This is a genomic window from Pseudarthrobacter siccitolerans, assembly GCF_030823375.1.
Classification (GTDB): domain Bacteria; phylum Actinomycetota; class Actinomycetes; order Actinomycetales; family Micrococcaceae; genus Arthrobacter; species Arthrobacter siccitolerans_A.
On record NZ_JAUSXB010000001.1, the window covers coordinates 2,672,215 to 2,729,395 of the forward strand.

Below are 57,181 nucleotides of genomic sequence, written 5' to 3' on the forward strand. Positions count from 1 at the left end.
GAGGACGCGTTTGCTAAGCCAGACTTCTTCGGGCATCAGGACATCGACACTTTCTGGCTTCAGGTACTACGAATAGCGGGGAAGGGCAGAGCCATTCGGCCGGACCCCAGATTCTATCCAGTCGGTCGGACTCACTGGCAGCGGGGCCGCCTCATACCGCCTACGCCTACTCCCATGTCGCAATAGCCAAGGTGTCTCAGCACGCACGACAGCAGGGCTAGGACGCCGATGTGAACACGCCCCTTGAAAAGGACACGACAGCACCTGGCCTTTGTCTGGTCACTCTGTCTACCTGGCAGGGAACAACCGCTAACGCCATGTGGTGCCGCGCTCATCCCCACCGCCAAGGCTCCTGTGAATGACCCTGGTTCAAGCCATGTCCCAATCCGTCTCAACCTGGGTCGCACCGTTTCACGTGAAACCGGAACGCGAATGGAAGTGGCTCATATTATGTTGGGCCACTAGGCCGTTCGGAACGAATCGTGCGGCGGCGTCCGGGCTCCACCAGAAGGCTGCGCACCGTCGGCCAGAAAGGATGAATACATGAACATACCCGAGTTAGGGCGCGTGACCCTACCCGGCTTCTGACGAAAAATCGCCTATTCGGCAATTCTTGAAGCGCGCTTGGCAAACATAGCGACGCCGTCGGAACGCAGTCTCAAGCCACGACTGATGCTCACAGCACAAGACCGAGGGTTCCCCTTAGCGCCCCATGCTCACCCCGAGGCACGCGTCTGTGCCCCGGTCGGTGTAGGCGTTGGAGAGGACGAATTCGGGTTCGCCCAGCAGCAGTTTCGCCCTCAGGCAGGCAATTCCGAGGTTTACTACATCACAAAGGAGTACCCGACCGGAGCTGGGTGTGAGTCTCGAACGAATCGCGCCAGAGGTCCACCAACAAGGACGACAAAAGAATGAGGGGGACGACGGCAGCAAGCCACCCCCGCGGTCCATGTTCCACGTGAAACACAATGAGCACCGACGAAACCCAGTCCGGCGCAAGCAGCGAGCTAGTCCACCGACCTAGACCAGAATGGGTATGGCAAGGACAGGCCCACCATAGGCATCAGGATTAGCGACCTCACGGGATCATCTCCCCGCAACGCGGCGGCTAAAACGGTTGCTGGGCCCACTAGAAACAGCCCAGCGGATGCCTAAGAAACTAGCGATGCATACGAAAACGGAGGACCCGTGGGACAGCAGCGCAGCTGAAGTCTAACACTCAGTGTGTAGCAACGAACTGTGGGGCAACCGCGCTGGTTAGTTCTCTGCGCCCGGTGCGAGAACGTCCATGATTCGGTTGAGATCCTCGACGCTGGCAAATTCGATGCTGACCCGCCCCTTACGGACACCAAGCGAGATCTTGACGTTGGTATCCAGGCGGTCGGAGAGCGAAGAGGCCAAATAGTCGAGACGCTCGTGGCGCGCACCGGGACGGGGGATGTTGTTCTTGGCGGGCTTCGCGGGATCCTGGTACAGCGCGACTGCTTCTTCAGTGGCACGCACGGACATTCCTTCAGCCACGATGCGCTGGGCAAGACGTTCCATTGCAGCGGCGTCCGGCAGGCCCAGGAGGGCACGGGCGTGGCCTGCGGAGAGCACGCCAGCAGCCACCCTGCGCTGAACCAGGGGAGGCAGCTTCAGCAGCCGCAGGGTATTCGACACCTGCGGACGCGACCGGCCGATGCGGTCAGCCAGTTGCTCGTGCGTAGTACCGAAATCCTCAAGAAGCTGCTGATAGGCGGCGGCTTCTTCCAGCGGGTTCAGCTGGCTTCGGTGCAGGTTTTCGAGCAGTGCGTCACGCAGGAGATCATCATCGGTGGTGTCCCTGACGATTGCGGGAATAGTTTCCAGCCCCGCGGCCTGTACTGCACGCCAGCGGCGTTCGCCCATAACGAGCTCATACGGTTCCCCACCGGCTTCGGTTGAGTTCCGGACAACAATTGGCTGCAGGACACCTATTTCGCGAACAGAGTGAACAAGCTCCGCCATGTCGTCTTCATCGAAGACAGAACGGGGCTGTTTGCGGTTCGGGTGGATGTCCGTCACGGAGATCTCGGCGAAGCGGACGCCTGGAACCTCTACGAGATCGACGCCGTTGTCCGTTATCGATGCATCGCTGGGTTCAGCGGGGAGGGCTGCCGGAACCGGAGTGGGCTCGGTACTGGGTGCCTCAGGTGCCTCGGGAGAGTTCTTGGCCGAGGTCGTCGGCTTGCCGGCACCATTGGCGCTGGCGTTGGTCTTTGTAGCCGACCCGTTGGAATTGGACGTTGCTGATACCGACGTGCTCTTTGCCGTCGACGACCTTGTGGCGGAGGGGTTGACGGAGCCGTTGCCTGCCGTGGTGGAAGCTGATTTCCTGGTGGCTGTGTCCGCCCGCTCAGCTGTCGAGGACTTCGCAGTTGTGCCGGCCGCCGGCTCTTCCGTTGCGGCTGAATCAAGAACAGCGTCCGAGGGATCAGGCTTCCTGCGTCCCTCGGGGAAGAAGAGATCGACCGGGCGCGCCACGGCTGTACCGTTGCCCGCCCCATTAGCACCGGCGGAACTCGGAATCAGTGCGCCAAGACCGCGGCCTAAGCCCCGTCGCTTCTCGCTCATGGGTAAATCCCTCCAGTGGAAGAGCCAGGACCAGCCGGGCTCCAGTTGTTGCAGTTCTTGAAGATTTTAGCGTTCTGCTATTTCGGCGGCGGCTTCCAGGTAGGACAGGGCGCCGCTGGATGAGGGGTCGTAAGTCATTACTGTCTGCTGGTAGCTCGGAGCTTCCGAGATGCGCACCGAACGCGGCACCACGGCAGAGAGGACTTGTTCCGGGAAATGCTGACGGACCTCGGCGGCAACCTGTGCGGCAAGATTGGTGCGGCCGTCGTACATGGTGAGCAGGATGGTGGAGACCACGAGGTCGGCATTGAGGTGCTTCTGGATCATCTCGATGTTCTTGAGCAGCTGGCTCAAACCTTCCAGGGCGTAGTACTCGCATTGGATGGGGATGAGGACTTCGTTGGCTGCACAGAACGCGTTGACCGTCAGAAGGCCAAGGCTTGGCGGGCAGTCGATGAAGATGTAGTCCAGGCGCCGTTCGCCGTTTTTCTCACGGACCTTCGCGTAAACATCGATAGCGCGGCGGAGCCGCTGCTCGCGCGCCACCAGGGACACCAATTCAATTTCGGCACCTGCCAGGTGGATGGTGGCCGGCGCGCAAATCAGGTTTCCGATGTCCGGGCACTGCGCCACAACGTCAGCCAGGGGGACGTCGTTAATCAGGACGTCATAGATGCTGTCGACATCAGCATGGTGTTCGATTCCCAGAGCTGTTGACGCGTTGCCCTGGGGGTCAATGTCGATAACCAGGACATTGAGCCCGGCTGCAGCCAGAGCTGCGGCGATGTTAACGGTGGTGGTGGTCTTGCCGACGCCACCCTTTTGGTTGGAAACGGTGAAGATGCGAGTCTTCTCCGGACGGGGCAGCTGGCGGCCCACCAACCGTTCGCGCCGGCGGGTCTCATGCGCCAGCTCCCGTGCAATGGGACTGGAGTCATCAATAGCGTCCATGATGTTCCCCCTACCCGTCGAGGTTGTTTCACGTGAAACGAATAAGGGAGAGGAGCTCGCTACCGCACCAGGTTGATTTCCAAGTACACCGGAGGCGCCCGAGACAGTCCCAGCGAAAGAACGTGCTGACCCCAAAGACACAAACGGGGGTATCCGTTGTGTGGAGGCTTCGCTACTGGTCACTGGGGCACACTCACTCTCGTTCAGCTATTTTTGCTGCCGTTGACTAGCCTAACTGCTTACCCCGGCAGACTGCGGCTGCCGAGCCTACACTAGGGCTTCTTTTGGGACTTGTTTACAACGATGCGTACTACGGTGGTGGGCTCTTCGAGCAGGTTGTCGCCAACCGTTACGACGGATGTCTCAACACCGCCCAGCTTCCGGATAACTTTGGCGGCCTTGTCGATTTCCTCGGCCGCGCTGCGCCCCTTGATGGCAACTACCTCACCCTTGCCTGCAAGCAGGGGGATGGTGAGGCCAGCAAGGTTGCTCAGCGCCGAGACAGCACGTGCGGTCACAACATCGGCGTCAATGTGCCCCACTGCCAGCTCAGCGCGGGTGCGCATGACTGTGACGTTGTCCAGGCCGAGATCGTCCACTACCTCCTGCAGCCAGATCACCCGGCGTTCGAGCGGCTCGATCAGGGTCAGTTCCAGGTCTGGGCGGGCGATGGCGAGGCACAGACCCGGCAGTCCAGCGCCGCTTCCGACGTCGGCAACATGGCTTCCCTGCGCGATCTCGCTTTCGATGACGGCACAGTTGAGGACATGCCGGCTCCAAAGCCGGGGAATCTCACGTGGGCCAATCAGGCCACGTTCAGTTCCCGAGGTGGCAAGGTGCTCTACGTAACGCTTGGCCAAGTCCAGGCGGTCACCGAAAATCTTCTCAGCTGCCAAAAGCTCAGCCGGCGTGATGTCAACCATGATCAGCGAATCAGCAATTCTCTAGTTCGCGGAAACAACAATGTGGCGTCCGGCGCCTTCGCCCTCGGACTCGCTCACCAGGCCGAGGTCCGCAACGGCGTCGTGGACGATCTTGCGTTCGTAGGCGCTCATCGGTTCCAAGGCCACTGCCTCGCCGGTCTTCTTCACAGCGGCTGCAGCATCTTCGGCGATCTTCTGCAGGTGGCCGGTACGCTCCTGCCGGTAGCCGTTGATGTCCAGTACCAGGCGTGAACGGTTCTCCGTAGCGGACAGCACCGCGAGGCGGGTCAGCTCCTGCAGGGCTTCAAGGACTTCGCCGTCCTCGCCCACCAGGCTGTCCAGGCTGTCCGACTCCTCCTCGGTGACGATGGAGATGTAGGTGCGCCCGTTCCGGACCTCAATGTCGATGTCGCCATCGATGTCCGCAATGTCCAGCAGCTCCTCGAGGTAATCGGCTGCGACGTCTCCTTCTTCCTCCAGACGGCTCGCTGATGAAGCCTTGGGGGAGGAAACGTCGTTGTCCACGGACTCGTCCTGCTCGTCGATAATCTCTTCAGAAAGGGCCTGTTCGGTACTCTCGGCTGACATTACTTCTTCTTCCTGTTCTTGCGTTGTGGCTGAATGCGCTGACCTTTTGCCTCTATCACGGCAGCAGCGGCGGCGGCGTCCGCAGCCTCGTCCTTCTTACCGGTCAGGATCGAAAGGGCCGGAAGGCCCTTGGCGGCACGGCGCTCGGCGAGGGCCTTCGCTGCGGGGGATCCCGGCGTCGGCATGCGGCGGATGACAAAGAACTGCTGGCCCATGGTCCAGAGGTTGGTGGTGGTCCAGTAGATGAGGACACCAATGGGGAAGTTAATGCCGCCCACGCCGAAAACGAGGGGCAGGATGTAGAGCATCATCTTCTGCTGGCGCATGAAGGGGCTGGCCATGGCTTCTTCAGACATGTTCTTGGCCATGATCTGTTTCTGCGTGATGAACTGCGACGCCGTCATGGCCAGGATCATCAGGATGCTCAGAACAACGACGGCCACGTTGGTGGCGCCGCCGTGAAGCAGTGCGGCAGACAGCGGAGCCCCGAAAATGCTGGACTCGTCGAACTGCACCACCTGCTCCTGGCTCATGGCACCGATGCCTTTGCCTTGGGTCTTGGCGGAACTGATGCCGGACAGCACCTGGAACAGGGCGAAGAAGAAGGGCATCTGGATCAGCATGGGCAAGCAGGCCGAGAACGGGTTGGTCCCGTGCTTCTTGTACATGGCCATCTGCTCCTGGGCCATGGCCTGGCGGGACAGCTGGTCGGTTTTGCCCTTGTACTTGTCCTGGAGCTTCTTCAGGTCGGGCTGGAGCAGCTGCATGCCGCGCTGCGCCTTGATCTGCTTGACGAATACGGGAATCAGGGCAGCGCGGATCACCAGCACCAGGCCGATGATGGACAACGTCCACGTCCAGCCCGATGCCTCCGGCAGGCCGATCGCGCTCAGGCCCTCATGGAAGCCCACCATAATGACGGACACAAGCCACTTGAACGGAAACATGATTGTTTCAAAGAAGTCCATACTTATCCCTATTCGTCAGGCCGCCGTGCGGCCTTCTCCATCAGTCCGAGCAGCCAGGTATTTGTCCGGGTTGTTCAGCACAACAATTGTGGGGGTATGGCTGGCAGGCCATTCCCGGTGCCCGGCGGGGACGTGGTCCACACCGCCGGCATTCCATGGGTGGCAGCGGCCAAGGCGGCGCACCGCGAGCCAGCTTCCCTTGGCGGCACCATGGACGGTAATCGCTTCAAGGGCATAGGCCGAGCATGAAGGAAAGAATCTGCAGACCTGGCCGTACAAGGGAGAAACCACCTTGCGGTAGGCCTTAAGCAGAAGAATGAGGATGTTTCGCGGCAGGTTCCAGAGGAACAGCGCCACTGCGGCCACAACAGGATGAAGATGGGCGACGACGGCGGTGGTGTTACGCACGCGGTGTCCCCTTCTGTGTTGTACCGGCCGAACCGTTGGCGGCTGCCCGGGGGCGGCCGGCCAGCCGGGTCATTGTCGACTCCAGTGCAGCGTTGTAATCCGCCAGCAACTGGTCCCAGCTCGCGGACGCGGACGCAGGCAGCGCCCTGACCACTATGGCGAACCCGGTACCGTACTCGCGCAGCGAGGCAGCACCGGCTTCCCTCAGTCTCCTCTTAACGAGGTTCCTGACCACAGCGTTCCCGACACCCTTGGAAACAATGAACCCGATCCGGCTGGGTTCGTCAGCAGCAATAGCTGCCGCATATAACACTACGTTCCGGCGTCCATTGCGGACACCGGAACGTACAGTTGTTGAAAAATCGGTTGCAGTCCTCAAACGGTTGCGGGTGGCCAGCACCTTAAACTCGCAAAGAAACGTCTACCGACAAGTCAGTTATTTACGCCGACAGCTCGGTACGGCCCTTGCCACGACGGGCTGCCAGGATGGCGCGGCCGGCACGGGTACGCATACGAAGGCGGAAGCCGTGCTTCTTGGCTCGACGGCGGTTATTCGGCTGAAAAGTCCGCTTGCTCACGTTAGTTACTCCAGTGGATCAAAGGTGCGCCCACCCGATCAATATGGGGAAGAACTGGCCGACGCTAAGTTTTGTATATGCACGCTTCCCCCGGCTGCTCACACGCACTGCGTCTGAGAGATTCAGATGGGGCCAAAAAGCGCACACAAAGGACTTCACAACGTTAGGGCAATTCAGGGCCCCTAGTCAAACCGGAGCAGGCCACCGGCACTATCCCCAGCTGTGGCAAACCTGCCCTTCGAGCCTGTGGATGAAGTGGCTCACAGGCTGCTTTTTAGAACCACAACAGTGTAATTATCCACAAGCTACTGGCCAGCTATCTTCTAGGCTTTTCATCCCCTAGAGTTGCCCAGTAGCCGATTATCCACGTGCTGTGTATAACCCTGTGGATGAAGCTGAACCTGATCCTGGTTCCGCGCTTGCGGCTGCAGGCAATGCAGGCAAAGCAAGTTTTGAGGGAACCCATTGATGACAGTAGACGAAGCCAACCACGCCAATACTGTCGGAAGTTCCTGGCGGCGCGTTGTCAGCCTGCTGGAGCAGGACCACCGCGTTTCACCGCGGCAGCGTGGCTTTGTCATCCTCGCCCAGGCCCAGGGCCTGATCGGTTCCACCCTGCTGGTGGCAGTACCCAACGAACTCACCCGCGAAGTGCTGCAGACCCAGGTCAAGGACGCACTGGATGATGCACTGCACAGCGTCTTCTCCGAAGACATCCGCTGTGCCATTGACGTGGACACGGACCTGGTGCCCATCCACGAAGAGCCCGAGCCCGTCGTCGAGCCTTCCTTCTCGCCGGACCAGCTGATCGAGCAGAAGCCGCAGCCCATGCTGCCCAGCACCTCCCACGAGTTCGGCCGGCTCAACCCTAAATACGTCTTCGATACCTTCGTGATTGGTTCGTCCAACCGCTTTGCCCACGCTGCGGCCGTCGCCGTGGCGGAAGCGCCGGCCAAGGCCTACAACCCGCTGTTCATCTATGGCGACTCGGGCTTGGGAAAGACCCACCTCCTGCATGCGATCGGGCACTATGCCCGGCGGCTCTACAGCGGCATCCGGGTCCGGTACGTCAATTCGGAAGAATTCACCAACGACTTCATCAACTCCATCCGTGACGATGAAGGCGCCAGCTTCAAGACCACCTACCGCAACGTGGACGTCCTGCTGATCGATGACATCCAGTTCCTGGCCGGCAAGGACCGGACGCTGGAAGAGTTCTTCCACACGTTCAATTCGCTGCACAACAACAACAAGCAGGTGGTCATCACCTCGGACCAGCCGCCCAAGCTGCTCGCCGGGTTTGAGGACCGCATGAAGTCCCGCTTCGAATGGGGCCTCCTGACGGACATCCAGCCTCCGGAACTGGAAACCCGTATCGCCATTCTCCGCAAGAAGGCCCTGAGCGAAGGTCTTTCCGCTCCGGATGACGCCCTCGAGTACATCGCGTCCAAGATTTCCAGCAACATCCGTGAACTTGAAGGCGCCCTCATCAGGGTCACAGCGTTTGCCAGCCTCAACCGCCAGCCCGTGGATGTGGCCCTGGCGGAGATGGTGCTGAAGGATCTCATCACCGACGACGGTGCCCAGGAGATCACGTCCAGCCAGATCCTGCAGCAGACGGCCGAGTACTTCAAGCTCAGCATGGAAGAGCTCTGCAGCAAGTCCCGCACCAGGACCCTGGTTACCGCGCGCCAGATCGCCATGTACCTGTGCCGCGAACTCACGGACATGTCGCTTCCCAAGATTGGCCAGGAACTCGGCGGCCGCGACCACACCACGGTGATCCACGCTGACCGCAAAATCCGTGAACTGATGGCAGAGCGGCGTGTGATCTACAACCAGGTGACCGAGCTGACCAACCGGATCAAGCAACAGCAGCGCGATTCCTGACGAAGCATCTATACCTTATTAACAGGTGCATGTGGATAAGCCTGTGGATACTTAAGGGGACAACCGCGGTTAATGGGCTTAAAACCCTTAAGCCGCCTGTGGATCGGGAAAAGCGCCAAAATTTTTATCCCCATCCACACCCTGTTTAAAACCTGCTCCGCCCACAGTCCATGAACAGGGCTTAACCGCCGGATCCCGCGGCCGGAGGCAGTTATCCACAGTTTCCACAGCAGTTATTAACACTACTAATCCCAAAAAATTGAAGTCCCTCAAACAACAAGATCGATTCGCCCGTTCCGCACCGAGGGGCCACCGGCCCCAAGGGGCCAGCGCCGCAAAGTGGGGATGGGTTAATCGCGGATCTTCCGGCTAAGCTGTCAGCAGCGGTCCCATCCTTGGGTTTCTGCGTGGTTCAGGCAGCAGCACGGACCATGCAGGTTCAGGACGCGGGGCATCCCTTTATGGGGCTTCCTGCGGGAAGTTTCGAAGAAACCAATGCAGCAGCAATGAAAGGCGGCACCCTTCCGTGAAGTTCAGAGTCGATCGGGACGTCCTGGCAGAAGCCGTTACCTGGACAGCCCGCTCGTTGTCTCCGCGGCCGCCCGTTCCCGTCCTTTCCGGACTCCTTTTGAAGGCTGAAGCAGGCACAGTCAGCCTCTCGAGCTTCGACTACGAAACCTCCGCACGCCTGGAGATCGCCGCGGACATCCGGGACGAGGGGACCATCCTGGTCTCCGGCCGCCTTCTCGCGGATATCTGCCGCAGCCTGCCTTCGGCACCGGTCGACGTCGAAACGGACGGCAACAAAGTCACGCTCACCTGCCGCCGAAGCAGCTTCCACCTGGCTACGATGCCCGAGGCGGAATACCCGCCGCTTCCGGCCCTGCCCACCGTCAGCGGAACAGTCCCGGGTGACTCTTTTGCCCAGGCCGTCTCCCAGGTAATCATTGCCGCCAGCAAGGACGACACCCTGCCCATCCTCACCGGCGTGCGGATGGAGATTGAGGACGACCTGATCACGCTGCTGGCCACTGACCGTTACCGCCTGGCCATGCGCGAGGTGCCGTGGAAGCCCGTCACTCCGGGCATCTCCACCAGCGCGCTCGTCAAGGCAAAAACCCTGAACGAAGTGGCCAAGACCCTGGGCAACAGCGGAGACATCCAGTTGGCCCTCTCGGACGATGACAGCCGGCTTATCGGTTTCGAAAGCGGCGGCCGCACCACCACATCCCTGCTGGTGGACGGCGACTACCCGAAGATCCGGTCGCTTTTCCCTGACTCCACGCCCATCCACGCAACGGTCCAGACCCAGGAACTCGTGGAGGCCGTCCGCCGCGTCTCGCTGGTGGCAGAGCGCAACACCCCGGTCCGCCTGGCATTCACCCAGGGCCTGCTCAACCTGGACGCAGGCACCGGCGAGGACGCCCAGGCCTCCGAGGAACTCGAAGCCCAGCTTTCGGGTGACGACATCACGGTGGCCTTCAACCCGCACTACCTGGTGGAAGGACTGAGCGTCATCGAAACCAAGTTTGTCCGGTTCTCGTTCACCACGGCACCGAAGCCGGCCATGATCACGGCGCAGGCAGACGCGGACGGCGAAGACCAGGATGACTACCGTTACCTCGTCATGCCGGTCCGCCTCCCCAACTAGTCCCCAGCGCCCCCCTCGCCTTGCAAGCCCGGCCAGGGAACCCTGGCGGCGTGGGCCCAGACAGTTGTTGTCGTTCCGGGCCCCAAAACGACAACCGACACCCAATGCAGAAAGAGAAACCGCATCATGCATATTGGACTGATCGGCCTTGGCAAAATGGGATTCAACATGCGCGAACGCCTGCGCAAGGGCGGCATTGAGGTCACCGGTTATGACCGGAACCCGGAGGTCACGGACACCGGCTCCATTGATGAGCTCATCGCAGCCCTCCCCACGCCACGGCTCCTTTGGGTGATGGTGCCGGCCGGCGACATCACGGACGCCGTCGTCAAGGAACTCAGCGAAAAGCTGGACGAGGGTGACCTGGTGATCGACGGCGGCAACTCCCGCTTCACCGAGGACCAGAAACACGGCGAACTCCTCGCCGCCAAGGGCATCCACTTCGCGGACTGCGGTGTGTCCGGCGGTGTGTGGGGGCTGCAGAACGGTTACGGCCTGATGGCCGGCGGAGATGCCGCGGACATTGAACGTGCGCTTCCCGTCTTTGACGCCCTTCGCCCTGAAGGCGAACGGGCTGACAGCTTTGTGCACGTGGGCGGGATCGGCGCAGGCCACTACGCCAAGATGGTCCACAACGGCATCGAGTACGGCCTGATGCAGGCGTACGCCGAGGGCTACCAGCTACTCGCGTCCAAGGACATCATCAACGATCTGCCCGGAACCTTCCGGGCCTGGCAAAAGGGCACCGTGGTCCGGTCCTGGCTGCTGGACCTCCTCGTCAAAGCGCTGGACGAGGATCCGGGACTGCAGAACATTGACGACTACGTCGAGGACTCGGGCGAGGGCAGGTGGACTGTGGAAGAAGCCATTGCCAACGCCATTCCCGCACCGGCCATCACGGCCGCCCTGTTTGCCCGCTTCGAGTCCCGCGAGGACAGCTCGCCGGCCATGAAGATGGTGTCTGCCCTGCGCCACCAGTTCGGCGGGCACGCAACCCGTCCCGCCAAGTAGCAGCCAGCGGGGACCTGCCCGGTTCCCAGAATTGCCTAAAACCGCGTGTACATAGAACACCTCTCGCTGACTGATTTCCGCAGCTATGCCCAGGTTGACCTTGCCCTGGGCCCGGGCGTCACCGTCCTGGTGGGGTACAACGGCATTGGCAAGACCAACCTGATGGAAGCCATCGGGTACCTCGCCACCCTCAGCTCGCACCGCGTCAGCTCCGACGGGCCGCTGCTGCGGTTCGGCACCGACCGCGCCCTGGTCCGGGCCCGGCTGGTCCGGGGCGGGCAGGTCACGGTCCTCGAACTGGAAATCAACGCGGGCCGGGCTAACCGCGGCAGGATCAACCGCAGCAATCCCGTCCGCGCACGCGATCTTCTGGGCATCTGCCAGACGGTGCTCTTCGCACCGGAGGACCTGGCCCTGGTTAAAGGCGATCCGTCCAACCGCCGCCGGTTCCTGGATGAGCTCCTCGCCAGCCTGATCCCGCACCACGCCGCCACCCGCAGCGATTACGACCGGGTGTTGAAACAGCGCAATGCGTTGCTGAAGTCTGCCCGCTCGGGCAAATTCACGTCAGCGCATGAAGCGACGCTCGATGTGTGGGACCAGCATATGGCCAGGGCCGGTGCCGAACTGCTGCACGCCCGGCTTGAGCTCGTGGAACGCCTCCGGCCGCACCTGGCAACTGCATACGCCGGGCTGACAGATACCTCCAAGCCCGCCGACGCGGTCTACCGTTCCACCCTCCAGAACCAGATGGACGACGACGGCGCCCCGGAGTTGCGTGCTGCCGGCAACGGAGACGGAGGTACTACCGCCGAAGCCGAGGACCTGCGCCGGCTCACTGTGGAGGAGCTCACTGGGCGGTATGTTCGCGCCTTCGCCGACGCCCGGCGGAAGGAACGGGAACGCGGCATCTCGCTGGTGGGTCCCCACCGCGACGAACTGGAACTGATCCTCGGCCAGGCACCCGCCAAGGGGTATGCATCCCACGGTGAAACGTGGTCCATGTGCCTGGCACTGCGGCTCGCTTCGTATTACGTCATGCTGGACGATGCCCGGACCGGCGGCTCCGCACCGATCCTGATCCTTGATGACGTTTTTGCCGAGCTGGACGTGCAGCGCAGGCGTAAACTGGCCGCAATAGTCTCGGGTGCGGAACAGGTCCTGGTGACCGCCGCCGTCGACGCCGATATCCCGGAAGAGCTGTCCGGACGGCGGGTGAAGGTCATCGCGGGAGGAATCGATGAGTAGGGACGAAAAAGACGCCGGACGGCAGCCCGGCCGCGAGCCCGACAACATCGATGCGCCGCAGGCAGCCCTGAACAGAATGCGCGAGGCCGCCGCCGCCCGTGGCGAAATCCGCAGGGCCGCAATTCGGCCCGGGTCCCAAAAAGCCAAACGCAGTATCCGGGACACCCGCGGTTTCAGCCAGTTCCACTCCACCGGCCGGGATCCCCTCGGACTGGGCAAGGTAGTGGGCCGCCTGGTGGCCGAACGCGGCTGGACCTCCCCGGTTGCCGTCGGCTCAGTGATGGCAGAATGGGCCACCCTGGTGGGGCCTGAAATTTCAGCACACTGCACACCCGAAAGCTTCACGGACACCACGCTGCACGTCAGGTGTGATTCAACGGCCTGGGCCACGCAGCTCCGGCTCCTCAGCCTGAGCCTGCTCGAGAAATTCCGGGTGGAGCTGGGTGACGGTGTGGTCACCAGCATCCAGGTCCTCGGCCCCACCGCACCGAGCTGGCGCAAGGGCGGCCGGACAGTCAACGGACGCGGACCGCGGGACACTTACGGGTAGCCCGGAGCCGGACTCTTGAAAATCCCCTGATGGGCGTGTAGCGCCCTGGAAGGGCCGGAGGGTGTATAGGCACCCGCAGGCCGGAGTTTCGGAGCGCCAAAGGCGCAGTCTGTGGCTCGCAGCGGGCACATTGCCCGCCATCCACGGCCCTGGAATGCGGGAATCAGGGCTGTTTCACGGTAGAATCGATGTAGATAACTGGGCGTCGGTGAAACGTTGACTGAGTCCGTTCTCCGCACGCTTCCAGCACGCGGATCGCGGATCCCACCATCAGCTAGTAGCCGGCGCCATAAGTTTGCGCCTGTTGGCGGACTGCTTTTCCATGCCTGGAAGAGCTTTCCAGCCGGCCATCATCGAGAACAGAGGAGTCGACAGCGCCTGTGGCTAACGACAATACAGATATTCTGGCAGTTGAACCCGCAGTCGAGGATGCCCGCACGCCTGACACCCCGGCAGAAGCAGCCACACCGCGCGAGTACGGTGCCAGCGACATTACCGTCCTTGAGGGCCTGGAAGCTGTCCGGAAGCGTCCCGGTATGTACATCGGCTCCACTGGACCCCGCGGACTCCACCACCTGGTCTACGAAGTGGTGGACAACTCCGTCGATGAGGCCCTGGCCGGCTACTGTACACATATCGAGGTTGTGCTGCAGGCCGACGGCGGCGTGAAGGTTGTTGACGACGGCCGCGGCATCCCCGTGGACATGCACCCCACTGAGCACAAACCCACGGTTGAAGTGGTGATGACCATCCTGCACGCCGGCGGCAAGTTCGGCGGCGGTGGCTACGCCGTGTCCGGCGGCCTGCACGGAGTGGGTATCTCCGTTGTCAACGCCCTCTCCAGCAGGGTGGACACCGAGGTCCGCCGGCAGGGCCACGTCTGGCGGATGTCCTTCGCCGACGGCGGCAAGCCCCAGGGCAGCCTGGTGCAGGGCGAAGAAACGGATCTCACCGGGACCACCCAGACGTTCTACCCCGACGCCTCAATTTTCGAGAGCACCGAGTTCGATTTCGAGACCCTCCGTGCCCGCTTTCAGCAGATGGCCTTCCTCAACAAGGGCCTGCGCATCACGCTGACCGACGAGCGCACGTCCGCCAGCGATAACGAAGCCGATGCGGATCTGGACCTGGACGGCGTTGTCACCGAAGGCGAAGTCAGCGCCGAGCACCGCACCGTGGTCTACCAGTACAACGAGGGCCTGCTGGACTACGTCAAGCACCTGAATTCAGGAAAGAAGGTGGAAGTAGTCCACGAGGACGTCATCGCCTTCGAAACCGAGGACACGGAACGCAAGATTGCCCTGGAAATGGCGATGCAGTGGACCAATGCCTATTCCGAGAGCGTCCACACCTACGCCAACACCATCAACACCCATGAGGGCGGTACCCACGAAGAGGGTTTCCGCGCTGCCATGACGTCACTGATCAACCGCTATGCGCGTGAAAAGGGCATCATCAAGGAAAAGGACGACAACCTCACAGGCGATGACATCCGTGAGGGCCTCACCGCCGTCATTTCCGTCAAGCTCGCAGAGCCCCAGTTCGAGGGCCAGACCAAGACCAAGCTGGGCAACTCCGAGGTCAAGGGTTTCGTCCAGCGTGTGGTGACCGACGGGCTTGGCGACTGGCTCGAACGCAATCCCGGCCCCGCCCGCGACGTCATCCGCAAGGCCATCTCGGCAGCGCAGGCCCGCATGGCTGCGCGCAAAGCCCGTGACAACGCGCGCCGTAAGAGCCCGCTGGAGTCCTTCGGCATGCCAGGCAAGCTGTCCGACTGCTCCTCCAAGAACCCGGAGAAGTGCGAGGTCTACATCGTGGAGGGTGACTCGGCCGGCGGTTCCGCCAAGCGCGGCCGCAACCCCGAGACCCAGGCCATCCTTCCCCTCCGGGGCAAGATCCTGAACGTGGAGCGTGCCCGCCTGGACAAGGCCCTGGGCAACACCGAAGTCCAGTCCATGATCACGGCCTTTGGCACCGGCATCGGGGAGGACTTCGACCTCTCCAAGCTTCGGTACCACAAGATCGTTTTGATGGCCGACGCCGACGTGGACGGCCAGCACATCACCACGCTGCTGATGACGCTGCTGTTCCGCTACATGCGGCCATTGATCGAAAACGGTTACGTCTACCTGGCCCAGCCGCCGCTGTACCGGATCAAGTGGTCGAACGCTGCGCACGATTACGTGTACAGCGACAAAGAACGTGACGCCAAGCTCCTCGCGGGACAGGCAGCCGGGCGCCGCATCCCGAAGGACAACGGCATCCAGCGCTACAAGGGCCTCGGCGAGATGGACTACACGGAACTGTGGGACACCACCATGGATCCGGACAACCGCACCCTGTTGCAGGTCACCATGGACGACGCATTGGCTGCCGACCAGATCTTCTCCGTCCTGATGGGCGAGGACGTGGAATCACGCCGCAACTTCATTCAGCAGAACGCCAAGGACGTCAGGTTCCTGGATATCTAAAGGTAATTCCCTTCGTATTCCAGAGCTGACATATACCTGAAACGGAAATAGAAAATGAGCGACGAAACACCCGAGAACCCGGCCCCCGAAGCCGGGAACCCGGACACCGTTCTTGAAGGCGACGTGCTGGTGGACCGCGTGGAGCAGGTGGACCTGCAGACGGAAATGCAGCGGTCCTACTTGGACTACGCGATGGCCGTCATCGTGGGCCGTGCCCTCCCTGACGTCCGCGACGGCCTTAAACCCGTACACCGCCGGGTGCTGTACGCCATGTTCGACGGCGGCTACCGCCCCGAGCGATCCTTCAACAAGTGCGCCCGCGTGGTGGGCGAGGTCATGGGCCAGTACCACCCCCACGGCGACACCGCGATCTACGACGCCCTGGTACGCCTCATCCAGGACTGGACCATGCGCTACCCGTTGGCCCTGGGCCAGGGCAACTTCGGTTCGCCGGGCAACGATGGCGCCGCTGCGCCCCGTTACACCGAAACCAAGATGGCCCCGCTGGCCATGGAGATGGTCCGCGACATCGATGAGGAAACCGTCGATTTCCAGGACAACTACGACGGCAAGAACCAGGAACCCACCATCCTGCCGGCCCGGTTCCCCAACCTGCTGGTCAACGGCTCCTCGGGCATCGCCGTGGGTATGGCCACCAACATCCCGCCGCACAACCTCCGCGAGGTGGCCGACGGCGTGCAGTGGTACCTGGCCAACCCCCAGGCCACCCGCGAGGAACTGCTGGAAGAACTCCTGCTGCGGGTCAAGGGCCCCGATTTCCCCACCGGTGCCACCATCCTTGGCCACAAGGGCATCGAGGACGCCTACCGCACCGGCCGCGGCTCCGTCACCATGCGCGCCGTGGTGAACGTGGAGGAACTGCAGGGCCGCACCTGCCTGGTGGTTACCGAACTGCCGTACCAGGCCAACCCGGACAACCTCGCCATCAAGATTGCCGAACTGGTGAAGGACGGCAAGATCCAGGGCATCGCCGACCTGCGGGATGAAACCTCCGGCCGCACCGGCCAGCGGCTGGTCATCGTGCTGAAACGCGATGCCGTGGCCAAGGTGGTGCTGAACAACCTCTACAAGCACACCGAACTGCAGAGCAACTTCTCCGCCAATATGCTGGCGATCGTTGACGGAGTGCCCCGGACCCTGAGCCTGGATGCCTTCATCCGGCACTGGGTCACCCACCAGATGGACGTCATTGCCCGCCGCACCAGGTACAGGCTGCGCAAGGCCGAAGAAGAAGCCCACATCCTGCGGGCACTGCTGAAGGCGCTGGACATGCTGGACGAGGTCATTGCCCTCATCCGTGCTTCCAACACCACCGAAGCCGCCCGCGACGGCCTGATGGAACTGCTGGACATCGACGAACTGCAGGCCCGGGCCATCCTGGACATGCAGCTGCGCCGCCTTGCGGCCCTGGAACGCCAGAAGATCCAGGACCGGCATTCAGAGCTCGAGGCCCTCATTGCCGAGTACAACGCGATCCTCGCCTCCGAGCAGCGCCAGCGCGAAATCATCAGCACCGAGCTTGGCGAAATCGTGGACAAGCACGGCGATGACCGCCGCACGAAGATCCTGATGGGCTTCGACGGCGACATGTCCATGGAGGACCTCATCCCCGAAGAGGAGATGGTGGTCACCATCACCCGCGGCGGGTACGTGAAGCGGACCCGGAGCGATAACTACCGTTCCCAGCAGCGCGGCGGCAAGGGCATCAAGGGTGCCCAGCTGCGCGGGGACGACGTGGTGGAGCACTTCTTTGTCACCACCACCCACCACTGGCTCCTGTTCTTCACCAACCTTGGCCGGGTTTACCGCGCGAAGGCCTACGAGCTGATGGAAGCCGGCCGTGACGCCAAGGGCCAGCACGTGGCCAACCTGATGGCGTTCCAGCCCGATGAGCACATCGCCCAGGTGCTGGACCTGAAGGACTACCAGCAGGCGCCCTACCTGGTACTCGCCACCAAGCGCGGGCTGGTCAAGAAGACGCGGCTGGAGGACTACGACACCAACCGCTCCGCGGGTGTGATCGCCATCAACCTCCGCGACGGCGATGAACTGGTGTCCGCGCAGCTGGTTTCCGAAACCGACGACCTGCTCCTCGTGTCCCGGAAGGGGCAGTCCATCCGCTTCACCGCCACCGAGGACGCCCTGCGCCCCATGGGCCGGGCAACCTCCGGCGTCACCGGCATGAAGTTCCGCGAGGACGACGAGCTGCTCGCCGCCAACGTGGTGACCGACGGCTCCTTCGTGTTCATCGTGACCGAGGGCGGCTACGCCAAGCGCACCGCCGTCGAGGAGTACCGCCTCCAGGGCCGCGGCGGGCTGGGCATCAAGGTTGCCAAGCTCGCCGAAGAACGCGGTGACCTGGTGGGCGCGCTTATTGTCCAGGAAGAGGATGAGGTGCTGGTGGTCATGGAGGGCGGCAAGGTTGTCCGCTCCTCGGTGGCCGGCGTCCCCGCGAAGGGCCGCGACACCATGGGCGTCATCTTCGCCAAACCGGACAAAAACGACCGGATCATCGAGGTGGCACGCAACAGCGAACGCGGCATCGAGGGCGAGGAATCGCTGGAGGATGACGTAACGTTGGCTGAAGATGGCGGTTCCCCTGGGGAAGCCGCAGAGTCAGCACTGGCAGATGAATCACCGGCCGTTGAGTCAGAGGACGCCTCGGGCGACGCTGAGCCGAACGAAGACAACACGGAGGTAACGAATGAGTAATCCCGACTCATTTCCCAAGCCGAACACTTCAGCTCCCGAGGGAAGCCGGCCCTCGGCTGCACCCCGCGTGAACGCTCCTGTTCGTCCGCAGCAGCGGCCAGCCGCGCCCGCGGCAGCTCCCGGACAACGCCCGGCAGTCCCCGGCCAGCGTCCCCTCCAGGGTGAACGGCCGACGCCGGGACAGGCCGCACCGCGCACGGCTGCGGGACCATCCGTCTCCGGCCAGCGTCCGGCACCGGGCCAACGCCCGATGCAGGGAAACCAGGGCCAGGGAGGCCAGCGGCCGGCCCAGGGGACACCGGGACTCGTCAAGCCCGCCCCTAAGGCCAAAGTGCGGCGCGCGCGGCTGCTGATCAGCAAGGTGGACCCATGGTCTGTCCTGAAGATGGCCTTCCTGCTGTCCGTGGCGCTGGGAATCGTCACGGTGGTCGCCGCCATCGTCCTGTGGACCGTCCTGGACCTCACCGGAATCTTTGACCAGGTGGACAGCCTGCTCGGTACCCTTGCCGGCTCCGAAGGCGGCGGCTTCGAACTGAAGAAGGTTGCCTCCCTCGGCCAGGTGGCCTCGTTCGCCACCATCATCGCCGTGGTGAACGTGGTCCTGCTGACCGCGCTCTCCATGCTCTCTGCCGTCCTGTACAACATTGCAGCCACCCTGGTGGGCGGCATCGGCGTTACCCTCACCGACGATTAGGTCCCTGCTTTCACCGGCAAATTTGCGGTGAAAGCGCCCGATTTGAGATCGGGCCGGGATGTGCTGTAAAGTCATGTCTCGGCCCGATGAGGTATCGGGGCGTATAGCTCAGGCGGTTAGAGCGCTTCGCTGATAACGAAGAGGTCCCAGGTTCAAGTCCTGGTACGCCCACGGAACCTGTGCAGGTTCAAGTGGAGGTTTGGTCCGCATCACAGCGGCCGGACCGGAACGGGGAGCATGTGAAGAAGTTGCTTGTACTGGCAGCTGCAATCGCAGGCGTCCTCGTCTACCGGAAAGCACAGGAATCCGAAGCCCGGAAAACAGTCTGGAGCAAGTCCACCGATTCGGTTGGCTAGGCCGGACGCCCCGTCCTGGGGCTGGTCAGCAGCCCCAAGGTTCTAGGGTATGATGGACGGGTTGCTTCTTATGGGGGCATGGCGCAATTGGTAGCGCACCTGCTTTGCAAGCAGGGGGTTCGGGGTTCGAGTCCCCGTGCCTCCACCATAAGAGAGTCCCGGTTCAGCGGAAACGCTGGCCGGGACTTTTGTTTTGCCCGAGACATATAGGCCTGAGAAATATAGGGGTGGATGGGTGGCCTACTTTATTGCAGCCCTTGGCGTGCTGGGTGTTGCCTCCTCCGGTCCCCTGATAGCAGCCACGCTGGGAGCCACCAGTGTCAGTGCGCTGGCCATAGCCTTCTGGCGCAACGCCATCGGCGCCGTCGTGATGGCCACCCCTACCCTCATCCGGGAGCCGGCCTTGTTCGGCAGGGTGACCCGGAGGGAGTTCCGCTGGTCGCTGCTCGCCGCCGTCGCCCTGGCCCTGCACTTTGCCTGCTTCATCACCTCGCTGCAGCTGACGTCCGTTGCTGCGGCCACGGCCCTGGTGTGCCTCCAATCGGCATGGATTGCCGTCTTCCAGCTCTTCAGGGGAACCAGGCACCGCTGGCAGGTGCTCGCCGGCCTGGGCATCGCCTTTGGCGGAGTCGTGGCCATCACCGGCTTCGACATGGGATCTTCCCCGGAAGCCCTCGCAGGTGACTTGCTGGCAGTGGCCGGCGGAGCCCTGGCCGGGCTGTACACGCTGGCGGGTGGCAAGGCCCGGCAGAGCATGACCACCGGGACTTACACCACGCTCTGCTACGGAATGTGCGCTGCCCTCGTGGCCCTCCTCGCGCTGCTGGGCGGACAACCGCTGGTGGGCTTCGACGCTGGCGGCTGGCTCGGTATCGCGGCAATCACTGTGTGCGCCCAACTGGTGGGCCATACCGCGTTCAACCACCTGCTCGCCACGATGGGTCCGCTGCTGGTGTCCATGATCATCCTGCTGGAAATCCCCGGCGCGGCGCTCCTGGCAGCCATGTTCCTGCAGGAAACACTTCCCGCAGGCACCTACGCAGGGCTGGCCCTGATCCTGGTGGGGCTCGCCGTCGTTGTACTCGGCCAAAAGCCCGCAAGGGCAGGAAGGCGGGGCCGCCCGGGAGGGTCAGGGGAACAGGATGGACCGGAACGTCCGCTGGCGGAACTCGGGACAGACTGACCCCTGGCCAGGAAAGCCCGGGAGGGAGAGGCCTACTGCCCGCCGCGGCGGGTTGGCTGTGCAGTATTAACGGTGTGGATGGCCCGCAGGAGCTTGGCCGGGAAGTACACCGAGAAAAACACCACCATCGGTGCCTTGAGGGCCATCTTCTTCACGTTGTGGGCCTTGTACGTGCGGTCAAACCGGGTGACGTAGTAGCGGTAGTCCCGGGGGGAATCCTCCAGCCGGCGCGCGGACATGCCGGACACCATCTGGGGGCAGTAGTTGATCTTCAGGTCGTGGTCGGCGAGGTGCAGCGAAAGATCGATGTCTTCATGCATCTCGTCCTTCTCGTCGCGGCACGTCTCTGAGCGGATGATCTCCCAGGCCGAAGAGCGCAGGGCCATGTTGGAGCCGAACAGGAAATGGTATTGGTGCTTGGCCAGCTTCAGCATGAGCTGGCGCATTTTGTCGTCCGCTTTGAGGCCGAAGCGGCGCATGGGCATGTCGTAATAGACGACTGGCCCGGTGGCGGCCTGGACTGACGGGTCACCGAAGGCGCGCTGCACCTGTTCCACCCAGTCCGGTTCCACCACGGAGTCCGCGTCGATGCGGCCGAGGATGTCCCCGGTGGCGTTGTCCAGGCCGAAGTTGCGGGTGGGAATGAGCCCCTGTTCCTGGTCCTGGCTCAGCAGGACGATGGGGCTTTCCGGATACTCAAGTTGCATCTGGCGGACGATGTCAGCGGTCCGGTCCTTGGAGAGGTTGTCCACCACGATGATTTCGTGGGCGGGCACCGACTGGTAGATGGCAGCTATAAGGCACTGCCGGATGACGCTCTCCTCGTTATATGCCGGGATGACAATGGACACGCGGGCCTGCTGTGCTGCGTCGTTCAAGGCATCCTCAGAGGATTGGTCGGCTGACATCAGTTCAAATCTAGCATCGATCCGGTGCCCTCCCGGGGAGCGCGGCGGTGTGCGGAGATGAATAAAGGGCCCCGCTCCAGTGAACTTGTCACCGAAGCGGGGCCCTCATCCAAGGCGGGGAATGCTAGGACTGGGTGGCATCCTTGTCCAGAGTGGACTTGTCCCCGTTGCCGGTGTTGGACGAGACGTTCTTGGTGGCCGTCTTGGCGTCGGTTGAAACCGGGGCTGTTTCGCCGGGAGCGTCCTCAGCCACGTGCTTGGCCTTGTCCGCGGTGTCAGCATCCTCGTCCGCCACAACGCCTGGCGCCTCGTCCGCCACAACGCCGCTGGTGGCCTCAGGAACTTCGTTCACCGTGGTTGCCGGGACAGGGGCGGGCGTGGACGTGACTGGGGAAGGAGTCTTCCAGGGGTCCTCGACCGGCTTGGAGGCCTTCCAGGCAGCCACACCGGCGGCAACGGCCGCCGCGATTACGCCAAAGACCAGCCAGCCGCGCTTCCCGGGCTTCTCCGGTTCGGCGAGCTGGGTGCCCGCCGTCCGGCCGGCTTCGGTCGCGACTACCTTGAGCCGGGGGGCGGCGGCCTGGGCCTGCTCCTGGATGGTGTGGATGATTCCCACATCGCCGAGCTTCTGCGCAATGGCGTCCACGTGGGCCGGCGTGTTTTCGAGTGTGCGGTGCACGGCGTTGGAGGCGACACCGATCTGGTCGGACAGTCGGGGCAGGTAATCCACAACGACGCGGTCGCGGGCACTGAGGACAACCGGCGTTGCTTTGTCCAGCGCCTCGTGCAGCCGCGGGGATGCTCCATCCACTGCCTCATTGATCCGCGGAGCGAGCTGCGCCAGGCCGCCCTGGATGCGGGGAGTCACGGTGGCAACGCCGCCGGCCAGGTTGTGGGCCGCTGACTTCAGGCCTTCCTGGATTTTGGGAGATGCGTTATCCAGGCTCTGCTGCAGGCGGGGAACGGCCCACTCAACGGCTGCTTCCACGCGGGGGCTTGCCCACTCCCTGGCGTGCTCCACAGCTCTGGTGACTGACAGCTCAAGGTCACGGGCAATACGATCCGATTTCTTCACAACTACCTCCCGATTAAAGTGACGGTCTGTGGTTAGCCTACGTTGGCTTGGTCTTCACCGGCTATTCCCTCTGCGGAATTTAGGCGGATTTCACCGAGCGCGGAACTGCTGCCGCAGCAGTCCCCGCCCCGGACCGCCATGGAAGAATGGGCCGTATGACTGCCATCGCAACTGCAAAAGCAACCATCCACACAAGCCTCGGCGACATCGTCGTCAACCTCTTCGGCAACCACGCGCCCAAGACGGTCAAGAACTTCGTTGGCCTCGCCACGGGCGAGCAGGCGTGGACCCACCCGGAAACGGGCGAGGATAAGACCGGTACGCCCCTGTACAACGGCACCATCTTCCACCGCATCATCAAGGACTTCATGATCCAGGCCGGCGATCCCCTGGGCCGCGGCGTGGGCGGACCGGGCTACCAGTTCGACGACGAAATCCACCCCGAACTCAGCTTCAACCAGCCCTACAAGCTGGCCATGGCAAACGCCGGCATCCGCATGGGCAAGGGCACCAACGGGTCACAGTTCTTCATCACCACCATCCCCACCGACTGGCTGCAGGGCAAGCACAGCATCTTCGGTGAAGTAGCGGACGACGAATCCAAGAAGGTCGTGGACGCCATTGAAGGTGTCCGTACCGGCATGGGTGACCGCCCGGTGGAGGACGTCACCATCAACAGCATCGACATCGAACAGCTGTAATCCCCCTCCATGAGTTACGGAATTCCGTCGGCTGAGCCGTCCGCGCAGGTTCCGGTCTGCCCCCGGCATCCGGACCGGCCATCCTACGTGCGCTGTCAGCGGTGCGGACGCCCCGCGTGCCCGGACTGCCAGCGGGCGGCCGCCGTCGGATTCCAGTGCATTGACTGCGTCAACGAAACAAGGCGTACGACGCCGGAAGTGCGGACGGTCTACGGCGGCGCCGCAACTGCCGGCAAACCATTGGTGACGTACGGCATCATCGCAGCGTGCGTGCTGGTGTACGTGCTGCAGTGGATCATCCCCGGCCAGGCCGTTTATGAACAGTTCGCCTACAACAACGTCTTCGCCACCCCTAAATACGGGGCCTTCGAGCCTTGGCGGATGCTCACGGCAGCATTCCTGCACTCGCCGGATTCCGTGCTGCACATTGTCCTTAACATGTACACGCTGTGGATCTTCGGCCAGGCACTCGAGCCGCTCCTGGGCCGCATCCGCTTCCTGGCCCTCTACCTGATTTCGGCCATTGGCGGCTCGGTGGGATACCTGCTCCTGAACCCGCTGCTGGTGCCCGGGCAAGGCCTGGTGGGAGTAGTGGGCGCTTCAGGTGCCATCTTCGGGCTCTTCGGTGCCATGCTGTTGGTACAGCGGCAGCGCGGCGGAGATACCCGCCAGCTGTGGGTGCTGATCGCCATCAACGGTGTGATCGGCTTCCTCATCCCCCAGATCGCCTGGCAGGCGCACCTTGGCGGCCTGGTCACCGGCGGGCTCTGCGCGGCGGTCCTCGCCTACACTCCCCGCGGACGCCGGCAGGGCCTGGTCCAGGCAGCCGGCCTGGTAGCGGTCCTCGCCCTGCTGGTTGCCGCCAGCTGGATCCGAATTTCGCTCTAGATCCCAAGGCTGCAGCCCGCTTTACCTTCCTAGACGAAAGGCCCCGACATCCCCAAGGCGAATTCTAGGGGTCGTTGCAACACCTGTTGGTTAGGTGGTTAGTAGTAGATCACGTAAACGCTCGGCTGGAGTATTCCAGCCGAGCGTTTTGCGTGGGCGGCCGTTGAGTTCCTGCGCGACGTGTTCGAGATCTTCGGGTCCGTAGACGGACAGGTCGGTGCCTTTGGGGAAGTACTGGCGCAGGAGCCCGTTGGTGTTCTCGTTGGAGCCGCGTTGCCAGGGGCTGGCGGGATCGCAGAAGTAGACGGGCATGTCGGTGGCAAGGGTGAATGATTTGTGGGTGGCCATTTCCGCGCCCTGGTCCCAGGTCAGGGAGCCTCGCAGGTGGGCCGGCAGGGTGGTCATGGTTTTGACGAGTCCGTCGCGGACTGTTTCGGCGGTGTGGTCATTTGGCAGGTGGATGAGCATTACGTAGCGGGTGGTGCGTTCGACCAGGGTCGCGATCGCTGACTGGTTGTAGGCGCCGGTGATGAGGTCCCCTTCCCAATGGCCTGGCACGGCGCGGTCCTCGATCTCAGGCGGGCGCTCGGAAATCATGACCATCGGGTCCACAAACCGGGGAGTGCGCTGCTCGCCGCTGCGGTGGGGTTTGCGGCGGGTCCGGCCGGTGCGCAGGGCTGCCTGGATTTCGCGTTTGAGTCCGCCTCTGGCCTGGACGTAGAGGGCTTGATAAATCGTCTCTGGGCTCACACGCATCTCCGGTTGGTCAGGGAACTCTCCGACCAGCGTGTGGCTGATCTGCTCCGGAGACCAGCGTAGGAGCAGCTTGTCCTTCACGTAGTCACGCAGGTCCGAGTCGCCTGCGAGTTTGGCCGCCTTGGGCCGCGTCCGGCGGGCAGCGGCAGCACGGTGCGCCGCATAGGGCTGGTAACCGTCGTTCCGTCCGTTGCGGGCGAGCTCACGGCTGATGGTGGACGGTGACCTGCCCAGCGCGGCAGCGATGGCCTGCTGCGAGGCACCGTGTCCGGACAGGTCCCGGATCCGCTCCCGGTCCTCCAGAGACAGGTAGCGCGGATCAATGGGTTTTTCCAGTGCGGTGATGCCCGGGGCGGGCATAGCCATTACGCCGGCCGGGGTGTCAAAGGAGTTCACTCCCCGTTTGTAGTCGATCACCCATCCGTCAGGGTAAATGCGTCGATTGCTCGACTTCCGGATTCCCTGGTCCCAGTCCCTGGCCGTGCGAATGTTCACGCCAACTGTCCGTGCCGCTTCACGACGGGAAACACCGGCCTTGCGCAGCCGGAAGAACTCTTCCCTTCCCGGATGCGGGCCGGCGCCCGGAGTCCCGCGGCCTCTCAGACCGGCTTTCCTGACCCAGCCAGCGCATGTGTTGGCATTGAGTTCCAGCTCCCTGGCCGCTGCCCTCGTACTTCCAAGACGGTCAAAAACCGCGAAAAACGCAGCCTTCTGATCCTGGCCCGAACGCACTCCACTTGATGATTCACGGCTTAAACGAGACACGGTCGTTGCAACTCCCAAAATTCTGGATGTTGCAACGACCGCTAGAACCCAAGCAACGGATGCCGGGGCCTTCTTTATCCACAGCAGTTATCCACAATGTTGGTAACTTACACGCCTGTAGTTCAGGTGCGGAAAACAACTTTCCCGCCAACTGGCACGACCTCTTCGCAATATCCCCCCAGTTAGTCCACAACTGTGGATAACTCTTGGGGATAGAACTGTGCTTAAGTGGACAAAGCTGCCCCGAAACCCTGCTTCTGTGGAAAAACACTGGGAAAGCGGCCGGGCTGGATGCTTAAGGTCGGTTTGCACCTCCCCTTTCAACAGGCTTTTGCACAGTGTTAATAACTGACAGCGACGTAGTTTCTTGTGGAAAATGCCCGGAGTACGGTGCCGGAAGGCCAGGAGCCACCCCATTTCCCCCAAGGTTTCCACAACTGTGGATAACTTGTGGGTATCCGGATGTTGGTAAGTGGAAAAGACGAGATCGTTGGTGTGCAAAGCTGGGGTTGCAACGGGCAGCCACCTACGCCTTCACTGGAAGGTACGCCTGCCAGTTAGTCCCGCACGTTGTGTTCCGATCAGGAGAATCCTTTGAGCGCCACTACGCAGCACATCTACCTCGATAAGCAGCATCCCGCCCTGTGGAGAGCCCTTAACGGACTGGGACTGAAGGTGCGGGAGGCCGCCGAAGCGGCAGGCCTGGACGAATCCACCGTGGAGCTCCTGCGGGTCCGCGTTTCACAGCTCAATGGATGTGCCTACTGCCTCGACCTTCATGTAAGGGAAGCAATGGAGGCAGGCGAAACGGTGCAGCGAATTGCCGTACTCCCGGCATGGCGCGAGACAGCTCTCTTTACCGAGAAGGAGCGGGCCGCACTCGCACTGGCCGAGAGCATTACGGAACTGCCGGGCCACAGCCAGCAGGGGAACGAGGAGGCCTACGCCCGGGAGCACCTCTCGGAGGAGGAGTTCTCGGCGGTGAGCTGGTTGGCCATTGCCATGAATGCGTTTAACCGCGTCTCAATCACCAGCCACCATCCGGTTACCCGGGACCGGTAAACAGCCTGGCTGCACATATTCGGGTAGGTTATCCACAGGTCTTCCACATTGTTAATAACCGCATCCGTGCGGACCGCTACACGCTTTGGTACGGCAGGGCGCAGGATGCTGATCCGGTCGAGGGGCCGCCAAGGAGTTTTCAACAGTGTGGATAACTTTCCCAACAGTTGTGGAAAACGGTGTTGCTAGGCGCTGGGACCGGGCCAGACTCCGGAAGATCCGCGCCGGTGGCTGTCCAAAAGATGGGTATCCACCATGCCGATGGCTTCCATCAGGGCAAACATGGTGGTGGGCCCTACGAAGGAGAAGCCCTTCTTCCGCAGCGCCTTGGACAGGGCGGCCGACTCAGGGGACTGTGTGGGGATGTCGGAGTGGACTGCCGGGCTGGGCGTCGCAGCGGGTTTGAACTGCCAGACGAACTCCACCAGGCCGCCTTCCTGCCGCAGTGCGAGCGTGGCCCGGGCATTGGTGATGGCGGAGCGGACTTTCAGGCGGTTCCGCACAATGCCTGGGTCCTGCATCAGGCGCTCAACGTCATTATCAGTAAACAACGCCACAGCGTCAGGGTTGAAGCCGGCGAAGGCCGCCCGGAACGCGGGGCGCTTCCGGAGGATGGTGGCCCAGGAGAGCCCTGCCTGGAAGCCCTCAAGGCAGATCCGCTCGTAGAGCCCGTGTTCATCAGTGACCGGCAGGCCCCACTCGGTGTCGTAGTACTCGCGCAGGAGCGGATCGACGGAGGCCCACAGAGGCCGGGCCAGTCCGTCCTCACCCACTACGGCGCCGCTGTCAGTAGCTATGAACGCCACCGGGTGGTCATGAGGAACCCGACGATCGCGATGCCGAACCCGGCCACGATGTTCCAGGATTCCCATGCCTGGACCGGGAGGCGGCCTTCGCTGATGTAGAAGGTGATGATCCAGAGGAGGCCGATGATCATCAGGCCGAACATCACCGGCTTGAACCAGACGGGGTTCGGCTTGTAGGCCTGCGACGAAGCCTGCTGGGTGGTGCTGGCGGTCTTCTTGCGTGGCTTTGACTCGGGCACTGGCTCTCCTTGGCGGGCTGAGGCAAGCTCGGCGTTCCGGGCTTGATATCCTGCAAGAAGGAAGTTGCCAGCGGTCTGCGCGATCTTGGTCAAATCTGGATTCTTACTAGCAGCCAATTCTAGTCGTAGTTCATGGGGCACCAGTGCCCGCCGCAACCGCCCGGAGGAGAACGCGTGGTACTGCAGGAGAAGGCGAGGCCGGCCGCTGCGCCGCGTGCCGGCGTCGTATTTCTGCGCGGAACCATCCAGGTACTGGGTGAGCTGCTCATTACCGCCGGGGTTATCCTGCTGCTCTTTGTGGCCTGGCAGCTGTGGTGGACCAACATTGAATCGGACGCCAAGCAGAGCGAAGTGATCAAGGAGTTCGCCCAGGACCTCGGCACCCCGGCACCAGCCGCGCCGGAAGCCCCCTCCGCCCCCGCGGCTCCCGCCGACTTCGGCCAGCCGGTAGTGGGGACCGCGCCGGGCCACGCCGGCACCATCGGCATCATGTACATTCCGCGGTTCGGCGGGAACTACACCAGGCCCATCGTCCAAGGCACCAGCCAGGATGTGTTGGACACCCTGGGCCTGGGGCACTACAGCAACACGGCCATGCCGGGAGCGGTGGGAAACTTCGCTGTTGCCGGGCATCGCCAGACGCACGGCGCCGTCCTGGACAATATCCACACCCTGGTGCCCGGGGACAAGATCTACGTTCAGACGAAGGACGGTTTTTACGTCTATGTTTTCCGCAACAACCAGATCGTGATGCCGTCCCGCACTGACGTCCTGGATCCGGTGCCCGCCCAGCCGGGCGTCGCCCCCACGGAAAGCTTCCTCACCATGACCAGCTGCAATCCCCGCTTTGGTGCCGAAGAGCGAATCATCGCCTACGCCCTGCTGGACACCTGGCGCCCCGCATCAGCCGGTCCGCCCGCGGAAATTGCAGCGCAGGTAGCCGCAGCGACTGGAAGAGGCTGATCATGTACGCCTGGATTTTCCGTCATCTGCCCGGGCCGCTCTGGCTGCGGATCGCCACCTCGCTGGTGCTGATCGCCGTCGCACTGGTATTGATGGTGCAGTTCCTTTTCCCGTGGATGTCCGAGTACACCCAGTTCACCGACTCAACGATTGGTTCCGCAAACCAGCCATGACCACAACCAAAATCCTCGTGGTGGATAACTACGACAGCTTCGTCTACACCCTGGTGGGCTACCTTCAGGAACTCGGCGCCGAGACCACCGTGGTCCGCAATGACGACGTCACCCTCGCCGAAGCCATCGAACTGGCAGGCACCCGCGACGGCGTCCTCATTTCCCCGGGCCCCGGCAACCCTGCCGAGGCCGGCGTCTGCATTGAACTGATCAGATGGTGTGGCGAAAACAGCGTGCCCATGTTCGGTGTGTGCCTGGGGCACCAGGCGTTGGCGGAGGCGTTCGGCGGCAAGGTGACCCACGCGCCGGAACTGATGCACGGCAAAACATCCCTCGTGGAGCACATCGGCACCAGCGTCTTTTCGGGGCTCCCCTCCCCCGTCACCGCCACCCGCTACCACTCGCTGGCCGCCGTCCGGGACACCCTTCCGGATGTCCTGGAAGTCACTGCGGAAACCGCGTCCGGCGTAGTGATGGGGCTTCAGCACCGCACCGCGCCCCTGTGCGGGGTACAGTTCCACCCCGAATCCGTGCTCACGGAGGGCGGCTACCAGATGCTGGGGAACTGGCTTGAGTCCCTGGGCATGAAGGGTGCGGCCGCCCGCGCTGCGAAGCTGAGCCCGCTCATCCAGCGTTAGGTCCAGGCAGCACTGACGCTCCCTCGAGGCTAGTCCTTCTTGGTGGACGTCGGTTTGGGAGTGGGAGTGGGTGTCGGAGTAGGTGACGGCGGCGGGGGCGGCGCCTTGGCCACCACGATGGCCACCGTCTTCCCCTGCGGCACCACGGAGTTCACGGGATCGCTTTGGTCCGTCACCCTGCCGGCCTCCACCTGTGCATTCTCCGCCTCGGTGACCGCCGGTACCAGGCTGAGCTCCTTCAGGGCCGCCTCAGCTTCTTCCCGCGTCCGCCCACGGAGTTCGGGGACCGCCACCTTGCCGGTGGACACCACCAGCTCAACAGTGGTGCCGACGCCCACCATCTGCCCGGGGGCAGGGCTGGTGGTGATGACAATGCCGGCCGGAACGCTGGCGCTGTTGGCTGTGGTGGTGGAGGGCGCTCCGACCAGTCCGCTCTGGCGCAGGATATCCCGGGCCGCGGCTTCCGTCTTGCCGGGCAGGCTGTCCGGAATCTTCACGGCGCTGGGCCCTTCGGAAATGTTCAGGACTACATCGGCTCCGGGGTCCAGGGAGGTGCCGGACGCCGGATCCGTTCCGATGGCCGTGCCCTTGGGTACCGTGTCGTGCTGCAGGCGCACGATTTTCGGTTTGAGGTCCGCTCCATAGAGTTCCTGCAGCGCCGCGGATTCGGTCATCGTTGCCACCGCCGGGATCTGCACCTTGGGCGGCGGCGGGGCCGGACGGTTCACTGTGTTGTACACCCACAGCCCGCCCCCGGCGAGGACCAGGAGGGTGAAGACCACCAGGGTGGCTATCCAGGCACGACGGCGGGACTTCTGCCGGCCGGTCCGCTCACGCTCCGGAGGGAAGCCCAGGGGTAAGTCATCGCGGGCGGAAGGTTCGTAAACGGCGGAAGCGGTCTGTCCGCCGTCGTCCGCCAGGCTGCCTATGGCAGCCAGCCGGCCCGTCGGGGCATCATCAAGGAAGCCCGCGCCGGTGGCCGCGAACGCTTCGGTCACGGGCGCAGTGGAAGGGGCAGGGACGTGGTCATTAGGGTCGGTAGGGGCCTCGGAGGCTGGAGCTGCGGGCACCGGTACCCCCGCCCTTCCAGCCCGCAGGGCACGCTGGAAGCCGGCGGCGTCCTGGAACCTGTCGTTGCGGTTCTTCTGCAGCGCCTTGGCCAGCACGCTGTCCAGGGCTTCCGAAACTTCAGGGTTGAGGCTGCTGGCCGGGGCAGGAATTTCACGCACGTGCTGGTAGGCCACTGACACGGGACTGTCGCCGACGAACGGCGGGCGGGAAGTCAACATTTCGTAGAGGAGGCAGGCGGCAGAGTAGAGGTCGCTCCGGGCGTCGACTGTTTCGCCCCGGGCCTGCTCGGGAGAGAGGTACTGCGCAGTGCCCACCACGGCCTGCGTCTGGGTCATGGTGGCGGACGAATCGGCGATGGCCCGGGCGATGCCGAAGTCCATGACCTTGACCGAGTCCGTGCCTTCGCAGTACATCACGTTGGCCGGCTTGATGTCCCGGTGCACGATGCCGGCTTTGTGGCTGTACTCCAGCGCGCCGAGGACGCCCAGGCAGTAGTCGATGGCGTGGTTGATGCTGACCTCGTGGGCCCGGATCAAGTCCCGGATGGTCCTGCCTTCGACGTATTCCATAACGATGTACGGCACCCGGACGTCGTCATCCGAACGGTCATGGACCATGTGCTCGCCCGTATCGTAAATCGCCACGATCGACGGATGGTTCAGCGCGGCCACCGCCTGCGCCTCACGCTTGAACCGGGCCTGGAACTGCGGATCCCGGGCAAGGTCCGGACGGAGCAGCTTGATGGCAACGGTCCGGCCCAGCCGGGTATCCATGCCGCGGTAAACGTCGGCCATCCCGCCGCGGCCGATGAGGGCGCCCAGTTCGTAGCGTCCGCTCAGGACACGCTGGCTATCCACCGGGAGGCTTTCCTCCCGGTGCAACGGTGTGCGCGGTGACTCGTTCACTGGTTGTCCTGGCGGTTACGGCTGGCAGGTAGGAGGCAGGCCGGGCAATTGGTTGTTTCCGCAGGCTGGCAGGGAGGACACAGCGGTCGGCGCGGCCGCAGGCGTGGTGGTGGGGGTAGGGGTGGGAGAGCTCGTGGTGGGCGCGGGCGACGGCGCCACCGCGTACGTCACCGTTACAGGTGAACCCACTTCCACCCTGCCTGAGCGGGACAGGGCGATCACCGTGTTGGGCGCCGACTTCGCGTCAACCTGCGGCTGGACGCTGACGTCCAGGTTCAGTGCCGAGAGCTGCGACTGCACCGTCCTGTAGTCCTTGCCAAGGTAGGCCTCAGGGATGACGTCCACGGTCTCCGGGGTAGGAGTGGGAGTCGCTGTGGGTGTGGCGCGCGTCTGTGTGGGTGTGGCCGACGGCGTAGTGCGCGTGGGGCTTGCGGACGTGGCCGGCGCGCTGGTGGAGGAAGGGCTGGATGAGGGATTGCCGGACGGCGAGAAGAGTCCGAGCTGGCTGACGAGGAACCCCACCAGGGCAAACAGGAGCAGCAGGATCAGGGCAATCAATGGCCAGGTCCACGGGCTGCGGCCCTTGCGCCGGGGCTCATCGGCGGGCTCGTCGTCGTACGTTGTTTCTTCCGGCGTCCAATTCCGCTCCGCCGCCAGGGCGTTTGCACGGGCCAGCGTTCCCTGCGGCTCACCATCCGCTGCGGACGAGCCGGCGGCGCCTGCCGCCATCCCCGCCGCCGCTCCTGCGGCGCCGGCACCCAGGACCGGCAGCGCCGAGGTGGCAGCAGAAGACGAGTCCCGCTGTGCACCGATCACGCCGGTGGGTGCGGTGGCCGTGTCCACGGGGGCGGTAATGGGACCTGTGTCGGCATCAAACAGAAGCATGCCCGGGACCGCCGCGCGGGCGGCACTGATGTCCCCGTTCCGGATGGCCTCCGCCGCTTCGGCAAGTTTAATGGCGTTCGCCGGCCGGTTCTTCGGGTCCTTGGCCAGCATGGACATCAGGAGGGCACGCACCGGGGCGGGAAGCGACTCGGGCAGGGGCGGCGGGGCATCGTTGACCTGGGCCAGGGCGATGGCAATCTGGGACTCGCCGGAGAACGGCCGGTGCCCCGAAAGGCACTCGTAGCCGATGACGCCGAGCGAGTAGATGTCAGAGGATCCCGTGGCGGTCTGTCCGGTAGCCTGCTCAGGTGCCAGGTACTGCGCGGTGCCCATCACCTGGCCGGTCTGCGTGAGCGGGACCTGGTCGGCGAGCCGGGCGATGCCGAAGTCGGTGACCTTCACCCGTCCGTCGGGGGTAATCAGGAGGTTGCCGGGCTTCACGTCGCGGTGCACCAGGCCCTGGGCGTGGGCAACGGATAGCGCGCGGGCCGTCTGGGCGATCATGGACAGGGTGCGGTCCGGAGACAGCACCTGCTCATGCTCGATGATGCTGCTCAGCGGCTGGCCCGGAACGAGTTCCATCACCAGGTAGGCCGAGCCCTCTTCCTCGCCGTAGTCGAAGACATTGGCGATGCCCACGTGGTTGAGCAGGGCCGTGTGCCGGGCCTCCGCGCGGAAGCGCTGAAGGAAGCCGGGGTCCCCCGTGTATTCCTCTTTCAGCACCTTGATGGCGACGATGCGGCCCAGGACGAGGTCTTTGGCTTTCCAGACTTCACCCATGCCGCCAATCGCGATCCGCGTAGTCAGCTGGAATCTGCCGCCGAGGGTGATTCCGGTTGTAGGCCTCACTTATTCAACACCGCCTCAAAAATCTTCTTCGCGTTCGGACTGGTTAGCTGCGCGCCGGTGGTGATGTTCACGCCTTCCATAACGATCGTGACTCCCACCTGCGGGTTGTTTGCGGGGGCGAACCCGGTGAACCACGAGTTGTTGACGCCATTGCCCAACTCTGCGGTTCCTGTTTTGCCGGCCACCTGGACACCGGGGACTGCTGCCCTGTTGGCGATGCCCTGGCTGACCGCGCTGACCATCCATTCGGTGATCTGGTTGGCGATCTCCGGAGTGGTGGAGGTCCGCAGCTGCGCAGGCTGCGGTTCCTCGATGACCCGCAGGTCCGGGGAGCGCAGGGCCTTGACCAGGGTCGGTCTCATTTGAACCCCGTCATTGGCGATCGCTGCCGTCATCATGGCGATCTGCAGCGGTGTGGCCCGGACGTCCCTTTGCCCGATGGCGGACTGGGCCAATCCCGGCGCGTCCAGGTCGTCGGGGAAACCGTTGCCCGGGGCGTAACCGAGCTTCAGCTGGTCGCCCATCTCCTCGCCAAAGCCGAACTTCCTGGCCTGTTCGGCGATGGCGTCCCGTCCCAGATCGAGGGCAATGCTGGCGAACGGGGTGTTGCAGGACTGCTGCAGGGCGAAAGCGAAGTCCGCGGTGTTCCGGGTGTAGCAGTTGCCGCCGGCGTAGTTGGGCAGCTTGTACTGGATGCCGTCGAAGGGCATTTCAGCCGGATTGGGAAGCTCGCTGTCCTTGTTGTACTTGCCGGAGGCGAGGGCAGCGGCGGTGTCCACCAGTTTGTAGACCGAGCCGGGTGCAAGGAGCTCGCCCGTGGGCCCGGAGACGTTGGAATTGAGGTTGATGCCGGGAACCTTGACGAGTTCGTTGATGTTGGCCGATTCCTCGTCAAGGTTCTGCGTGGCCACCAGGTTCGGGTTGTAGGACGGCTTGGACGCCATGGCCAGGATGGCCCCCGTCTTGGGGTTGGTCACGACGATCGAGCCGCGCTGGCCGTCCGGGATCAGGTCGTACGCGAGCTTCTGGATCTTGGGGTCGATGGTGAGTTCAACCGAGGCACCTTTGGGCTGGTTTCCCAGGAACAGCTGGCCTACCCGGTCCAGGAAGAGCTGGTCCGAATTGCCTGCCAGCTGCTGGCTCATGGCCTGTTCCAGGCCCGTGGCACCATAACTCTGGGAGAAATACCCGGTGATGCCGGCATACAGTTCAGGCTGCGGGTAGGTGCGCTGGAACTTGCACGTTTCCGAACCGCTCTCCACCGATTCCGCCACCGGACTGCCGCCCACGATGATGGCGCCGCGGTCATTGCAATAGTTCTGCAGGATGGCGCGCTGGTTCAGCGGGTTCGCCTTGAGGTCGTCCGCACCCACCACCTGGACGAAGCTGATGGCGCCGAAGAGCAGCGCGAACATGGCGACTGCCGCTACCCAAGAATGGCGTATTGCCTGGTTCACGGGTGCTTCACCGCCTCGGTAGGAGTATCAATGCCCATGGAATCGGCTTCTTTTGCGGCTGGCAGCGGAGTGGTATCCACCGGTCCGCGGGCAGTATGGGAAATCATCAGGAGCAGGCCTACGATGATCCAGTTGGCCAGCAGTGAGGATCCGCCAGCGGCCAGGAACGGGGTGGTGAGGCCGGTCAACGGAATGAGCCGCGTGACGCCGCCGATCACCACGAAGCACTGCAGCGCCACGGCGAAGGACAGGCCGCAGGCCAGCAGTTTGCCGAATGCGTCCCGCGTTCCGAGCGCGGCGCGGAAACCCCGGGTGAACAGCAGCAGGTACATCAGGACGAGGGCAAACAGTCCGATCAGCCCCAGCTCCTCGCCCAGGGAGGCGATGATCATGTCACTGTTGGCGAAGGGCACCAGATCAGGGCGGCCTTGGCCCAGGCCCGTGCCCACCAGGCCGCCGTTGGCCATGCCGAAGAGACCCTGGATCACCTGCCGGCTGCCATTCTCATAAACCTCGGGGGAAAAGGCATTGAGCCATCCGAAGACGCGCTGCTGAACGTGGGAAAACACCTGCGCCGCCACGAACCCGCCTCCAAGGATGAGGGCCAGGCCGATCACCACCCAGCTGATACGGCTGGTGGCCACGTAGATCATCACGATGAAGAGACCGAAGAACAGGACCGAGGAACCCAAGTCGCGCTGGAAGATGAGCACGCCAATGCTGACCAGCCAGGCCGTGATCATGGGACCCATGTCCTTGAAACGGGGGAACTGCAGCGGCCCGATCTTCCGGCCCGCCAGCAGGATGAGGTCGCGGTTGGACGATAGATACCCGGCAAAGAATATGGCGAGGGTGATCTTTGCGACTTCGCCCGGCTGGAACGTCATGGGGCCCAGCCGGATCCACACGCGCGCGCCCAGGATCTCGCCGGCGCTGATCCCGGGAATCAGCGGCAGCAACAGCAGCAGGGCGCTGGCGGCCAGGGAGATGAACGTAAACCTTCGCAGGACCCGGTGGTCCTTCAGGAACCAGATCACGGCAATGGCAACGGCCATGGCGATGAGGGTCCACCGGAGCTGGTTGTTGCCGGTATCGTCCCCGGGGGCATCAAGGCGGTGGATCATGGCCAGGCCAAGTCCGTTCAGGGCCACCACCAGGGGAAGTATTATCGGGTCGGCATATTTCGCCCGGAACCGCAGCACACCGTGGAAGACCAGGGCGGCCACGGCGAGGAGGCTCGACTGGAACCAGAAATCCGAATCGAAGGCCTTTTCCTGGTCTACGCCCACCAGCATGTTGGCGCCGATGCCTACTGCGAGGGCAAGCAGGAGCAGGGCGAGTTCCACGTTCCGTCGTGGCTTGGGCGTGGTACTGAGCTGGCTCATTGGCCCACCTCGCAGGTGATTGTGGGACTGGGTGTGGGGGACGGAGCTGCCGCCGACGGGGCCGCGGGAGTGGCTGACGCGCCAGGTGCCGGTGCGGGTTCCCCCGTGGTCGGGGGGCTGGGCGGGGGCGTGGAGGCAGCAGGGGATGCCGACGGCGTGGCGCAGCCTTCTTCCGGCGAGGTGGTGCCGGTAAGTTCGAGGTTCTTCACGATGCGCTGGGCGTCGTAGAGGTCTTTGGCGGGGACCGTCTGGCGGACCCGTTGCTGCGAGAACGGTGGGAGCGAGTCCATCCGGATCTCGGTGACCGTTTCGAGGGTGGAAAGCTGGATGGGTCCGAGCCGTTGGGAGACCCCGTTGAAAATGGCCACCCGGGAGTCGGCCTCACCTATGTAGTAGCGGGTTTGGGTCCAGGCGTAGCCGAGCCAGAGCCCCACCGTCAGGACTACCAGCACGGCGGCGGCGATGGACCAGGTCACCCACCGGCGCGGCTTGAGTGGCACCAGGGTCTCTTCACCGTCACCGGCCTGGGGGTCAGCCTTGTGCGTGAGTAGGGTGGCGGCCCGCCGAGCCACGGTGCGGCCGGCAATGGTGGGGATGGATCCGGTTTCCGCAGCCGCTGCGGCTGCTCCCACAAGTTCGTGCGGGCGGGAGGCAAGTTCTTCCCGCAATACTTCCGCCGTCAGGTGTTCGCCGAGGTGCGGGTCCGTGGAGCCGGCATCAGCGGAAGCCTGCTCGGGCGAGGGTGATTCGGGGTCTGCTTCCGAGCCTGATTTCTCGCCGTTTTTGCCTGGTTCCGCCGCGGCAGGGTCCCCACCGGTACCTTTTGGCGGGTTGGCGGCAGGTGTTTGTGCTGGGGCGGCAGCAGGTGGTTCTGCGGCTGCCCCTTGAGGCGCCTTGGCTGCAAGGGGACGTGCGCTCTCCACCGCGGCGGGGGCTTTGGTGGTTCCCGGGGGAGGAATTACTTCGACGGCGGCCGTACTGACGTCGTCGGGCGTTTCCTCAACGATCTCGAGCATCACCACGGTGACGTTGTCCGGGGAGCCGGCCTCGAGGGTGAGGTCCACCAGGGTTTCCACGCATTCGCGCAGGTCCCTGGTCTCGCGCACGGTCCGTTCAACGGCGTGCCCGGCCACGTAGTTGAGCCCATCGGAGCAGAGGAGCCAGCGTTCGCCCGGCCTGACCTCGAGTGTGTCCAGGTCCAGTTCCGGGCTGGCATCCACATCGCCCAGGACCCGCATCAGGACGTTTTTGTGCGGATGGGTTTCGGCCTCCTCGGGGCGGAGCCGTCCTTCGTCGATGAGCCGCTGCACAAAAGTGTGGTCAATGCTGACCTGCTCGAACTTGCCGTCCCGCAGGCGGTACGCGCGTGAGTCGCCGATGTGGGCGAAGTGCAGCTTCCCTTCGGCGAGCAGGAGCGCGGTGACGGTGGTGCCCATGCCGGCCAGTTTGGGGTTGATGTGCACCAGCTCGGACAGGAGGGAGTTGGCGGTCTGGATCTCGTCCGCCAGGGTGGTGCCGGCGTCGCCCTCGTAATCGCCGCGGTCCAGGTGGATCATGTCCAGCACGGTGGCAGCAGAGGCAACGTCGCCGCCCGCGTGGCCGCCCATGCCGTCGGCGACTACGGCCAGATGGCGTCCTGCGTAGGCGGAGTCATCGTTTTTCGAGCGGATTTTGCCGACGTCCGACTGCGCGGCGAAGCGCATGATGAGCGGCCGCTCCACCGGCTTGGGGTCGGTTGCGGGGCTTTGCGGTTCGGCCACGCCTATGGCCTCAATTCGATGACCGTCTTGCCGATCCTCACGGGAACGCCAGGTTCAACGGGCAGGGCGCGGGTCAGCTGCTGGTCGCCCAAATAGGTGCCGTTGGTGGAGCCGAGGTCCTCAATGAACCAGCGGCTGCCCTGGGGAAAGAGCCTGGCATGCCGGCCGGACGCATAGTCATCCTCCAGGACCAGGGTGGCCTCCTGCGCGCGGCCCAGCAGGATGGGGCTTGCGGCCAGCGGAAGCGTTGAACCCTTGAGCGGGCCTTCGACCACCACGAGCTGCCTGGCTTGCTGCTTGACCGGCTGCGGCGGCCCCTCGGCCAGTTCCGGGTTTTTCCGGACCTGCCGGGCGGTGGGGGCGCCTGCAGCTGCTTTGCGGCCCACCATGAGGTCGCGGCGCATGGCCGAAACGATGCTGAAGATCAGCACCCACAGCAGCAGCAGGAAGCCGAACCGCAGGGCGGTGATGGTCAGTTCACTCATGCGGAGCCACCAGGGCCGGTCGGGAGCAGGCGGAAGATGATCTTTGTCCGTCCCATCGTGATGGTGGAGCCGTCGGTAAGTTCGGTGCTGCCGGAAACCTTGTGCCCGTTGACGTAGCTGCCGTTGGTGGAGCCCATGTCCACGGCGCTGGTAACGCCGTTGGCCGTCCGGATTTCGAGATGGCGGCGTGAAACGCCGGTGTCCTCGACGTGGATGTCGGCCTCTGACGACCTGCCCAGCACGATGGACGGAGCGTTCAATGAGTACCGCTGCCCATCGATGTCCAGAACGGGCTGCAGACGGACGGGCTGGCGGCTGGGAGCGGCCGGCACGCTGGGACGGGCCGGAGCAGTACCGGCAGCGCCCTGGGACTTTTCCGTCGAGGAAACAATCTCGAAGTCGCCGGGCCGCAATTCGGACTCGCGCCGGAAGGAAATCCGCACCGGGCCCTGCAGGATATAGCCCTGGCTGCGCACATGGTTGATCACCACGTCGCACAGTTCCTCGGCCAGCGCGGTGCCCCATTCCTGGGCCCGTTTGAAGTCCTCATCGCTGAGCTGGACGTCGAAAACGTTTGGCACCAGGGTGCGTCCGGCAGAAACGGTGAGGGACTTGTGGTCCACTTCCCGCCGGAGCCGGCTGGCGACCTCCACAGGTTCCACCTGGGCGCGCGAGCCGGTGGAGAAGACGCCGCGGACGGCCTTTTCGATGCCGCGCTCCACCTTGTCCAGCAGACCCATGGTTCTTCTCCTTTCCCCCCGGCTGCGGGGCAGTTTTCGTTCCGTAAGTTCACGTGCAGCGCTGTTCGCAGGCGTGCGGTGTGCCCGCATACAGCAGCCACTCCTACATCAGATACTACTGGGCAGGCCTGTGAATGACCTTAATCCACAACGGCCGGGCGCCGCCAAAAGTTCAGCTCCCTACCGTCAGCAGCGCGGTGCCGGGCCCGTTGTTTGCTGATGTGAGGGGTTCATTTGGTCCCTTGTTGCCGGCGCCAAGGAGCGGGTCCGGGGCTCAATTGGTGTTTTCCCGCCAATGTCCGTTATGCTTGATCTCGCTGCTTTTACAGGGTTGCGGATCCGGGAAACCGGCCGGAATTCAGTAAAGGAAGTTGCGCGCGAGTGGCGGAACGGCAGACGCGCTGGCTTCAGGTGCCAGTATCCGAAAGGGTGTGGGGGTTCAAATCCCCCCTCGCGCACGCAAATGAAGAGCCCCGGTCAGTAGACCGGGGCTCTTCTGTTTAACCTCTGACCGCGGGTCCTGGGCTTGGCCGCTGACCCTTGTTCGCGGATCCGGGCCTTGAAGGTTCGGATCCGCGAAGAGGTTTAGGATGCGGCACAATTCCCCGGGACGTGTCTCGGGTCAGGGGCGCGCGGAAGCCTTGAACCGTCGTCGTGAGTTGGCCAGGTGGCTGCGCATGGCAGCCGCTGCGGCAGCCTCGTCACCGTCGGCGATGGCGTCCGAGATGGAACGGTGCTCCTGGACCACCTGGTCGAAGTGGTCACGGGCGTAATGTTTGACGCCGGTCATCAGCCGGGTGCGCGGCATCGCGATCATCGTCTGGCCGAGGGCAGCCAGGCAGTCTGAGTAATAGGGGTTGCCGGAAGCGGCGGCCACGGCGCGGTGGAACTCGAAATCGGACTTCATCGCATGCGCGGGGTGGCCGGCGCTGGCTGCGAACTCCTCGAGTGCCGCGGTGACGGCCCGCAGTTGCCGCTCGGTGTGGTTACGGGCGGCCAGCGCAGCAGCTTCGGTCTCGACGCCCATGCGGAATTCGAGCAGGTGGAGCCTGTCCTCCATGCTGGCTACCGGACGGGCCCCGGGTGCTGCCTGGGGCCCGTCCGACGGCGGGGTGAGGGCGAAGCTGCCACGCCCCCGTTCGGTTTCAACAAGTCCCTCGGCCTGGAGCCGGGTGAGCGCTGATCGGACAACCGTCCGGCTCACGCCGAAGTCGCTGATGAGCGTGTTCTCGCTGGGGAGCTTCTCGCCCGGCTGGATGACGCCGTCGACGATGCGGGTGCGAAGGTCCGCGGCGAGGTCCGCGGTGAGGTTCCGGCTCATGGCAACAAGGTTACGCGCCGAACTCCACGGATTCGGTGGTCCAGGCGCGTGCCTGGTCGCTGAGGGTGACGCCGAGGCCGGGGCGGTCCGGGACAATCATGCGGCCGTTCTTGGTTTCGAGACGCTCGTTGAACAGGGGATCGAGCCAGTCGAAGTGTTCTACCCAAGGCTCGCGCGGGTAGGCGGCGGCCAGGTGCAGGTGGATTTCCATAGCGAAGTGCGGAGCCAGGCCCAGCCCGCGCTCGTCCGCAAGGGCGGCGAGGCGGAGGAATTGCGTGATGCCGCCGACGCGGGGTGCGTCGGGCTGGATGATGTCGCAGCCGTTGGCGTTGATGAGGCCCTTGTGTTCGGCTACGGAGGCGAGCATTTCACCGGTGGCGATGGGGGTGTCCAGGATGTTTGCCAGGTGTGCGTGGCCCTCGAAGTCGTAGGCGTCCAGGGGTTCTTCGATCCAGATGAGGTTGAATTCCTCGAGCTGGCGGCCCATGCGGAGGGCTGTGGCGCGGTCCCACTGCTGGTTGGCGTCCACCATGAGCGGGACGTCCCAGCCGATGTGCTCGCGGATACCGGCGACGCGGCGCAGGTCTTCCTTGCTGTCCGGGAGGCCCACTTTGATCTTGATGCCGCCGATGCCCTCTTCGATGGACTGCGTGGCGCGTGCCTTCACTTCGTCCAGGGTGGCGTTGAGGAAGCCGCCGGAGGTGTTGTAGGTCTGGACCGCGTCGCGGTAGGAGCCGAGGAACTTGGCCAGCGGCAGGCCGGCGCGCTTGGCCTTGAGGTCGTAGAGGGCGATGTCGATGGCGGCCAATGCCTGGGTGGCGACGCCGGAGCGGCCTACCGAGGCACCTGCCCAGAGGAGTTTGGTGTAGATCTTGGCGATGTCGTTGGGGTCCTCGCCGATGATGCCCTGCGCCACTTCCTTGGCGTGGGCGTACTGGGCGGGGCCGCCGGCGCGCTTGGAGTAGCTGAAGCCGACGCCGGTGTGCCCCAGTTCGGTGGTGATCTCGGCGAAGAGGAAGACCACCTCCGTCATGGGCTTCTGCCGGCCCGTGAAGACCTTGGCGTCGCTGATGGGAACGGCGAGGGGGAGGCGGGCGGTGGACAGTTTGACGTGCCGGATCAGATCGACGGTACTCATGGGTTCTCCTTTGGGCGGGGGCTCCTTCGCCCGCCCTCTTAGGATATAAGTTTGCTACTTGTATTACAAGTGGCCTTCTTGAGTTGGGAGCTCCAGGGTATTGGTCGTAGTGTTGCCGGGCCCGCTATCTCTCTGTCGCCGTTGCTTCCAGCGTGGGCACTGTGGGATCGGTCGATGCAATGAAGCAATTAATGACAGGGCTATAAGACCCTGTAGCCGGTTCTGAGCATGAACCCACGAAGGCAGGGTCTAAACATCGCTTGGACCCTGCCTTCGCCGTTTCTGGTTCTAGCCGCGGCTTGAAGAAGTACTCGGCAGCAACCGGTTCTGCAGTTGTTCTTCCCGCTTTGCTGCCGAGTGAACTGGGACTTGATTAAGCCGCGACAGGTATTTCATGAGATCGCGTATGCCAAAAGTCCACGGTGGGAGGTCTTCAGTCGTGCCCGTGGTGTTGATCAGTGATCCGAGGTTGGCGCTGTGGATAGCGACTTTATCTGCTGGTTTATGGGTGAATCCCGAGCCTGGCACGTCCCGGTCCTTTGTGGGGGCGAAAAGCGTCCCTGTAAACAGGGCAAATCCGTCCGGGTATTGGTGATGTTTGCCGAAAGCGGCACCGATCAATTCTTCGAATGGCCGGCTGATCCGCGTCAGGCTGTTCTGCCCTTCCAGCCGATAACCGTCTGCTCCCTCCACGGTTAGCGTGATGTCCTCCGTCCTCAGGGTCTCGAGGGTGAATCCATCGTGGAACAGGCGCACGAAAGGGCCGATCGAACAGGAGCCCGTATTGTCTTTGGCCATGCCGAGAAGTAGCGCGCTGCGGCCTTCTACATCACGCAGGTTCACGTCGTTGCCCAGGGTTGCGCCGCGTACTCGGCCTTGTGCGTCCACGATCAGCACGAGTTCCGGTTCCGGGTTGTTCCACTGTGAAAATGTGGGTATGCCGATTTGAGCACCAAAACCGACACTGGAGAGGACCGGGGCTTTGGTGAAGACCTCGGGGTCCGGACCAAGTCCGACCTCCAGGTACTGGGACCACATTCCCTTGGACGTGAGAACCTCTTTTACCTGCCGGGCCTGCTCAGAACCCGGCTGCACTGATGCAATGTCTGCACCGAGAACGGCGAGGACGGATTCGCGAACGGCCGCGGCTTTATGGAAGTCTCCTCCGCACCGTTCTTCGATGACCCGCTCGATCATGCTGTCCACGAACGTTACACCGCAGGCTTTGACGACCTGCAGGTCCACGGGGGCCAGGAGGTGGGCGCGTTCGGGGTCCTGCGCCAAGGAAGCATCGACCAGCGCAGCAAGGTCCCACCGGCGTGACTCCCGGCAGGAGGTGATGAACTCGCCGGGGTCGTCAAGGTCCATGAGTTCTGAGACGGTGCCTACATCAGCAGTATGGTCGAAGACGTCCTGCCCCCTGACCGAGACTACCCGGGGGCCGCCGGACTCCGGGTCCCAGACGCGCCCCACCAGTAGGGCCGTGTCCGCGTCAACGGGCAGGATCTGGTCTGCAGTAGCGGTGTTCATAGGGTTTCTGCTTTCTGTCCGGCAGGTTCATGGATTCCGTCCACCCGTCTGGCGATGTTCCAGGGGTTCTCGTCCTGCAGGGCAGGCGGAAGTTGTTGAGGGGCGAAGGAGTCGTAGGCAACGGGGCGCATGAACCTTCCTATGGCTGCCGTGCCTACTGATGTCGTGGAGGCGGCGGTAGTAGCGGGGTAGGGCCCGCCGTGCTGCTGCGCATAGGTGACGCTGACTCCTGTTGGCCAGGCGTTCCATACCAGGCGTCCGCTCCGTTCGCGCAGGACCGTCAGCAGTTCATCGAGCTCTTCCTCCGGCTCGCCGTGCACTGTGGCCGTCAACTGGCCCTCCAGCAGGGCGGCCAGTTCGGCGAGGTCGGTTCCGCGGCGGTACCGGATCAGGAGGGTGGCGGGCCCGAACATCTCCTGCTCCAGCAGCTCCGGGTTCGCCAGTACTTCCTCCGCTGTAGTGGCCAGAACGGTGGGACGTGGTGCTTCCGAATCGTCGCCTTGAACCAGCACGTCCACCCCGGGGGCGGACCGTACTCGATCCAGCGCTGTGTCGAATCCCTCCCGCAGCTTCGGGCTCAGGAGCGGCGCTGCGGTCTTGGTTTCGAGTTCCTGCTGGAGAAGGTCCGCGACGATGTCGGAATCCTCCACGGGGGCGAAGAGCAGCCCCGGTTTCGTACAGAACTGGCCCATGCCTGCTGTGAAGGAAGTGGCGTAGCCGGAAAGTATGGCGTCCCGGCGGGCAGTCCAGGCCTGCTCCGTGACGAACACGGGGTTGATGCTGCCCAGTTCTCCGTAGAAGGGTACGGGGGTGGGACGGCGGCAGGCCCGGTTAAAGAGCGTCCGGCCGCCGGCAGTGGAACCGGTGAAGCCAATGGCCTTGGTGAGCGGGTGGTCAACGAGGGCTTCCGCAGCCTGCCTGCCCACCACCGCGGAAAAGAGCCCCTTCGGCGTTCCTGCTGCAGCAAGGGCTTCCTCGACCACGGCGGCGGTCCGCAGCGCGAGCTGCAGGTGGCCTTCATGGATTTTGTGGACCACGGCGCAGCCTGCGGCCAGGGCGGAGGCAGTGTCTCCCCCCATGACACTGAAGGCAAAGGGGAAGTTGGAGGCGCCAAAGACGCCTACGACGCCGAGCGGCACGTTGATTTTGCGGATATCGGGCCTTGGGCCCATTCCCCATTCGGCGTCGGCGTGGTCGATAACGGCACCAAGGTGCTCCCCGGATAGGATTTCGCTGCGGAAGAGGCGCAGTTGGAAGACCGAGCGCTTCAGTTCGAAGCGCAGCCTTCCCTCGTCCAGATGGGTTTCCTGGGTCCCGAGGCCGACGAGTTCGTCGGCGTCATCTTCCAAGGCAGAGGCGATGGCCTCCAGCCAGGAACCGCGAACGGCCGGTTCCACATCGCGGGCCTTTTCGTAGGCTGCATGGGCGGCGAGTATTTGATTCTCGACTTGCTCAGGCGTGGTTTGCATGGGGTGATCTCCTAGTTTCATCTTTTAGTCCTCCTCGTCCCGGAAAAGGGAACATTGTTAGCGGGCCAAGGCCATTGGACTTCGAACTATGTGCGATATTTCGAACGAAGCGCATAGACTGGAAGTTGCATCAGGACCAGTACGCCCAACGAAAGGACAGTAAGTGCCCCGCCTGACTCCCGCCGTCGTCAGAAGCCTTGACGTTTTGGAGCTCTTTATGGATGCCCGCCACGGGCTTTCTGCCCCTGAGGTGGTGCAGAGAACAGGGCTTCCCCGTACCACCGTCCATGAACTGCTCACCACCTTGACGGAGCGCAAGTATCTGCATCGGGACGATCCCACTGCCACGTACCATCTGGGGCTGAGCGTCTTCCGGCTGGGTAACGCGTTTGCTGAACGGCTGGATCTGCACGCCGTGGGGCTGCGCGTTGCCGAGTCCGTTGCCAGGGAGTGCGACGAGACGGTCCACGTGGGAATTCTCGACGGTGCGGATGTGGTGTACGTGTGCAAGGTTGACAGCACACAGTCGGTGCGGATGGTTTCGCGCATGGGCGGCCGGGTTCCGGCGAGTTGCACTGCCGTGGGCAAGGCCCTTCTGGCGCACCTCCCTGATGCCGAGCGCAAGCGGCTCTTCAAAAAGGGGCTCGCCAAGCTGACTGCCAAAAGCATCACGGAGCCGCATGTGCTCGCAAACGTGCTGGATGAGATCCGCGCCTCCGGCCTGGCATTTGAGTCCGGCGAGTCCAACCCGGACGTTTCCTGTGTTGCCGCGCCCGTGCGGGATCACAGTGGCGAGGTGGTGGCAGCCATGAGCATCTCCGTCCCCGACATGCGCTGGAACCAGCGGCCGGTGGCGGAGTGGTCGGCGCTGGCAGCGGAGGGCGCTGCCCGCTTCAGTACCGAGCTCGGCTTCCGCTGAAGGGCGGGGGAGGCTGGCTGCCCCACGGCCGTCAGTGCGCCAACGCCACATGATCGCTCGAAATGCCGGCCGTGGACTTGACGCCAAGCAACTGCATTGACCGTATGTATTGGGAGCGCAGGATCTTCACGGCATGGGCAGCGCCCCGTTCGCCGCCGGCCATCAGCCCGTACAGGTAGGCGCGGCCCACCATCGCCGCGTCGGCGCCAAGGCCTACGGCAGCCAAAATGTCACTCCCGGACAAGATTCCACTATCGATAAGGACAGTCGGTTCGGTGCCCAGAGCCTCGCGGACTTGGGGGAGGATCCGAAGGATGGTGGGCGACCGGTCCAGCTGCCGTCCCCCGTGGTTGGAGAGCACAACGCCGTCGCACCCCAATTCCATCACGCGTTCCGCATCACGGACGGTTTGGATCCCCTTGACAAGCAGCTTGTGTGGCCATACCCGGCGCAGCCAGGCGACGTCCTCGAAGGTCAGGGCCGGATCAAAGACCTGGTCGGCCACCTCGGCCGAGTTTCCGCCGAAGCCCCGGAGCGAAGCGAACTCGATCGGCGGGGTGGTGAGTTTATCCAGCCACCAGGCCGGGTGAAGCGCCATGTCCGCAAAGGTCTTTGGCGTCAGCGTGGGCGGGATGGTGAGCCCGTCCCGCAGCTCCCTGGTCCGGGACCCGCCTACCTGCGTATCGACGGTGACCATCAGCACTTTGTAGCCGCTGCCCAGGACACGCTCCAGGAGTCCCTCGGTTTTGCTGCGGTCCTTGGCGACGTAGAGCTGGAACCAGTTGTTTCCTTCGGGCACGGCCTCCGCAAGGTCTTCCACGGTTGTGGTGCCGACGGTTGAAAGGGTGTAAGGGATCTTGTTCCGGGCGGCTACCCGGGCCACCGCCTTCTCGCCATCGTTGTGCATCATCCTTGTATAACCGGTCGGTGCCAGGACCAGCGGGAAATCGATGGTCTGGCCGAGGAGTTCGGTGGAGGGATCCGGATCTGAGACGTCACGGAGCACTGCGGGGGAGAATTCCACGTCCCTGTATGCCTGCCGGCACCTGGCGATCGTGATCTCCTCCTCTGCGGCGCCGTCCGTGTAATTGAAGACCGCCTTGGGTGTTGTCTTCTTTGCCATCTCACGAAGGTCGGCAATCGTGAACGCCCGGGCAAGCCTGCGCTGCACCGGATCCTTCTCAAAGCTCCGGAACCGCACAAGTTCCCGAATCTCCGACCACTTGGGCAGCTGACGGTCGTCCATAAGGAACAACCCCTTTCACGTTCGAAATTTAGTACAAGGATCAAGCCTCGGACACTCTGGAGCCACGATCTGCGACGGCAAAGGCATGGAGCGCTGAGCGAAACGCGGCTGCAGAACAGCCTCTGCAGGCTACTTGAAGCGGCAAGCTTGACGGATTGGGGACGCCTCCCTAGACTCCATTGTGTTCCCGATCACCCTACCTCAGCAATCGCATGATCGCCACTTCGACCAACGTTCGAAATACCGAACAAACAAGCGCACAAAGCAGTGTGTTTTCCGAAAGGACCACCTATGTCAGCTGTTCCCAACCCTGCTGGACAACCAAGCGGGCGCCTTGTCCTGCGCTCAGCGCAGGATGTGACCAATTTGATCAACAGCGGGGGCCTGCAGAAGGGCAAGTCCTTCGCCATCACCCTCATCGCCCTGGGCGGGATCTTCCTGGATGCCTACGACTTCACGTCGCTGGCTTTCGGCATGCCCTATATCGCCAAGGACTTCGGCCTTACTCCCGGAATGCTCGCACTGGTCTCCGCCTCGATCATGGTGGGCGCCCTCGTTGGTTCGGTATTTGGCGGATACTTCGTCGACAAGCTTGGACGCTTCAAGGTCTTCATGGCAGACATGGTGTTCTTCGTCGTTGCCGCGATCGCCTGCGCACTCGCCCCCGACGTCTGGACCCTCATCATCGCGCGCTTCATCATGGGCGTGGGTATTGGCGTTGACTTCCCGGTGGCCTTCAGCTTCCTTGCCGAGTACGCCTCGCGGAAGAAAAAGGGCGGCACCGTGTCGCTTTGGCAGCCGATGTGGTACGTGGCCGTGGCCTCGACCTTCGCGCTCCTCATCCCTGTCTACTTCCTGTTCCAGAACATGCATTGGGGTGAAAACCACATGTGGCGGATCGTGGTCGGATTCGGTGCCGTACCGGCGATTCTGATCATGATCTTCCGCCAAAAGTACATGGCCGAGTCACCATCGTGGGCAGCTCAGAACCTGGGCCTTCATGAAGCAGCGAAGATCCTCAAGCAGACCTACGGCGTCGACGCGGAAGTGGCCCCGGACGCAGCAGATCCCCGCGCCGAGCGCAAACAGTTCCAAATGACCCTGACCCAGGCGTGGGGCAAGCTCGTGAGCAAGAAGTACCGCGCCCGGACCGTCCTGTCCGCCGTCATTAACGCGGGCCAGTCCATGGAATACTACGCCGTCGGCTTCTTCGTCGGCCAGATCGTGCTCGCCATGCTGCACACCCAGAACGTGATGACCAACATCATCTCCTCCCTCATCCTGAACCTCTGCTTCGGCGTCACCGGCGGACTCGTCGGGGCAAGGCTCTCCGGCAGGATCGGCCCGCGCAAACTCGCACTGTTCGGATTCTGCGGAACGTTCGTCTGCATGCTGATCGCCGGCAGCCTGAGCAACGTCGAAGGCGCCTGGTCCCTTGTGGGTGCTGTTGTCATCGGCCTCTTGATCTTCTGCCACGCCGCAGGCCCCGGTGCCCAGGGAATGACGATGGCGACCATGTCCTACCCCACATCACTCCGCGGTGCCGGCACCGGTTTCACCCAGATCGGCGTCCGCCTCGGAGCAATCGCAGGCCTCGTGTTCTGGCCCTTGGCCACAGCAGCCCTGGGCACCAAAGCCCTGCTTGTCCTCGCCGCTGTTCCTGCGATCGCCATCGTAGTCATCCTCGTCAACAAGTGGGACCCGCATGGACGTGACATCGACGCCGAGGACTACGAGACCGAAGCTGCCCCTGTCCTGGCACGAAACCACTGAACAACCAGTGACTGACACCCATCAACAACCACAAAAGGAAACATCATGAGTGCCATCACTGGCGTAATGCCGGTAGCGCCCACTATCTTTACCGACGACGAGGAACTGGACCTTGAAGGCCAGCGCCGGGTCCTGGACTACCTCGTGGACGGCAAGTCCGACGCCGTCTGCATCCTGGCCAACTACTCCGAGCAGTTCTCCCTCACCGACGACGAGCGTGAGGCAGTGCTCCGGACGACGATGGATCACCTGGGTGAACGGATGCCGGTCTGCGTCACCACCAGCCACTTCAGCTCCCGCATTGCCCGGGAACGCAGCCTCCGCGCCCAGGAGCTGGGGGCCGCCATGGTCATGCTGATGCCCCCGTTTTTCGGCGCCACCATGAAGGTCGACGACGAGGCGGTGGTCGAGTACTTCAAGCATGTCGCGGACGGCCTGGACATCGACATCATGATCCAGGACGCGCCGATGAGCACCACGCCCCTCTCCGTCGGACTCCTCGCCCGCATCGCACAGGAGGTTCCGCAAGTAAACTACGCCAAGATCGAGATGCCACAGGCCGCTGACAAGCTCCGAGCCCTTGCGGCCGCCGCCGGGCCCGCCCTTCCGGGCCTCTTTGACGGCGAAGAAGCAATCACGCTTATCCCGGACCTCGAGGCGGGCGCGCAGGGCACCATGAGCAGCTGCATGGTCCCGGACCAATTGGGGCAGATCGTGCGGGACTTCCACGCGGGCGAACGGGACAAGGCCATCCACGCCTGGGAAGACCTCCTGCCATTCATCCACTTCGAGAACCGCCAATGCGGGCTGCGGGCAACGAAAGTGCTCATGAAAGAGGGCAACATCATCGCCAGTGACAGGACACGCGCGCCAATCGGCGATCTGCACCCGGACACCAGGGCACAGCTTGTCGAGATGGCCAAGCGGAAGGACCCGCTGATCCTCAACTGGGCATGAGAGATAGTGGGGCCGGCCGCCCGTGCCGGGCGCCGGCCCCACTGGTCCCACACCCAGCAGAAACCCTCGCCCACCGGCGAAGGCCCGTTTTACGAAATCTGGCACATCCCGTCCGGTCTGGCCTGGCGGGCACGAAAAGGACAAAGACGAGCATGCCCCGCATAGTCATCACAGACTACGAATTCGAAACGATTGACCACGAGCAGTCCGTAGCACACGCTAACGGAATTGAGCTGGAGCGTGCGTACTGCACCACTGAGGAAGACGTGCTGAAATATGCCTCTGAGGCAGACGGCATCATCGTCCAGTACGCCCCCATCACGGAGCGCGTCCTCAAGGGCCTGCCCCGCCTCAAAGCCATCAGCCGCTACGGCGTAGGCGTAGACAACATTGATGTAGAGGCCGCAACGCAATGCGGGATTGCGGTGTCGAACGTGCCCGATTACGGTGTCGAGGACGTCAGCGACCATGCCATAGCGCTGGCCCTGACGCTCGGCCGCGGCATCCCTGACCTTGACCGTGGAATCCGGTCGGGACAAAACCTCCTCAATTCGGTCAAGCCGCTCCGCCGCTTCTCCTCACAGACGTTTGGGGTTGTTGGGCTGGGCCTCATCGGCGCGGCAACAGCTGCCAAAGCCAAATCCATCGGTTACCGAGTCCTAGGTTACGACCCCCTCCACGCCCCGGGCACAACGACGAAGGAAGGCGTTCCGGTGGTCTCCTTTGAGGACCTCCTGGCCGAATCCGACGTCGTATCCCTGCACGTTCCGTTGAACAGCCACACGCACCGCCTGATTAACCCGCACAGCCTGGGCCAGTTCAAGGAGGGTGCCACCCTCATCAACACCTGCCGCGGCGGGGTCGTGGACACCGAAGCCCTCGTTGACGCGCTGAAGATCGGTCGGATCCGGGCTGCCGGCCTGGACGTCTTCGAGGAAGAACCCCTCCCTCTCAACAGTGCGCTGCTCGATCTTGACCGCGTCGTGCTCACACCGCACAGTGCCTGGTACACCGAGGAATCGAACGACGAACTAAAGCGGCGCACCGCTGAGAACGTCGTGGAAGCCTGTTTGGGCCGACGGCCCCGCAATATCCTCAACCCCGAAGTACTCAGTTAGAAGCCCCCTTGGGGAGGGGACGCCAGCCGGCCGAAGAAAGTCAAAAGTAAAGGCACGAACATGAACAAAACCGTTGATGTGGTCAGTGACCCGCAGCTTGGCGTGGAGATCGGACTCTTGGTCCTTCATCCCGAGGACAACGTCGGTACTGCCCTGCAGAAGGTCCCCGCCGATACGCACGTGTCTTTCGCGGGTGGAAACTTGCCGTGCGTGGGGGAGATCCCCACCGGCCACAAAGCGGCGTTGCGGACGATAGAGGCTGATGAACCGATCAGGAAGTATGGCCAGATCATCGGCTTCGCAGGGCGGCGGATCGAAAAGGGCGAACATGTTCACAGCCACAACGTTGATTACCGTGAGTTCGAGCGGAACGGACAGGCTGGCACCGCCCTGCGGAAAACGGAATTCCTGCCCGAGAACCAGCGCGCCACTTTCCAGGGCTACCGCCGCGCCAACGGCTCGGTCGGTACCCGTAATTACGTCGGCATCCTAACTTCGGTTAACTGCTCTGCGACAGCGGCGAAACTCATCGCTTCCCGCATCGAAAACAGCGGCGTCCTGGATGATTATCCCAACGTCGACGGCGTCGTGGCGCTGACACATTCCTCGGGCTGCGGTACAGGCGGTGAAGGTAATTACGGCTTCGAGGTTCTGCGCCGGACCCTCCACGGGTATGCGAACCACCCTAACTTCGCCAGTATCCTCGTACTCGGCCTCGGCTGCGAAGTGAACCAGATCCAAGGACTCACGTCCGGATGGTCACTAAGCCCGGACAAGTCAGTCTCGAGCATGACCATTCAGGCGCAGGGCGGCACCCGGGCTACCGTGGCTGAAGGAGTGCGGCGCATCGAGGAACTTCTGCCCCGAATCAACAAGGCTACGAGGACGACCATTCCGGCAGCGGAACTTATCCTCGCCATGGAATGCGGAGGCTCCGATGCCTTCTCAGGCATCACAGCCAACCCCGCCCTGGGATCAGCTGCAGATTTACTTGTCAGGCACGGCGGTACCGCTGTATTCGGCGAAACCACCGAAATCTACGGGGCGGAGCACCTGCTGACCTCACGTGCGGAATCCCAACGCGTCGCAAACAAACTCATGGAACGCGTTCGCTGGTGGGAACAGCATGTGGCCATCGACGGAAGCTCCATCAACAACAACCCCTCTCCCGGTAACAAGGCCGGCGGGCTTACCACCATCCTCGAAAAATCCCTCGGCGCAGTAGCCAAGGGTGGAACAACAAACCTCGTCGACGTCGTCGAGTACGCCGAACCCATCACGGCTCACGGCCTCGTGTACATGGACACGCCAGGATATGACCCAGTCAACGCGACCGGCATGGTCGCTGGCGGCGCCCATGTCCTTGCATTCACGACTGGTCGTGGTTCCGCCTTTGGCTGCAAACCCACGCCAAGCATTAAACTCGCGACAAACACCCCGCTGTACGAACGCATGTCAGAGGACATCGACCTGAATTGTGGAGCAATAGCGGACGGGCGGTTCACTATCGAGGAAATGGGACAGCAAATATTCGACCTCATCCTCAGGGTCGCTTCGGGCGAAGAAACCAAAAGCGAACAACTGGGCTACGGGGACAACGAATTCGTTCCCTGGCAGCTATCCACCGTTCTCTAGAGCAAGCCTTGCCCAACCGTGGCGGGGGTCCATCCCAGGGCGGGACCCAGTTTGCCGGCGATGTCGGTCAGGATCTGGACATAGTCCTCGTGGTCGAAGCTGAAGGGCAGTGCGAACGCCACCTCGTCGACTTCCTGGAATCCTGCGTGTGCGTACAGCTGCTCGGCAATGTCATTGCTGGTGCCGACCAGGTCCGGGGCGAAGAGCATGCCCTTTGGCCCCTGCGGTGTTCGCGTGCGGGGAGTACGTTCATCGACATAGCGCTGGTACTTCTCCCGCTGAGCGGGGGATGCCGAATCGGTCGGTATCACCACAAGGCCCTGCGACACCCGTGCCGGTCCATCCACTTGTGCCGCTGCGGCGGCCTCACGGAAGGCGCGAATCTGTGATTGCTGAATAAGGGCAAAGTCCGGTTCCTGGTCTGTTTCGGGGAAAACCACGCTGCTGGAGAGCAGGTTAAAGCCGTTTGCCCCGGCCCATTCGGCCGACTTCCTGCTGCCTGCCCCGTACCAAAGGCGGTCCCGCAACCCGGGTGAGTGCGGCTCGACACGGTTGGAGAAGTCTTCGACCACACCTTGCCTGCCGGAGAAGTCCCGCACCGGTTCCCCTGCTATGAGACGGGCCAGCCGATCCATCCGGGCGTAGCTGAAGTCCTCCAGCTCGGAGGACTCCGGGTACAGCTCGTGCTTCACCGTGTCGTAGTGCATCGGTTCCCCCACGCTCAACCCCGGATTGATCCGTCCCCCGGCGAGCAGGTCCACCGTGGCCAAGTCCTCGGCCAGGCGCAGCGGGTTTTCCCAGCCCAGCGGGGTCACAGCGGTTCCCAGCTCGATCCGGGAGGTGCGCTGGCTGGCCGCGGCCATCATCGCGATGGGGGAGGAGATTCCGAACTGCAGATGGCGGTGGCGCAGCCAGGCACTGTCGAATCCCAGCCGCTCGCCGAGTTCGATGACCTGCAATGTGGATTCGTGTCCCGGGGCGGGGTCCGCCGGATCGAACAGGCCAATGGTGAGGAAACCAAGCTTGCGCAACGGACGTTTCGGGTCAGGCACGGAGCTCCTTCAGGATCGGGGTGTGGCTCCTCCTCAGGATATGCGCCCGGACCGGAGAAGGTCTTACCCCCGGAGGGCACCCAGCCCGGAGATCAACGCCTCCAGTCCCAGCTCGAAGGCCACATCCGCCGGCCGCCCCGGCCCGCCGGAAGCGCCTTCCGGCGGGTTGGTAGCCGCGCTACGCACGGCCGCCGTGAAGTTCGGCGTCGACTCAGCCATGGACCCGGAATCGAAGATATCCTCAGGAGCCGTGACGTCGTACGCCGAGCCGAAGATAAAGGACTCCAGCGCCACAATGGACGAGACAACCCGCTCCTGGGGAAAGCCGGCGTCGAGGAAGCCCTTGCTCACGGTCTCGTACATCGCCAGTGTCTGCGGCGCGTCGGTCACCGGGAGGACGGCAATCACCGGAATCAGCGGCGTGTGCTCCGCGAAGACATTCCGGTAGCTCCAGGCCCAGCTGCGCACGGCCTCCTCCCAGGGTGCCGCACCAAAATCGGACACGTCCACCAGCGAAGTGAGATGGTCCTCCACCAGGAGCAGTACGTCGCGTTTTGAGGCCACATGGTTATAAAGGGCCGACGGCGCCACGTCCAGTTCCTTGGCCAGGCCCGCCATCGTCAGGCCGTCATAGCCCCTGCGGTTGATGAGCTCCAGTGCCGCCACCGTGATTCCGGCCTTGTCCAACAGCGCGGCGGACGGGCGGCCCGCCCGCCTCCTGGCGGCGCCAGCGCCACCCCCGTTAGCGGCGGCACTGCCCCCACTAGCGGAGCCCGCGGCCTCCGCGGAGCGTCCCTGTATGGCTGGTACTGCCGGCATTACTGGCCTTTCTCTGGTGGTCTCCAGCATTATTCCATCCGCCACTTCCCGTCTCCGCGCCAAAAGGCTATAGTTCTAATAAATGAATGACATTCATTTAGTGCTCCCCGTCACAGGAGGGAGCTCAAGAGAGGACATCATGCTGAACCTGAACCGCGACGTCGTTGTCGTTGGAGCCGGGCCCTCGGGACTTACCGCTGCCCGCGAACTGAAGAGGGCCGGCCTGAGCGTTGCCGTCCTGGAGGCGCGTGACCGCGTGGGTGGCCGCACCTGGACCGACACTGTGGACGGCGCCATGCTGGAAATCGGCGGCCAGTGGGTCTCGCCGGACCAGACCGTACTCCTGGACCTCCTCCAGGAACTGAACCTGCAGACCTACCCGCGGTACCGCGAGGGCGAGTCGATGTACATCGGGAAGGACGGCGTCCCCGTCCGGTACACAGGGGATACCTTCCCCGTGGACCCGGACACCGAAGCCGAGATGAACAAGCTCGTCACCCTGCTGGACGGGCTCGCCGCCGAGATCGGCCCCACCGAACCCTGGGCCCATCCGAAAGCGCGCGAACTGGACACCATCTCCTTCCATCACTGGCTCCGGCAGCACTCAGTCAACGAGGAAGCCTGCAACAACATCGGCCTGTTCATCGCCGGCGGCATGCTCACCAAGCCCGCCCATGCGTTCTCCGCGCTGCAGGCTGTCCTGATGGCCGCCTCCGCAGGGTCCTTCACCCACCTCACTGACGAGGACTTCATCCTGGACCGGCGCGTGGTGGGCGGCATGCAGCAGGTCTCCTTGCTGCTCGCACGGGAGCTGGGGGACGACGTCGTCCTTAACTCCCCGGTGCGGACCATCAACTGGGAGTCGGACGCCGACGGCGGGCACCGCGTCATGGTCGAGTCGGAGCAGGCGACGGTGAGCGCACGGTTCGTGATCATGGCCGTGCCGCCCAACCTGTACTCCCGCGTCTCGTTCAACCCGCCGCTGCCGCGCCGCCAGCACCAGATGCACCAGCACCAGTCACTGGGCCTGGTCATCAAGGTTCACGCCGTCTACAGCCGGCCGTTCTGGCGGAATTCCGGCCTGTCCGGCACGTGCTTCGGCGCGGGATCCCTGGTCCAGGAGGTCTACGACAACACCAACTTCGGCGACACCAGGGGAACCCTGGTGGGCTTCATCTCGGATGAAAAGGCCGACGTGGTCTTCGAGTTGAGTGCAGCCGAACGCAAGCGCGCCGTCCTGGAGTCCATTGCCGGCTTCCTGGGCGCGGAGGCACTGGAGCCCGAGGTCTACTACGAGTCCGACTGGGGCTCGGAGGAATGGACCCGCGGCGCCTACGCCTCCAGCTACGATCTTGGTGGCCTCCACCGTTACGGCAAGGACCAGCACGCCCCGGTGGGCCCCATCTACTGGTCCTCCTCAGACCTCGCCGCCGAAGGCTATCAGCATGTGGACGGCGCCATTCGGATGGGCCGGCGCACGGCGGCAAGTATCTGCGAAGCAGCGAGAGTCACTGTTCCGGCCTGAAGCAGTCGCGTGCGGTGGTGGATTCTAAGCATGCTTACTAATAGGCTGGGCTGTGGGGAGCGTCCCCGTATTCAGACGAACGAGGTGAGACATGACTGACACCGGGAGCATGAGCAAGGTAACGGACATCATCAACCATTCCCACATCGGAATGTTGACCACCGTCAACGAGGAAGGCGCGCTCGTCAGCCGGCCGCTGGCCGTCCAGGATGTCAAGGACGACGGCGACATGTGGTTCTTCACCGGCCTCGGCACCTCGCAGGTTGCGCACGTGCGGGCTGACCCGCGCGTCAACGTTTCGTTTGGGAAGAACACCGAGTGGGTTTCCGTGGCCGGGAGCGCCGAGGTGGTGACGGACCGGGAAACGATCCGCGAAAAGTGGAACCAGGCCGTTGAAGCGTGGTTCCCGGACGGTCCGGACACTCCCGAGGTGTGCCTGCTCCGCATCGATTCCGATTCGGCCGAATATTGGACCAGCCCCGGCGGAACGGCCGCCACAGTGTTCCAGTGGGTCAAGTCCAAGGTCACCCACAGCCGGATGAGCGTGGGCGAAAGCGGCACCGTAGAGCTGTAGTAACCCGGGAACCGGACGCTATGTGCCGGTCAGGGCGCCGAGGACGGCGGGCAGCAGTACGTCGTCCCGGCCCCAGGCCGGGTCCAGGATTTCCACGTACCAGGAGTCGGCCAGCAGCAGGGCCAGGTTGTCGTTGGTTTCCCCGGCCCAGTCCTGGATCTGGTCCTCGGTCACCGGGTTCTCGCTGGAGCCCAGCACCGTCACTACTTCGCCGCCGTCCAGTGTCACCGGGATGGCGGCGTTGCTGGACTCGCCGGGGGCATGGGCCACGGTCACCAACTCGGTCCGGGTGGAGAGGGCCAGGAGTTCGGCGGCAATTTCGGCACTGCAGAACGCCGTGACGTATTGCCGCTGGGAAACGCCGGCAGACTGCAGCCCGGGCTGGGACTCCTTCGTGAACAGGCCGTTCCGGTTCAGGGCAGCAAGCTCGACGGCGATAGGTGCGGTCTCGGCGTCGTACCTTGCCGTGAAGGTGGCTGGCTGGAATTCACTCTGCCCTTCGAGCCAGCGCGCGGTGAGTTCGCCCGCGCCCGCCAGCGTGGTGGCCTGGCGCCAGGCGCCCCGGTCCTCCAGCCGCCTGCCGAACCGGTCACGGTCTTGCGTTTCTTGAAGCTCCATCCTCAAACGCTACGGTGCCCGGCCGCCGGACTCCAGTGACGGCGACACAGCAGTTAACGCGCGGAACAGCAACTTAATGCCCGTTGGCAGGAATTCCTGCCGCCTGTTCAGCAGCGGCGAGGGCGCGGCGAAAACGTTCGACGGCGGGCGGGTACTCCTGGTGCCGCGCGGCCCGCAG

At 63.5% G+C, this 57,181-nt stretch carries 52 protein-coding genes and 3 tRNA genes (1 of these 55 cut by a window edge); 26 read left to right on the forward strand and 29 right to left on the reverse strand.

Features of this window, described 5'->3' with window-relative positions; genetic code table 11:
- Positions 1 to 1,257 precede the first annotated feature (1,257 nt).
- The 8 genes from QFZ36_RS12435 to rpmH form a co-directional block, all read right to left on the reverse strand.
- Complete coding sequence (locus tag QFZ36_RS12435) at positions 1,258 to 2,595, reverse strand: ParB/RepB/Spo0J family partition protein (RefSeq protein ID WP_306636852.1); 1,338 nt, start codon at positions 2,593 to 2,595, stop codon at positions 1,258 to 1,260.
- A 66-nt stretch (positions 2,596 to 2,661) separates the two neighbouring features.
- A complete protein-coding gene (locus QFZ36_RS12440; protein WP_306636854.1) occupies positions 2,662 to 3,729 on the reverse strand; it encodes a ParA family protein in 1,068 nt (355 codons plus the stop codon).
- Positions 3,730 to 3,818: 89 nt separating this feature from the next.
- Complete coding sequence (gene rsmG / locus QFZ36_RS12445; RefSeq protein ID WP_306636855.1) at positions 3,819 to 4,469, reverse strand: 16S rRNA (guanine(527)-N(7))-methyltransferase RsmG; 651 nt, start codon at positions 4,467 to 4,469, stop codon at positions 3,819 to 3,821.
- 21 nt (positions 4,470 to 4,490) lie between these two features.
- Entirely contained in the window at positions 4,491 to 5,057 is a 567-nt protein-coding gene (locus tag QFZ36_RS12450; protein ID WP_306636857.1) for a Jag family protein, read from the reverse strand.
- Positions 5,057 to 6,025, reverse strand: coding sequence for a membrane protein insertase YidC (gene yidC / locus QFZ36_RS12455; protein WP_306636860.1), 969 nt, complete (start codon positions 6,023 to 6,025; stop codon positions 5,057 to 5,059). The genes QFZ36_RS12450 and yidC overlap by 1 nt, the downstream gene beginning before the upstream one ends.
- Positions 6,026 to 6,040: 15 nt before the next feature.
- Positions 6,041 to 6,433, reverse strand: coding sequence for a membrane protein insertion efficiency factor YidD (gene yidD, locus QFZ36_RS12460; protein WP_306636862.1), 393 nt, complete (start codon positions 6,431 to 6,433; stop codon positions 6,041 to 6,043).
- Positions 6,426 to 6,833, reverse strand: coding sequence for a ribonuclease P protein component (rnpA, locus tag QFZ36_RS12465; protein ID WP_306636863.1), 408 nt, complete (start codon positions 6,831 to 6,833; stop codon positions 6,426 to 6,428). Before rnpA ends, yidD begins: the two co-directional genes overlap by 8 nt.
- Before the next feature lie 40 nt (positions 6,834 to 6,873).
- Entirely contained in the window at positions 6,874 to 7,011 is a 138-nt protein-coding gene (gene rpmH / locus QFZ36_RS12470; protein WP_003800212.1) for a 50S ribosomal protein L34, read from the reverse strand.
- Positions 7,012 to 7,479: 468 nt separating this feature from the next.
- Here rpmH and dnaA point away from each other — a divergent pair, with 468 nt between their 5' ends.
- From dnaA to QFZ36_RS12530, 12 genes are all read left to right on the forward strand, one after another.
- Positions 7,480 to 8,901 carry a chromosomal replication initiator protein DnaA gene (dnaA, locus tag QFZ36_RS12475; protein WP_091419371.1) on the forward strand — a complete coding sequence of 474 codons (1,422 nt, stop codon included), beginning with the start codon at positions 7,480 to 7,482 and terminating at the stop codon, positions 8,899 to 8,901.
- A gap of 526 nt (positions 8,902 to 9,427) precedes the next feature.
- Positions 9,428 to 10,552: a DNA polymerase III subunit beta gene (gene dnaN / locus QFZ36_RS12480; protein WP_091419638.1), complete on the forward strand. Its 1,125-nt coding sequence runs from the start codon at positions 9,428 to 9,430 to the stop codon at positions 10,550 to 10,552.
- 126 nt (positions 10,553 to 10,678) lie between these two features.
- A complete protein-coding gene (gnd, locus tag QFZ36_RS12485) occupies positions 10,679 to 11,563 on the forward strand; it encodes a phosphogluconate dehydrogenase (NAD(+)-dependent, decarboxylating) (RefSeq protein ID WP_306636866.1) in 885 nt (294 codons plus the stop codon).
- 45 nt (positions 11,564 to 11,608) lie between these two features.
- Complete coding sequence (gene recF / locus QFZ36_RS12490; protein WP_306636868.1) at positions 11,609 to 12,811, forward strand: DNA replication/repair protein RecF; 1,203 nt, start codon at positions 11,609 to 11,611, stop codon at positions 12,809 to 12,811.
- Entirely contained in the window at positions 12,804 to 13,361 is a 558-nt protein-coding gene (locus QFZ36_RS12495; RefSeq protein WP_306636870.1) for a DUF721 domain-containing protein, read from the forward strand. The genes recF and QFZ36_RS12495 overlap by 8 nt, the downstream gene beginning before the upstream one ends.
- A 380-nt stretch (positions 13,362 to 13,741) precedes the next feature.
- On the forward strand, positions 13,742 to 15,832 hold the full coding sequence (gene gyrB / locus QFZ36_RS12500) for a DNA topoisomerase (ATP-hydrolyzing) subunit B (RefSeq protein WP_306636872.1): 2,091 nt from the start codon (positions 13,742 to 13,744) through the stop codon (positions 15,830 to 15,832).
- Between the two features lie 54 nt (positions 15,833 to 15,886).
- Positions 15,887 to 18,565 carry a DNA gyrase subunit A gene (gene gyrA / locus QFZ36_RS12505; protein ID WP_306636873.1) on the forward strand — a complete coding sequence of 893 codons (2,679 nt, stop codon included), beginning with the start codon at positions 15,887 to 15,889 and terminating at the stop codon, positions 18,563 to 18,565.
- Entirely contained in the window at positions 18,558 to 19,259 is a 702-nt protein-coding gene (locus tag QFZ36_RS12510; RefSeq protein ID WP_306636874.1) for a DUF3566 domain-containing protein, read from the forward strand. Before gyrA ends, QFZ36_RS12510 begins: the two co-directional genes overlap by 8 nt.
- Before the next feature lie 97 nt (positions 19,260 to 19,356).
- Positions 19,357 to 19,430: transfer RNA gene (locus QFZ36_RS12515), tRNA-Ile, on the forward strand.
- Positions 19,431 to 19,498: 68 nt separating this feature from the next.
- Entirely contained in the window at positions 19,499 to 19,615 is a 117-nt protein-coding gene (locus QFZ36_RS12520; RefSeq protein WP_306636876.1) for a DLW-39 family protein, read from the forward strand.
- 72 nt (positions 19,616 to 19,687) lie between these two features.
- Positions 19,688 to 19,763, forward strand: a tRNA-Ala gene (locus QFZ36_RS12525).
- Positions 19,764 to 19,850: 87 nt separating this feature from the next.
- On the forward strand, positions 19,851 to 20,798 hold the full coding sequence (locus QFZ36_RS12530) for a DMT family transporter (protein ID WP_306636878.1): 948 nt from the start codon (positions 19,851 to 19,853) through the stop codon (positions 20,796 to 20,798).
- Positions 20,799 to 20,830: 32 nt separating this feature from the next.
- On the opposite strand, the gene QFZ36_RS12535 is transcribed toward QFZ36_RS12530, so the two are convergent.
- Entirely contained in the window at positions 20,831 to 21,706 is an 876-nt protein-coding gene (locus tag QFZ36_RS12535) for a glycosyltransferase (RefSeq protein WP_306636880.1), read from the reverse strand.
- Between the two features lie 124 nt (positions 21,707 to 21,830).
- Positions 21,831 to 22,781 (reverse strand): hypothetical protein, encoded by a 951-nt coding sequence (locus QFZ36_RS12540; protein WP_306636882.1) that lies wholly within the window; start codon positions 22,779 to 22,781, stop codon positions 21,831 to 21,833.
- 155 nt (positions 22,782 to 22,936) lie between these two features.
- Here QFZ36_RS12540 and QFZ36_RS12545 point away from each other — a divergent pair, with 155 nt between their 5' ends.
- Positions 22,937 to 23,482 (forward strand): peptidylprolyl isomerase, encoded by a 546-nt coding sequence (locus QFZ36_RS12545; protein WP_306636884.1) that lies wholly within the window; start codon positions 22,937 to 22,939, stop codon positions 23,480 to 23,482.
- Positions 23,483 to 23,491: 9 nt separating this feature from the next.
- Positions 23,492 to 24,370 carry a rhomboid family intramembrane serine protease gene (locus tag QFZ36_RS12550; RefSeq protein WP_306636886.1) on the forward strand — a complete coding sequence of 293 codons (879 nt, stop codon included), beginning with the start codon at positions 23,492 to 23,494 and terminating at the stop codon, positions 24,368 to 24,370.
- A 90-nt stretch (positions 24,371 to 24,460) separates the two neighbouring features.
- On the opposite strand, the gene QFZ36_RS12555 is transcribed toward QFZ36_RS12550, so the two are convergent.
- Positions 24,461 to 25,669 (reverse strand): IS30 family transposase, encoded by a 1,209-nt coding sequence (locus QFZ36_RS12555; protein WP_444964486.1) that lies wholly within the window; start codon positions 25,667 to 25,669, stop codon positions 24,461 to 24,463.
- A gap of 816 nt (positions 25,670 to 26,485) precedes the next feature.
- On the opposite strand from QFZ36_RS12555, the gene QFZ36_RS12560 reads away from it, so the two are divergent.
- The gene (locus tag QFZ36_RS12560) at positions 26,486 to 26,953 is read left to right on the forward strand and encodes a carboxymuconolactone decarboxylase family protein (protein WP_306636888.1); all 468 of its coding nucleotides are present in this window, start codon (positions 26,486 to 26,488) and stop codon (positions 26,951 to 26,953) included.
- Between the two features lie 185 nt (positions 26,954 to 27,138).
- Here QFZ36_RS12560 and QFZ36_RS12565 read toward each other — a convergent pair whose 3' ends face one another.
- Together QFZ36_RS12565 and QFZ36_RS12570 are read right to left on the reverse strand one after the other, a co-directional pair.
- Positions 27,139 to 27,750, reverse strand: a complete 612-nt coding sequence (locus QFZ36_RS12565) for a DNA-3-methyladenine glycosylase I (RefSeq protein WP_306639195.1) — start codon at positions 27,748 to 27,750, stop codon at positions 27,139 to 27,141.
- Complete coding sequence (locus tag QFZ36_RS12570; protein ID WP_306636890.1) at positions 27,747 to 27,998, reverse strand: cell division protein CrgA; 252 nt, start codon at positions 27,996 to 27,998, stop codon at positions 27,747 to 27,749. The genes QFZ36_RS12565 and QFZ36_RS12570 overlap by 4 nt, the downstream gene beginning before the upstream one ends.
- Before the next feature lie 174 nt (positions 27,999 to 28,172).
- On the opposite strand from QFZ36_RS12570, the gene QFZ36_RS12575 reads away from it, so the two are divergent.
- Genes QFZ36_RS12575 through QFZ36_RS12585 form a run of 3 tightly spaced genes read left to right on the forward strand, consistent with a single transcriptional unit; the run spans position 28,173 to position 29,772 of the window.
- Positions 28,173 to 28,961, forward strand: a complete 789-nt coding sequence (locus tag QFZ36_RS12575; protein WP_306636892.1) for a class E sortase — start codon at positions 28,173 to 28,175, stop codon at positions 28,959 to 28,961.
- Between the two features lie 2 nt (positions 28,962 to 28,963).
- Complete coding sequence (locus QFZ36_RS12580; protein ID WP_306636894.1) at positions 28,964 to 29,134, forward strand: hypothetical protein; 171 nt, start codon at positions 28,964 to 28,966, stop codon at positions 29,132 to 29,134.
- Positions 29,131 to 29,772, forward strand: a complete 642-nt coding sequence (locus QFZ36_RS12585; RefSeq protein ID WP_306636896.1) for an aminodeoxychorismate/anthranilate synthase component II — start codon at positions 29,131 to 29,133, stop codon at positions 29,770 to 29,772. The genes QFZ36_RS12580 and QFZ36_RS12585 overlap by 4 nt, the downstream gene beginning before the upstream one ends.
- A gap of 29 nt (positions 29,773 to 29,801) precedes the next feature.
- Here the strand turns inward: QFZ36_RS12585 and pknB are convergent, their stop codons facing one another.
- From pknB to QFZ36_RS12620, 7 genes are all read right to left on the reverse strand, one after another.
- On the reverse strand, positions 29,802 to 31,700 hold the full coding sequence (gene pknB, locus QFZ36_RS12590) for a Stk1 family PASTA domain-containing Ser/Thr kinase (protein ID WP_306636898.1): 1,899 nt from the start codon (positions 31,698 to 31,700) through the stop codon (positions 29,802 to 29,804).
- Positions 31,701 to 31,763: 63 nt separating this feature from the next.
- The gene (locus tag QFZ36_RS12595) at positions 31,764 to 33,482 is read right to left on the reverse strand and encodes a serine/threonine-protein kinase (protein ID WP_306636900.1); all 1,719 of its coding nucleotides are present in this window, start codon (positions 33,480 to 33,482) and stop codon (positions 31,764 to 31,766) included.
- Positions 33,479 to 34,939: a peptidoglycan D,D-transpeptidase FtsI family protein gene (locus tag QFZ36_RS12600; protein WP_306636902.1), complete on the reverse strand. Its 1,461-nt coding sequence runs from the start codon at positions 34,937 to 34,939 to the stop codon at positions 33,479 to 33,481. Before QFZ36_RS12600 ends, QFZ36_RS12595 begins: the two co-directional genes overlap by 4 nt.
- Positions 34,936 to 36,324: an FtsW/RodA/SpoVE family cell cycle protein gene (locus QFZ36_RS12605; protein ID WP_306636904.1), complete on the reverse strand. Its 1,389-nt coding sequence runs from the start codon at positions 36,322 to 36,324 to the stop codon at positions 34,936 to 34,938. Before QFZ36_RS12605 ends, QFZ36_RS12600 begins: the two co-directional genes overlap by 4 nt.
- Positions 36,321 to 38,084 (reverse strand): PP2C family protein-serine/threonine phosphatase, encoded by a 1,764-nt coding sequence (locus tag QFZ36_RS12610; RefSeq protein WP_373427043.1) that lies wholly within the window; start codon positions 38,082 to 38,084, stop codon positions 36,321 to 36,323. Before QFZ36_RS12610 ends, QFZ36_RS12605 begins: the two co-directional genes overlap by 4 nt.
- A gap of 2 nt (positions 38,085 to 38,086) precedes the next feature.
- A complete protein-coding gene (locus tag QFZ36_RS12615; protein ID WP_306636906.1) occupies positions 38,087 to 38,569 on the reverse strand; it encodes an FHA domain-containing protein FhaB/FipA in 483 nt (160 codons plus the stop codon).
- A complete protein-coding gene (locus QFZ36_RS12620) occupies positions 38,566 to 39,309 on the reverse strand; it encodes an FhaA domain-containing protein (protein WP_306636908.1) in 744 nt (247 codons plus the stop codon). Before QFZ36_RS12620 ends, QFZ36_RS12615 begins: the two co-directional genes overlap by 4 nt.
- A 375-nt stretch (positions 39,310 to 39,684) precedes the next feature.
- Here QFZ36_RS12620 and QFZ36_RS12625 point away from each other — a divergent pair.
- Positions 39,685 to 39,767 (forward strand) — tRNA-Leu (locus QFZ36_RS12625).
- A gap of 164 nt (positions 39,768 to 39,931) precedes the next feature.
- Here the strand turns inward: QFZ36_RS12625 and QFZ36_RS12630 are convergent.
- From QFZ36_RS12630 to QFZ36_RS12645, 4 genes are all read right to left on the reverse strand, one after another.
- The gene (locus tag QFZ36_RS12630) at positions 39,932 to 40,630 is read right to left on the reverse strand and encodes a FadR/GntR family transcriptional regulator (RefSeq protein ID WP_306636910.1); all 699 of its coding nucleotides are present in this window, start codon (positions 40,628 to 40,630) and stop codon (positions 39,932 to 39,934) included.
- Positions 40,631 to 40,640: 10 nt separating this feature from the next.
- The gene (locus tag QFZ36_RS12635; protein ID WP_306636912.1) at positions 40,641 to 41,768 is read right to left on the reverse strand and encodes an L-talarate/galactarate dehydratase; all 1,128 of its coding nucleotides are present in this window, start codon (positions 41,766 to 41,768) and stop codon (positions 40,641 to 40,643) included.
- 288 nt (positions 41,769 to 42,056) lie between these two features.
- A complete protein-coding gene (locus tag QFZ36_RS12640; RefSeq protein WP_306636914.1) occupies positions 42,057 to 43,298 on the reverse strand; it encodes a fumarylacetoacetate hydrolase family protein in 1,242 nt (413 codons plus the stop codon).
- Positions 43,295 to 44,767 carry an aldehyde dehydrogenase (NADP(+)) gene (locus tag QFZ36_RS12645; RefSeq protein ID WP_306636916.1) on the reverse strand — a complete coding sequence of 491 codons (1,473 nt, stop codon included), beginning with the start codon at positions 44,765 to 44,767 and terminating at the stop codon, positions 43,295 to 43,297. Before QFZ36_RS12645 ends, QFZ36_RS12640 begins: the two co-directional genes overlap by 4 nt.
- A gap of 163 nt (positions 44,768 to 44,930) precedes the next feature.
- Here QFZ36_RS12645 and QFZ36_RS12650 point away from each other — a divergent pair, with 163 nt between their 5' ends.
- Positions 44,931 to 45,686 carry an IclR family transcriptional regulator gene (locus QFZ36_RS12650; RefSeq protein ID WP_306636918.1) on the forward strand — a complete coding sequence of 252 codons (756 nt, stop codon included), beginning with the start codon at positions 44,931 to 44,933 and terminating at the stop codon, positions 45,684 to 45,686.
- 31 nt (positions 45,687 to 45,717) lie between these two features.
- Here QFZ36_RS12650 and QFZ36_RS12655 read toward each other — a convergent pair whose 3' ends face one another.
- Positions 45,718 to 46,932 (reverse strand): alpha-hydroxy acid oxidase, encoded by a 1,215-nt coding sequence (locus QFZ36_RS12655; protein ID WP_306636920.1) that lies wholly within the window; start codon positions 46,930 to 46,932, stop codon positions 45,718 to 45,720.
- A 291-nt stretch (positions 46,933 to 47,223) separates the two neighbouring features.
- Here QFZ36_RS12655 and QFZ36_RS12660 point away from each other — a divergent pair, with 291 nt between their 5' ends.
- From QFZ36_RS12660 to QFZ36_RS12675, 4 genes are all read left to right on the forward strand, one after another.
- Positions 47,224 to 48,705, forward strand: a complete 1,482-nt coding sequence (locus QFZ36_RS12660; RefSeq protein WP_306636922.1) for an MFS transporter — start codon at positions 47,224 to 47,226, stop codon at positions 48,703 to 48,705.
- 45 nt (positions 48,706 to 48,750) lie between these two features.
- The gene (locus tag QFZ36_RS12665) at positions 48,751 to 49,662 is read left to right on the forward strand and encodes a dihydrodipicolinate synthase family protein (protein WP_306636924.1); all 912 of its coding nucleotides are present in this window, start codon (positions 48,751 to 48,753) and stop codon (positions 49,660 to 49,662) included.
- A gap of 152 nt (positions 49,663 to 49,814) precedes the next feature.
- Positions 49,815 to 50,780 carry a C-terminal binding protein gene (locus QFZ36_RS12670; RefSeq protein WP_306636926.1) on the forward strand — a complete coding sequence of 322 codons (966 nt, stop codon included), beginning with the start codon at positions 49,815 to 49,817 and terminating at the stop codon, positions 50,778 to 50,780.
- 60 nt (positions 50,781 to 50,840) lie between these two features.
- Positions 50,841 to 52,415, forward strand: a complete 1,575-nt coding sequence (locus QFZ36_RS12675; protein WP_306636928.1) for a UxaA family hydrolase — start codon at positions 50,841 to 50,843, stop codon at positions 52,413 to 52,415.
- On the opposite strand, the gene QFZ36_RS12680 is transcribed toward QFZ36_RS12675, so the two are convergent.
- Together QFZ36_RS12680 and QFZ36_RS12685 are read right to left on the reverse strand one after the other, a co-directional pair.
- Complete coding sequence (locus tag QFZ36_RS12680; protein WP_306636930.1) at positions 52,412 to 53,467, reverse strand: LLM class flavin-dependent oxidoreductase; 1,056 nt, start codon at positions 53,465 to 53,467, stop codon at positions 52,412 to 52,414. The two genes, QFZ36_RS12675 and QFZ36_RS12680, sit on opposite strands and share 4 nt — an antisense overlap.
- 63 nt (positions 53,468 to 53,530) lie before the next feature.
- Positions 53,531 to 54,286 (reverse strand): TetR/AcrR family transcriptional regulator, encoded by a 756-nt coding sequence (locus QFZ36_RS12685; RefSeq protein WP_306636932.1) that lies wholly within the window; start codon positions 54,284 to 54,286, stop codon positions 53,531 to 53,533.
- Positions 54,287 to 54,425: 139 nt separating this feature from the next.
- Between QFZ36_RS12685 and QFZ36_RS12690 the strand changes: the two genes are divergently transcribed.
- A complete protein-coding gene (locus QFZ36_RS12690; RefSeq protein WP_306636934.1) occupies positions 54,426 to 55,811 on the forward strand; it encodes a flavin monoamine oxidase family protein in 1,386 nt (461 codons plus the stop codon).
- 91 nt (positions 55,812 to 55,902) lie between these two features.
- On the forward strand, positions 55,903 to 56,385 hold the full coding sequence (locus tag QFZ36_RS12695; RefSeq protein ID WP_306636936.1) for a pyridoxamine 5'-phosphate oxidase family protein: 483 nt from the start codon (positions 55,903 to 55,905) through the stop codon (positions 56,383 to 56,385).
- 18 nt (positions 56,386 to 56,403) lie between these two features.
- Here the strand turns inward: QFZ36_RS12695 and QFZ36_RS12700 are convergent, their stop codons facing one another.
- Both QFZ36_RS12700 and QFZ36_RS12705 read right to left on the reverse strand, forming a co-directional pair.
- Entirely contained in the window at positions 56,404 to 57,003 is a 600-nt protein-coding gene (locus tag QFZ36_RS12700; protein ID WP_306636938.1) for a DUF6919 domain-containing protein, read from the reverse strand.
- 73 nt (positions 57,004 to 57,076) lie between these two features.
- Positions 57,077 to 57,181, reverse strand: partial view of a hypothetical protein gene (locus tag QFZ36_RS12705; protein ID WP_306636940.1) — the final stretch only. Its footprint extends 495 nt past the window's final position; 105 of the gene's 600 nt are visible here — the last part of the coding sequence; its start codon lies off the right edge, out of view — the gene reads right to left on this strand; its stop codon occupies positions 57,077 to 57,079.

What these genes read in the sequence shown, in the direction of transcription:
- QFZ36_RS12615 (WP_306636906.1), bottom strand. Translation starts at nt 38,569, where the DNA reads ATGAGTGAACTGACCATCACCGCCCTGCGGTTCGGCTTCCTGCTGCTG.
- QFZ36_RS12550 (WP_306636886.1), top strand. Translation starts at nt 23,492, where the DNA reads ATGAGTTACGGAATTCCGTCGGCTGAGCCGTCCGCGCAGGTTCCGGTC.
- QFZ36_RS12580 (WP_306636894.1), top strand. Translation starts at nt 28,964, where the DNA reads ATGTACGCCTGGATTTTCCGTCATCTGCCCGGGCCGCTCTGGCTGCGG.
- gyrA (WP_306636873.1), top strand. Translation starts at nt 15,887, where the DNA reads ATGAGCGACGAAACACCCGAGAACCCGGCCCCCGAAGCCGGGAACCCG.
- QFZ36_RS12665 (WP_306636924.1), top strand. Translation starts at nt 48,751, where the DNA reads ATGAGTGCCATCACTGGCGTAATGCCGGTAGCGCCCACTATCTTTACC.
- QFZ36_RS12545 (WP_306636884.1), top strand. Translation starts at nt 22,937, where the DNA reads ATGACTGCCATCGCAACTGCAAAAGCAACCATCCACACAAGCCTCGGC.
- QFZ36_RS12645 (WP_306636916.1), bottom strand. Translation starts at nt 44,767, where the DNA reads ATGCAAACCACGCCTGAGCAAGTCGAGAATCAAATACTCGCCGCCCAT.
- QFZ36_RS12655 (WP_306636920.1), bottom strand. Translation starts at nt 46,932, where the DNA reads ATGGACGACCGTCAGCTGCCCAAGTGGTCGGAGATTCGGGAACTTGTG.
- yidC (WP_306636860.1), bottom strand. Translation starts at nt 6,025, where the DNA reads ATGGACTTCTTTGAAACAATCATGTTTCCGTTCAAGTGGCTTGTGTCC.
- dnaA (WP_091419371.1), top strand. Translation starts at nt 7,480, where the DNA reads ATGACAGTAGACGAAGCCAACCACGCCAATACTGTCGGAAGTTCCTGG.
- QFZ36_RS12585 (WP_306636896.1), top strand. Translation starts at nt 29,131, where the DNA reads ATGACCACAACCAAAATCCTCGTGGTGGATAACTACGACAGCTTCGTC.
- QFZ36_RS12630 (WP_306636910.1), bottom strand. Translation starts at nt 40,630, where the DNA reads ATGAGCCGGAACCTCACCGCGGACCTCGCCGCGGACCTTCGCACCCGC.
- QFZ36_RS12605 (WP_306636904.1), bottom strand. Translation starts at nt 36,324, where the DNA reads ATGAGCCAGCTCAGTACCACGCCCAAGCCACGACGGAACGTGGAACTC.
- QFZ36_RS12495 (WP_306636870.1), top strand. Translation starts at nt 12,804, where the DNA reads ATGAGTAGGGACGAAAAAGACGCCGGACGGCAGCCCGGCCGCGAGCCC.
- QFZ36_RS12640 (WP_306636914.1), bottom strand. Translation starts at nt 43,298, where the DNA reads ATGAACACCGCTACTGCAGACCAGATCCTGCCCGTTGACGCGGACACG.
- QFZ36_RS12695 (WP_306636936.1), top strand. Translation starts at nt 55,903, where the DNA reads ATGACTGACACCGGGAGCATGAGCAAGGTAACGGACATCATCAACCAT.
- gnd (WP_306636866.1), top strand. Translation starts at nt 10,679, where the DNA reads ATGCATATTGGACTGATCGGCCTTGGCAAAATGGGATTCAACATGCGC.
- QFZ36_RS12700 (WP_306636938.1), bottom strand. Translation starts at nt 57,003, where the DNA reads ATGGAGCTTCAAGAAACGCAAGACCGTGACCGGTTCGGCAGGCGGCTG.
- QFZ36_RS12510 (WP_306636874.1), top strand. Translation starts at nt 18,558, where the DNA reads ATGAGTAATCCCGACTCATTTCCCAAGCCGAACACTTCAGCTCCCGAG.
- QFZ36_RS12450 (WP_306636857.1), bottom strand. Translation starts at nt 5,057, where the DNA reads ATGTCAGCCGAGAGTACCGAACAGGCCCTTTCTGAAGAGATTATCGAC.
- QFZ36_RS12670 (WP_306636926.1), top strand. Translation starts at nt 49,815, where the DNA reads ATGCCCCGCATAGTCATCACAGACTACGAATTCGAAACGATTGACCAC.
- QFZ36_RS12685 (WP_306636932.1), bottom strand. Translation starts at nt 54,286, where the DNA reads ATGCCGGCAGTACCAGCCATACAGGGACGCTCCGCGGAGGCCGCGGGC.
- QFZ36_RS12660 (WP_306636922.1), top strand. Translation starts at nt 47,224, where the DNA reads ATGTCAGCTGTTCCCAACCCTGCTGGACAACCAAGCGGGCGCCTTGTC.
- QFZ36_RS12435 (WP_306636852.1), bottom strand. Translation starts at nt 2,595, where the DNA reads ATGAGCGAGAAGCGACGGGGCTTAGGCCGCGGTCTTGGCGCACTGATT.
- QFZ36_RS12675 (WP_306636928.1), top strand. Translation starts at nt 50,841, where the DNA reads ATGAACAAAACCGTTGATGTGGTCAGTGACCCGCAGCTTGGCGTGGAG.
- QFZ36_RS12690 (WP_306636934.1), top strand. Translation starts at nt 54,426, where the DNA reads ATGCTGAACCTGAACCGCGACGTCGTTGTCGTTGGAGCCGGGCCCTCG.
- rsmG (WP_306636855.1), bottom strand. Translation starts at nt 4,469, where the DNA reads ATGGTTGACATCACGCCGGCTGAGCTTTTGGCAGCTGAGAAGATTTTC.
- QFZ36_RS12620 (WP_306636908.1), bottom strand. Translation starts at nt 39,309, where the DNA reads ATGGGTCTGCTGGACAAGGTGGAGCGCGGCATCGAAAAGGCCGTCCGC.
- QFZ36_RS12635 (WP_306636912.1), bottom strand. Translation starts at nt 41,768, where the DNA reads ATGAGTACCGTCGATCTGATCCGGCACGTCAAACTGTCCACCGCCCGC.
- QFZ36_RS12535 (WP_306636880.1), bottom strand. Translation starts at nt 21,706, where the DNA reads ATGTCAGCCGACCAATCCTCTGAGGATGCCTTGAACGACGCAGCACAG.